Below are 55,094 nucleotides of genomic sequence, written 5' to 3'. Positions count from 1 at the left end.
TATGTCCTTCCAACCGGCTTCAATTTGTACATCCATCGTTATTCACGTCGTTAATTAAGAAAAATAAATTAAATTTGATTTATTGGGAGAAATTTCTATAAATTTGCACTCCCAAAATGAGAGATAAATATAGGTATTTATTTCACATCAACAGGAAAACACACATAAAATGTCTCGGTAGCTCAGCTGGATAGAGCAACTGCCTTCTAAGCAGTAGGTCATTGGTTCGAATCCAATCCGGGACACGAAAGAGGAAAATTGCAGAAGCAGTTTTCCTCTTTTTGTTTTTGGGGCCATTCCGATTTGATAATTCAAAATAAAGTACGTATTTTAGTACGTAATTAAAGCCGTATAACTATGCGTGTTGTAAATTATTCTGAATTCCGCAGTCATTTAGCAGAAAACCTGAATGCTGTAAATGATGATAAGGAGATTGTAGTAGTATCCAGAGTGCAAGGGAAAAATGTAGTAGTGATGGATTTGGATGAATATAATTCTATTCAGGAAACATTACATTTATTAAGCACAAAGGCTAATCGTAAACGTTTGGAAGATGCTATAAATGAAATGGGTAAAGGAAAATCATCAAAGCATAAATTAATCGAAAAATAATGGAATTAGTCTGGCAAACCAATGCCTGGGAAGATTACTTGTATTGGCAAACGCAAGATAAAAAAATCCTGTTTCGAATTAATGACCTGATTAAGGATACGTTACGGTCCCCCTTTAAAGGAATTGGAAAGCCGGAACCATTGAAAGGAAACCTGGCAGGTTTTTGGAGCAGACGCATCAATGATGAACATCGCCTTGTTTATACCGTAAAAGAAAAGCGGTTACATATCATTCAATGTAGATTCCACTATGACTAAGAGAACTTATGGCAACTGCCTTCTAAGCAGTAGGTCATTGATTCGAATCCAATCCGGGACACGAAAGAGGAAAATTGCAGAAGCAGTTTTCCTCTTTTTTTTATGCGAAAGCAGGTCATATCTTTCTTAATCTATTTGCCGTACCCGATTCCTTTTGGTTGTATTTCAAATGTATCAAAGTTGATTTGTTGTCTGCCACAGACATCAGTGGTTGCGGTGTAGCGTATCCCTGGAAGCAGGACGTTTATTGGTGGTAGAATCATTCACTGAAGCCATTGCCTCGCTTTGATATATTACCATCTTATCGACACCGGGGAAGAAGTGAATTTCAAATCCAGGCCTTGCGGGATCTCTTGTTGTGTCTGTGGGTATATGCAGGTCAGTGTAGGGATGAACTTCCAGCGAAGTGCCTGGCTGTGCATAGCCGGAACCTGTCAGGTTGTCCATATCACCCGGCATTAAGTGTATACATCCATGTGAGTGATCTAATTTCACGGTATCACCGAGAAATGTTTGTGCTTCATTGCCTGGGGTAGTGTGTACGAAATCGCCAATGACAGCTTCCTTGCCGTCTTTACGCCAGTTGTGATTCGTGTCTACGAAATACTTAATAGAGTTGTGACCAAAATCATTGAATACCCATTTGTCCGGAAATGAGCCGTGGTAGCCAAGTTGCTTGTAGTAGTCCCGGATGGTCTCGGTGACCTTGTCCTGAGTGCGGGCGCCGGTTCCCCATTTTGCGTTCACGGAAGTGAGAGGAATCCACTTTCCCCTGGCTTTTACCTCAGTAATATTTTTTGCAGAGAGACGCATAGGTGTGCCCCATGGCAACCCTGACCAGAAACCATAGCGGTCGCTGCTCACATGCTTTTCGATGGTGGCAATTACATACCTGCCGGCGCGTGTCTGCGTGCGCATAAAACCATCACTTCCCTTTACAGGTTTACCGGGGCCGCCCATTGCATCAAACTCACGGATTTTTGTTAATCGGCAAATCATACAGGCTATTTATAGATGAAAAAACTGTAAATACTTTCGCGTTCGGAGTTAAGCTGATCAGTGCTGGATACAACCAGGTGCACTGTGTCTTTGTCTTTAATAATTCTGTAAGTAGTGAGTGGTTCGATGGGAGGCGTGATGGGAATGCCGCCCAGGGAATCTTTTATTGGCTGGCCAAACCGGCTATTGAGATCTTCAAAAGTAATTTGGTTGGCAAGCGTATCAGGAACACTGATATGCAGTCTGAATTGTTGCACATCTCTGGCTTCAGGTTTTATGACCAGTACTCCGGCTCCCGGTTTCTTATAAGTTGAATCAAGCGGAAGAGAGACAACGTCGAGCGCATAACGTTCCGGCGTTGACGCAAATGTGTGCACAATGGCTGCGCTATCCCAACTGTTACCAGACAGGCTGTTGATCGCCGAAGATAAACGACCCAATAACGTATCCTTGGGCATTACCTGCTGCTGCAGGGAAGAGTCTGCGTTGCTGTGTTGGCTGCTTTGATTCTGGCAGGACTGCAGGGCAAAAGAAATGACCCAGCAGAAGGTTATAATACAGTATATCCTGAAATGTTTGAACTGCAGGTTTTTGAGGTGCATAATATGGTCGTTAACGAATACACAAATTAAGGACAATTTACTATTATCGTTCCATAATTTCAACTTTAACCGGTACTAAAAAAATTAGCGTTATATACTGTGCTATAAACAAAAAATGGAGCCACAAGGACTCCATTTATAACAGGTTTTAGAAACGAAATACATGCTTGTTTCTGGTGTGAGATGTTTCAGGAAACCATCATTTGTAGGTAACAACACGATTATTGTAAAATATAGCGCGAACGGTTCCATCAGGATAATAGGTAACACTACCCTGATCACTGTAGAATACAATGCGTCCGTCTGCATAATCTTTCCGCCAGGTGTCTCCACCGCTGACAGACAGCTGCTCCTGCTTTGTAAGCCCATTGTTGATTGCCGTAAATTGATTGATAGTTGCTTTTGCCTTCATACTTTTTGATTTGATAGCGTTAAACAGAATGGTTGCATGCGCGAATTTTCATTCACATGCTGTAAGCTAGGTAGCGCATTTGGAACTATTGCCCGGAATTGGACCAACGGTACCAATTTTTTCATTACCGGTCATGATTTTTTACATAGTAACAGGAAAAATTTGTTTTGCTAAAAAAATTAGTATATTTGCAACAGACATATTAATTACGGCCCTGTAAATGATGCGCTTCGGTTGCTCTTTACAGGGTTTTTAATGCCCTGTTGACATATCCGCTATTTGCAGGAATGTTGAATGAGAATGGTGTATTCCCGGTGGTATATTGTTATGATACCCCTCTGATCAGTATAGTAAAGGTGGACTTGATTTGGGAATGACCTGAAGATAAGCCGTTGTAGTAATGCATATAAGGAAGGAGTGGAAAGGTACAGAATGCACATAGAAAAGCAGGCCGTAGACTAAACCTGCGGATAGGATGCTGGGGTATGTAATATGCTGCTGATTATTTTAGTTCACTGTTTACTCACCGGTATTCAATTGTCAGACAGGGAAGGGTTTATTCCCGTTGAATGCAGGGAAGAAGCGGCTGTGGAGATACTGTGGCTGATATTTTTTCCGACAGCAGTTTTAACCGGGAATACTCCGGGGAGAACTGTTTACGACGGGGCTTCCATAACATTTGCGGAGGTTGTACCGCAATAATATCGGCGGCGAAATATTGCCTGTTGCCGGAAGGAATACGATCCTGCATGCCCCTTATCTGTAAAATGACTACCAATGTGCCTGTACCCGGTACATCCACATCACATGCCGCCCCTTCAAAGGAACCGCCGGTTTTGACGAAGAGCACTGCACTTTCCGTACCCGCTACCTGGTGTGTTGTGAAATCAATACGGGTCGCAATCACCTTTATTTCCAGCATCCTAATGCCATTATGCGCTGGTAATGACTGCGGCGGAATGTGAAGGACGCCATTTCGTGAAAGCCTGGGCGCCAGCGGGAGAAACCGGTCTGTTCCTGTATAGCGGTTGAACCTGAAGCCTGTTATACTGCTGGTGTCGTTGCCGGCGGAAGGAATGAGTCTGCTGGTTAACCGGTTGATATGCCCGCCATCGCAACCAACATCCAGCTTCCCGGAGAAAGCACTGCGGATGAGCGCTCCTTTTTTGCTGGCGATACCAAACCGTTGCGCAGCCCTGCGGGTAGCGGTTGTCTGCCGGACGATGGCAGGCATGCTGCGCAGGAAATGCTGGTTATTGCGCCGGTAGCCAATCAGGTTACCAAGCTTGCCCGTAAAGGTGATGATAGAAATCTGTTTTGCCATAACAATTGAGGTTAAGTGATACCTAAAGATAACATTATCCGCAAGAGCAGATTCGGGGCCGTATTGAAGATTATCCAATAACTGAGCATAGTAACATTGAAAACATTCAGTGGGGAAGCCAGGGGTATTAGATAGCTATCAAAGCTGATCGAACAGGGGTTAGAGAATTTTGAAAAGACACTTTTCCAACTTATCAACCAGGTCCAAAAAATCTCTCTGTATCCCCCTGATATTTTAGTACTTTGTAGATAACGTTTACGATCTATCACTAAACCGGTGTCCGTTATGAGTTCCCGCATTCCTACCACATCACGCCGTATCATCGAAACCGTTATCATACTGTTGTTATTGCTGGGTCTGATGTACGCGCTCTATGATGTCCTGAAGGTTTTCTTCGGGGTATTCACCTTTGCCATCATCTTCGCGGTATCATTTGCAAAGCTGTTTGACCGTTTCGCGGTCCTGCTCGGCAACAGGCGCAAACTCGCAGCCGTATTGTATTCTATACTGGTTATTGCTATCATAGCGTTGCCCTTTATTTACTTCGCCGGTGCATTCAACCAGCATCTCAAACAGGTGAACATGTGGATAGCAGATGCGAGGGAGAATGGCATACCTCCGCTGCCGTCGTGGATCACGAGACTGCCTTACATCGGCAACGACATCGCCGACTTCTGGCAACAGCTGCAGCTGAAGCCGAAAGAGACCGCCGGCATATACGAACATCAGATCAGGAGCGCCCTTCATCATGTGATCACTACCGGAGCCGGTATAATAGGCGTGGCGCTGCAATTCATTGCAGGCATCATTGTATCCGCCATATTCCTGGTGACCGGTGAAAAGCTGCTGGACCCCTTATACCTGGCTATGATGCATATGTTTGGTGAGAAAGACGGCCGCGCGCTGATCAATGCCGCAGGTGTTGCCGTGAAAAGTGTGGCCATTGGCGTAATGGGTACGGCTTTCATTGCTGCTATCGTATCCTGGCTGGGCTTCACTATTGCCGGGATTCCCTTTGCACTGGGCCTGGCCGCCCTCGTATATTTCCTGGTGCTGATACAGGTAGGGCCGCTGTGGGTATGGATTCCGCTGGTGATCTGGATGATGGCGAAAGGCAGCACCGGATGGGCTATCTTCCTTGCGATATACGGCGGCGCCGTCGTGATCATGGATGGTGTGCTGAAACCGATACTTATTGCAAAAAGCGGAAAACTTCCTTTTCTTGTGTTGTTTCTTGGTGTGATCGGAGGTATGGTAGCATGGGGCTTCACGGGGATGTTCAAAGGCGCTATCATCCTGGCAGTTTTCTATACTGTATTCAACTCATGGCTGGAGAAAACATCACACTATAAAAAAACGACAAACTCTTCTTTATAAAAACGGTAACCTGGATCAGATAATGAAATGGCTTTTCTTCTTTGCAGCAGTGATTTCCGCATCATCTGCTATGGCACAACAATCATTCAAATTCGCGCTGGTAACGGATACACACGTAGGCAGCGATAACGCAGCCGAAGACCTTGAACGCACGGTAACAGACATCAACAATAATCCTGATCTCGCTTTTGTGGTCATCTCAGGAGATATTACGGAGTTTGGCGCTGATGAAGAACTGAAGCTGGCAAAGAGCATCCTCGATCACCTGCAGAAGCCCTGGTATATCATTCCGGGTAATCATGACACAAAATGGTCGGAGAGCGGAGGCAATACCTTCCGTAAAGTATTTGGCCAGGAAACATTTTCGTTCAGGCGTAATGGTTACTGGTTCATTGGTACCAATTGCGGTCCCAATATGCGCATGAGTCCAGGCCAGGTACCACGGGAAAATATCGTGTGGCTGGATCAGCAGCTGAAAGCGAAAGACACGGTTACTCCTATCATCTACATCAATCACTACCCGCAGAACGCGGACCTCAATAATTGGTATGAAGCCATTGACCGCCTCAAGCAACACAACATCCAGCTGATACTTTGCGGGCATGGGCATGCCAACAAAGTATTCGATTTTGAACATATTCCCGGTATCATGTGCCGTTCGAATCTTCGTGCAAAAGACAGTATCGGCGGGTATAACATTGTGACGATGGCTAACAGCAAAGCTACTTTTGAAGAGAGAACGCCAGTGGTGGGAAAGAACCGGCAATGGACTTCAGCCGCATTAGCTTCTCACGCTGCCTGGTACGATCAGTCGGTATTCCCGCGCCCTTCCGCTGCCATGAATGATTCTTTCCCGGCCGTAAAACTGAAATGGCTGTACGAAGACAACAGTGACATCGGTTCCGGTATGGCATTGTATAAACAACTCATTATCTCTACCAATACCGCCGGTGAGATATATGCGCTCGACGCCGGCTCCGGCAAACGGAAATGGACTTTCCAGACGGCCGGGAAGATCTACGCCACGCCAGCTGTGGCAGATAATAAGGTGGTGGTGGCCTCTTCCGATAATGCTATCTACTGCCTGAATGCCGCCACTGGCAAGGAGCTTTGGCGCTTCGAAACGAATAAGCCAATTGTTGGCAGCATAACGGTGTATAACAGTATCGCCTATACGGGATCTTCTGATGGTCACTTCAGAGCTATTCAGCTGAATACCGGAAAGCTGCTGTGGGACTTCGACGGCGTAAAAGGTTTCGTGGAAGACAAGCCCTTGTTTTATAACGGCAACATCTACTTCGGCAGCTGGGGTAATGACCTTTACGCCCTGGATGCTGCCACGGGAGCGCTTCGCTGGAAATGGAACAACGGTACTTCCAACCGCATGTTCTCACCGGCCGCCTGCTTTCCAGTTGCTACGGGAGGCCGCCTGTTCATCGTGGCGCCGGACCGATACATGACGGCTTTCAACAGTGCTACCGGCGCTGTGATCTGGCGCAGGCAGATGCCTGAGGTAAGGGTCCGTGAGTCGATGGGGCTGTCGGCAGACAGTAGCGAGGTGCTCGTAAAGACCATGGAAGGTGCGCTGTGTGGCATCTCCGCCACGGCAGACAGTATGCAGGTGCTGTGGCAATCGCCCGTAGCGATGGGCTATGAGCTGAATCCTGCACCACCGGTGGAATACAACGGCGTGATTTACGTGCCTACCCACTCCGGTGTGGTGTATGCAATTAACCGTCACGATCATGCGCTGAAATGGAAATATAAGCTATCCAATTGTCTGGTCAATGCTGTACTGCCAACACGTGATAACCGCCTGCTGCTGAGCACTATGGATGGAAAGCTGGCATGCCTGCAATACGCCCCGTAACGCCTTTTGTCCGGCCATATACTTCCGGAGCGTCCGCAGCGTTTATAGAGCTATATTTGCAACGTTTTATTTCTGTCAAATTATATGATTGCATCCATTTTAACCAAACTTGAATCATCCCGCAAGGAATTGCTTGATTTGGGTTTAAGAAATCCTTTGTTAAACTATAGAACTCCTACCGGGAAAGGGTTACATATAGTTGAAGAATCTGCTGCCGCCATTTACGAATTACTTGTAAAGGACGGCAAAACCATGTCTTTTCTGGGAAGGCCCGACAAGAAAACTGATGATACCACTGTAGAATATAATGAGCCGTCTGCCTCCGCATCAAAGGATGCGCTGACAGATACCCGCCTGCAAACCAATGAGAACCAGGTAACGTTGCATGCGCGTTTGCTGAATACCTATTATGCGGCGCGGATGAGCATTGAGGAGCAGGGTGTCAATATCCTTTATCTGTCGCTTGGTATGCTGGAATGGTATGAGCAGGGAAGTGAAGAAGTAAGACTGGCCCCGCTGATCATGGTGCCAGTTCAACTGGATCGTTCGAGTGCGCGGGAGCGTTTCCGCCTGAAATATTCACTGGAAGAGGTGGGCGCCAACATATCATTGCAGGCCAAAATGAAAGCTGAATTTGGCGTGCAGATACCGGATCTGCCGGAGGCGGAGGATTTTGATGTGGACGGGTATTTTGCTGAAGTGAAAGACGCCATCGCAGGTATTCCTGCCTGGAAGGTATCGCCCGACAGTATTGAGCTGGGCTTTTTCTCTTTCGGCAAGTTCATGATATACAACGACCTGGATACCTCGAAATGGCAACAGGAAAATGATCTCCTCACACATCCCATTATACAGAGCCTTTTTGGTGGTGGTTTTGCTGATAATCTGCCACCCACACCCGAAAATGCTTTTATCGATACAGAAACACCGGCGCATGAATTGTTTCAGGTAGTGGATGCAGACAGCTCACAGATTATGGCGATGCTGGCCGTACAGGAAGGCCGTAACCTCGTGATACAGGGCCCTCCCGGTACCGGAAAGTCGCAGACGATCACCAATATTATTGCAGATGCCATCGGCAGGGGCAAGAAGGTGTTGTTTGTTGCAGAAAAGATGGCCGCACTGGAGGTGGTGAAACGCAGGCTGGACAATATTCAGCTGGGAGAGGCCTGCCTCGAACTGCACAGCCACAAGGCCAATAAAAAAGAGCTGCACCAGGAACTGCGCCGTGTGTTGGAGCTGGGGCGTCCTGCTATCCAGAAGTTACAGGAAGAAGTGGTGTTGCTGGATAGTTATAAACATGAACTGAACGGTTATTGTGATGCCATTAATACTGAGATAGAGAAAAGCGGATTATCTGTGTACCAGGTGACAGGCTACCTGTTACGCATAAACGAAGAGACTGCCGGCATGGAGCTACCTGTTATCGGGCTGACTGATATTACCCGCTGGGATGCCGCTGGCATGAACAAGGCTACCGCGATGGCCCAGCGTATCCAGGCATGTTTGCAGGAAACCGGCGTTCCCGCCGCGCTTACTTTCCGGGAGAGCCAACTTACCGTATTGTTACCTCACGAACAGGAGGCTTTGCTCCGCCTGTTAAAAGATACTACCGCTGCTTTGGCTGCACTGGAAGATACTTCTGCACTTATTGCCAATAAGGCCGGGATCGCGCCGCCGCAGGATATGCAGCAGAGCCGCCACCTGGCGGAGATATGCCACTTGCTTGCGCAACGCCCCGATCTCAAAGGGCTTGACATCAGCAACAAAGCATGGCTGCAGCAACAACAGCACATCACTGAATGGCTGGATGCGGGCCGCCGCACTACCGCCATATTCCGGGAGTATGAACAGATCCTTATCCCTGAAGCATTTGAGCAGGATGTAATGGAAATCAGGCAAAACCTGCTGGCGCATGGCGGCAAATGGTATAAGTTCCTGATAGGCGCTTACAACCGCAGCAACCGCCAGCTGGCGGCACTTTGCAGGAACGGCCTCCCCAAGGATAATGAAGAAAAGCTGCAATACATTGACAGCATCATGGAATACCGCCGCCACGATAACCAGCTGAAAGAGCAGTCGGAACTGGCGCGGCAGCTCTTCGGCGTACGTTGGCAGAAACAACAGACTGACTGGGACGCACTAGCCGATGCGACAGCATATCTGACAGATATGCATAAACGAATAGCTGAAGGCGCCTGCCCTGAAAGCGTGTTGACCTACCTGGCTACCATGCCGGATACAGCAGCAGCTGAGAAAGACGCGCAGACTATCACGCAGCTCGTGGAATCAGCTACGGACCACTATACGCGGCTGCTTCGCAAAATGGAGATGGTGCAGGTGCAGCAGCCTGTTACTTTTGCCGCATACCGTCAGTTGCTGGCATTGTGGACAGAAAAGCTCCCTGAGATATATCATGCTATTGCCTGGAACAATATAACGGAAACGGCTACACAGGAAGGCCTGGACTGCCTGATTCAGCCAGCGCTCAACTGGCCTGATGCATCGCGTTTGCTGAAGACAGCGTTACAGAAAACCTGGTATGAATACCTGCTGGAGACGGCAGTGAAAACACAACCGGCGCTACGGAGATTTGACCGTGCAGGACATGAGGAGCTGATCAGGCAATTCCGTAAAGTAGATGTATTGAATCTGCAATATAACCGTGCACGAACAGCGCTCGGTCACTGGGAGCAGATGCCGCGGCTTGATGCCGGTGGCCAGGTGAATATACTGCGCACCGAATTCAATAAGAAAGCGCGCCATATGCCTATCCGTAAACTGATGCAGGAAGCGGGTCTGGCCATACAGGCCATTAAGCCGGTGTTTATGATGAGCCCGTTGTCTATTGCCAATTTCCTGCCGCCAGGCACGATGGAATTTGATCTCGTGATATTCGACGAGGCCAGCCAGGTAAGGCCTGTAGAAGCGCTGGGGGCCATCCTCCGCGGCCGTCAGCTGGTTGTAGTGGGAGATACCAAACAGTTGCCGCCCACCAGTTTTTTTGATTCCCTTACCCGTGATACCAATGATGACGAAGAGAATGTGACAGCCGATATGCAGAGCATACTTGGTCTGTGCGATGCGCAGGGCGCGCCGCAACGGATGTTGCGCTGGCATTACCGTAGCCGCCATGAATCGTTGATCACATTATCCAATCACGAGTTCTATGAAAACAAACTGGTGATATTTCCCAGTCCTGGTTCAAAAGAGAGCAAAGGACTGGTATTCCATCATCTCAAAGACACCGCCTACGACCGTGGTAAAACCCGCACCAATCCAAAAGAAGCGGAGATTGTAGCAGACGCGGTGATGGAACATGCGAGAAAGCATCCGGGGCTGAGCCTCGGTGTGGTAGCCTTCAGCACTTCGCAGCGGCAGGCTATTACCGATGCGCTGGAGTTGCGCAGAAGGAATACTCCGGAACTGGAATCCTTTTTCAGCGGTCATGCTGACGAGCCGTTCTTTGTAAAGAACCTGGAGAATGTGCAGGGGGACGAAAGGGATGTAATTTTCATCTCTATCGGTTACGGACGTACCGAAGAAGGCTACGTAGCGATGTCTTTCGGGCCATTGAATAACGAAGGCGGTGAGCGCAGGCTCAACGTACTTATTACCCGCGCCAAGATGCGTTGTGAAGTATTTACCAACATCACCGCGGATGATATAGACCTGAACAGGACAAAGAGCTATGGCATCCAGGCATTGAAAAACTTCCTCTACTTTGCGCAACACGGCAGGCTGTACATGACGCAGGAGACGGGGCTTCCGGCCGACAGCCCATTTGAAGAGAATGTGGCAGAGAAGCTTACCGCGCTTGGATATACTGTAAGAAAACAGGTTGGTTCGAGAGGCTTCTATATTGATCTTGCCATTGTGGATGCAGATAATCCCGGCCGGTACATTCTCGGTATTGAGTGTGATGGCGCGGCTTACCATAGCGCGCGTTCAGCACGCGACCGGGACAGATTGCGCCAGCAGATGCTGGAAGCAATCGGATGGCAGATACACCGTGTATGGAGCACGGATTGGTTCCGCAATCCCGCGAAGGAATTGCAACGCTTAGTTGCAGCGATCGAAGAGGCGAAGACGGCTGTTACCATTGAAGACGAAGTGGCGGCTGCCGAACCAGCGGCGCTCACCCGCGAAGTGGTGGAGACCATTGAAGAAGAAATCCCGCCATACCAGGTAGCAGTATTGTCTGATGATATTAAAGACCAGGAATTTCATTTGTCGCCGTTAGGCAAACTGTGCGACTGGATAGAGCAGGTGGTTACCGTGGAGAGTCCTGTACATTTCGATGAGCTGGCCAGACGTATGGTGGAAGCAGCGGGTATAACCCGCGTGGGGCCACGTATCCGTGAAGTGTTGCGGCATGCGGTGAGGCATTCCGATGCGGGTAAACGTATAAAGATCAAAGGCCAGTTCCTCTGGCATACAACATTACCGCAGCCTGTAGTGCGTAACCGAAGCCATTTGCCAGCCTCCGCACGGAAGATCAACTATATCTCCGTGGAGGAGATGGGCGTGGCGCTTGGAAAAGTAGTGAAAGATGCTGTTGCTATCCAGCGCGAAGAGGCAGTGCCTTTTATCGCGAAGATGTTTGGCTACAGCCGCGTTACTGAAGATATGAAAGAAGAGATACTGAAAGCGATCGATATTAGTGTGGGAAACAGCATAGTGCAACAGGAGGGGGATCTGCTGAAAGCATAACCGGACAAGATTTGTATCATAACCGGACAGGTGTTTTTAATTTATAATGTGTATGAGGTTAATGTTGATCAGCAGGAAGTAATGGCATATTTTTTCTTCCGTTCCGGCAGTGAGATAAGGTGATGATGGATTGTTTCTTTCACTTAATCTGATGCACGATGTTCAGCAATTATCTACTCATTGCATGGCGTAACCTGGTCCGGTACAGGTATTATTCCCTGATCAATATTGCGGGGCTCTCAGTGGGCCTGGCAGCCTGTTGGCTCCTGTTATTGTATGTACAACGGGAGAGCAGTTATGATAATTTTTACCCCCATGCCAATCGTATATACCGCGCAGTAAACCATGCTACATGGTCTGGCGGGAACCTGAAACTGGCTTCTACTTCTGCGCCGTTTGCAGCTGTGCTGAAGCAGGATTACCCGGAAATAGAAGCGATCGCACGTATACAGCCGGAGGGAGGCGCTGCATTAATATATAATGGCAGAAAGCTCCAGGTGGATAATATGTATTTCGCAGACAGCACCTTCTTCCATGTTTTCGGCCTTTCAGTGCTGGCCGGTGATACTGCCACCGCTTTATCTGATCCGCATGGACTGGTACTCACACGCTCGCTGGCGGCAAAGCTCACGGGTGCGAATGCAACAGAGGCAGTAGGTAAGGCTGTTCAGATGGAGGACCGCAAGACTTATACCATCACCGCTGTTATGGAAGACCTTCCCGCCAATTCTCACTTTGCATTCAGTGCATTGAGGGCAATGCCACCTGGTTATAATGCCAACGGGTGGCAGGAGTTTGACGTGTATACGTATATGTTACTACGGAAAGGAGTGGAGGCCAGTGCGCTGGAAAGCAAGCTACCGGCTTTTTTTGAAAGGTACCTGAAGCCGAGGATGGGCGCCGTGAACTATAAGATGAGTTTACAGCCGTTGCAGGATATTCACCTGTATTCCAACCTGGATTATGAGATCTCACCTAACGGCAACATTGTATACATCCGGATATTCCTCTTTACCGGTTTCCTGATATTGCTCATTGCGTGCATTAATTACATGAACCTTGCCACGGCAAGGGCATCCGGCCGTGTGAGAGAAGTGGGCGTACGGAAAACGCTGGGATCAGGAAGAACGGAGATCGCCAGGATGTTTATGGCGGAGTCTTTGCTGCTGTCTTGCTTTTCGGCGCTGGTGGCGTTTCTGCTGGTATGGCTTGCGTTGCCATATTTCAGTTCCTTTACCGGTGGGAAGTATCAGATCTGGCAATTCGGCATGGGACGTACGTTGTGCGCTATGACATTGTTGGCGTTATTCGCGGGATTCCTGGCAGGTATATATCCTGCTGTATTTATGTCGGGCTTTAAAGTGGTGAGCTCACTGAAAGGCCGGCTGGGAATCAATACCCATGCGGGCTTCCGCAAAGCGCTGGTGACGTTTCAGTTTGTAGTGGCTATGGTGCTGGCCGCCAGTGCGATAGTGGCGTATAATCAGATGAAATATGTGATGCAGAAAAATCTGGGCTTCGATAAGAACCTGGTGCTGTCTTTCCATCTGCACAGTGACGAGGCACGCAGAAAGGCGCCGGCACTGAAAGAGCAGCTACTGAGAAACCCGCTGATAGCACATGTGGCGGCAGCCAGTAATCCTATTGGTAAGAATGACATTGGCGGACATGGTTTCTTTTTTGAAAAGGAAGGCCGTATTGCTGAGGAGTCGTACGTTGCACAGAACTATATGGTAGATGCAGACTATCTGCGAACAATGGGCATCACACTACAGCGCGGGCGTAATTTTTCAGATACGGGCGTGGCAGACCGGCATTATGCAGTATTGGTAAATGAAACCCTGGTAAAGGCACTTGGCTGGAAAGAGCCGCTAGGCAAGCGGGTACAGTTTAAAACAGACCAGGAAGGAACCCGGACGGAGCGTGTAGTTGTTGGTGTTATACGTGATTTTCACACTTACTCTCTGCAACATAAAATAACACCGCTGGTGCTGGAAATGGCGCCTTTCCCGCAATTTGAAGACAACATGTATGTGAAATTGCGGAAGGCTGATATACCAGCTGCCATTGCTTATATTGAGAAGACTTACCATGCTTTTGATCCTGAGCATGGTTTCGATTACAATTTTGTGGATGAGAATTTTTCCAGGCAGTATAGTGCAGAACAAAAACAGGAAGTGATCTTCATGTTGTTTACTATTCTTACATTGTTCATTGCCTGCCTGGGGCTCTTTGGCCTGGCGGCTTTTATGGCAGTGCGCCGTACAAAGGAAATAGGCGTTCGCAAAACGCTGGGCGCTTCAACCGGCAACATTGTACAAATGTTATCGAAGGATTTTATGCAGCTGGTGGCCATGGCGGCTGTACTGGCATTTCCGTTGTCGTGGTGGATGATGTACAAGTGGCTGGACCACTTTGCTTACCATATCAATATCAGTGTGTGGGTATTTGTATGGACTGGTGCAGGTGTAGCGGCGCTGGCGCTGCTTACAGTGAGTTATCATGCTATTAAGGCTGCACTGGCCAATCCGGCAAAGAGTTTATATGCTGAATAAGAGAATTATACAGTCCGGAAGCGCATTATCTGTCAAACTGGATACTGAAATCAGCCAGGGTCATCTTTCCCAGCTTATGCAACAAGGTGTTCTCCAGGTCTTCGTACAGATCGTCCAGGTGTTTATTGATTTGTCGGCCTACTTCACAATCCGGGTTAGGCAGATTACGGCTGTTTCCCAGGAGGGATGATTGTTTGATGGCATTGTAAATATCAGACAGCAGAATGCTGGCAGCTGGTTTGGCGAGGGTGGCGCCGCCATTCTTTCCTTCTTTGCTTTCTATCAGGCCGTGGTTACGGAGGTTGCTCACTTCTTTCCGTACCAGTACGGGGTTGATGTTGATGCTGCCGGCAATGTAGTCTGACGACAGTAACGTTCCCTCCGCTCTGGCCAGCAGGGTGAGGATGTGCAATGAGATAGGAAAGCGGCCGTTATTCATACTGTAAGTCACTTTATTACAGTACGAAGGTACGATAATGGTGGAGAACCGAAAAATTTACCTATTGGTAAAGAAATAGATGATGCTGGCGATAATGAGCAGCAGGATGATCAGCGTAATGACGCAGCCGTTCCTGTTGGGCTTTTTCACCGCATTGGTAAGTCCGCGGGCCTGTAACAGTGCTTCCACTTCATTTTTGGCCTGCATCAGGTCAATGGGCGTAACCCCGGGCAATTCATTATACGTGACGTAATAGTACCGGATGCCCTGTAATTTACCGCTGTTGAGACACAGCTGCAGTGCCTTCTCTGCGATGGCATGTACTACACCGACGGGCGGCTGTCCGGGTGCAGGCAGGGTGGCAGCGCTTCCGGATACGACCATATGACAGGTATTACAGACAATCATTATATTGAACGGATCTTTTTCCGGCACAGTGCGTATCAGTTCAGTACTTCCGCAATGGGGACAGGTAGTTGGAATAGCATCTTGTGGAATAGCAGTCATTAATTATAGCGTGATTTTGGTTTTTAATGGCTGCTTTAAAATAATGTTTTTTTGGGGAATTTAGGGATTTGGGGATTTTGGAATGTAGGAATTTATAAATGCAGCGAAGATTAAGTTTGTTATTCTGTTTTATTAACAATTGTTCTTCGCTGCATTTATAAATTCCTACATTCCAAAATCCCCAAATCCCAAAATATTACTGTTTCTTCAGGTGATCTTTAAATACCTTTTTGAATTTCTCCAGTTTAGGTTTGATCACATAAGTGCAGTAGGGCTGTGAGCCGTTAAGGTTATAATAGTCCTGGTGATAGTTTTCCGCCTTATAGAAAGTAGTGAGCGGCGCAATCTCGGTTACGATGGGTTTATCGTAGGCGCCGGATTCCTGGAGTTTCTTTTTATAGAATTCCGCTTTTTCTTTCTGTTCCGGGTTGTGGTAAAATATAACAGAGCGGTACTGGGTACCAACGTCATTACCCTGGCGGTTCAGCTGAGTAGGATCATGACTGGTCCAGAAGGCTTCCAACAGCTCTTCGTAGCTGACCTTTGCGGGATCGTAGGTGACCTGTATTACTTCGGCGTGACCGGTATTGCCCTCGCAAACCTGTTCGTAGGTAGGATTGGGTACATTGCCGCCGGCATAGCCGGATTCCACTTTTATAACGCCGTCAAGGTACTGAAACTGTGCTTCTGTGCACCAGAAGCAGCCGCCTCCGAAGGTGGCTTTTTCTACTTTGGTATTATTACTTACTTCCATATCTCCGGGTACTTTTTCTTGTTTGCCCTGGGCGCATGCAAGGAGCGCCAGGGTGATCAAAAATATAAATATTGAATATTTTCGCATAAATTTTATCTTTAGGGATAAAAAAAATTATATGTGTCAAATCTTGTACTGTAGCGATATTGCGCTGTTTTGGATGAGATTTGACCTGCCTGCATCCGATATAATTTACGTAATAAATGATGCAGGAGAACAACAAGTTAAGTAACTTTAACATTCTTTTGCGCCCCGTTAGGAGCCGTGGGTGTCAAAATTAATATAACGTCAGCAGCAGGAACAGATGTAACCCGGGTAACCGGAACCGTTTGATAGCTTAATGAGAACGCCGATGAAAAAGAGATAGTCATTTTCCCAGTTAAAGCCTCTCCGCCCACTTTGTAGGCGACGCTTCTTAGCGCCATAAATTAATATACTATTATTTACTATTATTGATTACAGTTGACAGACCCTGCTGGTTGGTTTGTAGACTCTTTATTTAAAAAATTATCACTTGAAATATTTTCCTGAATCTGCGTTGATGCAGTTGGAATTCGATAAAGTTCAGGCATTGCTGCAAGAGCATTGCAAAACAGAACTGGGTAAGCAAATGGCTGCCGACCTTCGGTTGCACACGCATATAGATTACGTAAAAACAGCCCTGCAACAGGCACATGAATACAAGCAACTCGTGCTGCTGCAGGAGCACTTTCCGAATGATTACATTTTAAACCTGAAGAATGAACTGCGCCTTTTATCTATACAAGGAGCGGTGCTCTCGGGTGAACAGGCGCTGCAACTGCGCAAACTGGCCGAAAGCATGCATGCTATTGTACGCTTTTTTGACCATGACCGCAGGATTCAATATGCGGGTCTGTTTGAAGTGATCAAAGACACACATTACGAGAAAAAGATCACTGCCCTCATCGACGAGGTGCTGGATGAAACCGGACAGGTACGTGACAATGCATCACCGGAGCTGGCCAGGATCAGAATATCACTGTTCCGCAAGCGCACGGAATTGCGCAGGGTGTTTGACCGCATCCTGCAAAAGCTGCAGAAACTCAACTACCTGGCAGACCAGGAGGAGGCTTTCCTCAACGGCCGCAGGGTAGTAGCGATCTATGCAGAGAACAAGCGCATGGTGAAAGGTATTATCCATGGCGAGTCGGACACACGTAAGACCGCCTTCCTGGAGCCTGAAGAAACCATCGAACTGAATAACGAGGTGCAGTCGCTCGAAAGAGAAGAAGGCCGGGAGGTATACCGCATCCTCAAAGCTATGACGGCATCACTGAGCAGTTATTCCGGTCTGCTCAACGGATACCACGAGATACTGGGCACTTATGATTTTATCAGGGGGAAAGCCAGGCTGGCATTGGATATGGATGGTAACTACCCGTTGCTGATGCCACATGCGCAGGTGCACCTGGTGCAGGCTTATCATCCTTTGCTGTTGCTATACAACCGTAAGAACAGTAAGCCTACGGTACCAGTGAACATTTCGCTGGATAAGGACGCGCATATATTGGTGATCAGCGGGCCTAATGCCGGTGGTAAAACGGTGACGCTGAAAACGGTTGGCCTGATACAACTGATGTTGCAATCGGGGCTGCTGGTACCGGTGCATCCGTCATCGCAGCTGGGCATCTTCAAACAGCTGATGATCCATATCGGTGATACGCAATCGCTCGAGTTTGAGTTGAGTACCTACAGTTCGCATCTGAAGAACATGAAGTACTTTATGGAGAATGCCAACGGCAGAACGCTGTTCTTCATAGACGAACTGGGAAGCGGCTCCGATCCTAACCTGGGCGGTGCTTTCGCGGAGGTGATCATGGAAGAGCTGGCGAAGAAACATGCCTTTGGTATTGTGACCACGCACTACCTCAACCTGAAGGTGATGGCCAATAAGGTAAGAGGTATCATCAACGGCGCCATGGGCTTTAATGAGCAGACGCTCATGCCTATGTACAAGCTGCTGATTGGCAAGCCCGGCAGCTCTTATACATTTTCCATTGCGGAGCGTATTGGTCTGAATCCTACGTTGATAGCCCGCGCCAAGACGCTGGTAGATGAAGGGCATTTTCAGTTGGACAGGCTCCTGAACAAAGCGGAGCAGGACTTGCAGAAAGTTGAACAGAAAGAGAAGGAATTACAGAAACTGCTGAAGGAGAATGAAAAGCTGAAAAGGGACTATGAAATTTTGGCAGACAAAGAGAAGAAGCATCAGCAGATCACTTTCCTGAAACTGCAGAATCAAATTAAAGAGAATGACCTGCTATACCTGAAAGACATGGAGCGGAAGCTGAAGCAGCTGGTGGCTGAATGGAAAAAAAGTGACGATAAGGAAAAAGTGATGAAACAGGCAGAAATTTTGCTGTTCCGTCGTCGGGAAAAGCAGGTAAACGAGAAACTGACCAGGAAGATTGACGATAAGTTTGAGGAAACAGGTAAGCAGTGCCAGGTGGGTGATCAGGTGAAGATACTGAGCAACCGCCAGGTGGGCAAGCTGATAGAGATCCGTGACAAGCGTGGGATTGTGCAGCTGGGGAATATTCCTATCAATGTGAAGTTGAGCGACCTGGTAGTGGTACAGGAGAAACCGAAAGAAACCGTAGACTGATAATCTTTAAATGTATTAAGTATGGAAGTTGCAAATGCAGGAAATATTGCGGAGATTCCGTTGTTCCGACTGGAGGATTGTATTGGTGGCGCGTCCTTCTATATTGGTGAGATGAAGGGGAACGAGGATGTTTGTGAAGAGATGGGTATTCCTCACCGCCATAACGGATACAGTATAGATATTCTGGTGAGTGGTACCATACGTCAGTCTATTGATTTCAAACAATATGAAGTAACAGCACCGGCAGTCATGCTGATGGAGCCAGACCAGGTCCATCAGCATGAAATGGCGGAAGATGCAGAGTTGATCAATATTTATTTTTCAAACGACTTCCTGGTGCCGGAGATGCAGGGTGTGGTGAGTTGCTGGCGTTGTGTTTTCAATTCGGGTGTAATACCCCTGAATGAAGAGCAGATGGATGAGTTGATGAGCTATGCGCGGTTGATCAAGAAGGAGTATGAGAGCGACCGGCTGCGGAAGGATGCAGTGATACGTAATTTATTGAATGCATTCGTGATAGCGTGCGGCAGGATAGCGGAGCCACCTACCGGCTGGTTGAATGCAGAAAGCTCACAGTATAATATGGCGCGTCAGTTTAAAGTGCTGGTGGATCAGCATTTCCATCAGAAGGCACAGGTGTCTGATTATGCGGAAATGCTATTTGTCACGCCAGGGCATTTGAATGATACCGTGAAAAGTCTGTTGGGGAGAAATGCGAAACATGTGATAGATGAGAAGCGTATAATGGAGGCGAAACGGCTCCTGTACTGGGGAGAGCATTCAGTGAAGCAGATTGCAGCCAGACTCAATTTTGAGGATGATGCTTATTTTAATCGCTTTTTCAAAAAACATACGGGGGTAACACCTGCTACTTTTCAGCGCACTACCCGTGAAAAGTACAATTAAACCCGTAATAATTTAAACATCCGTTAACATTATTGTATTATTTTTGCGTCGTTATCAATGGATGGTGTTGCCCGTACACCATGCAAAAACTTTGAAAACCATGATAGTTTTTTAGCGGAGGTCCGCAATACCTTTCTAACTTTTGTTTTTACAGTAGTCATTTACTACTGCGCTCAAACGTATAAATAAGGCTGTACACTTTATGCGTGGCCCGGAGCTGCAGTAGGGGCTGCCTGTATTTTCACACCCGATTGCTGTTACTAGAACTAGCTGCCGCAAAGGCGAGATGAGTTGTATTGTCTTTGCTGTTCAGGGTGAATTTTTATATGCATGTTAAATAAAGAAGTATGAAACCAATTAGATCAATTTTTGCAAGTTTGCCGGCAGGCTTCATCTATAGCGTCATTGTGCTGGCGGCCATGTCTGGTTGTGGCACTTCACAGGCCAACCAGAGTGGTGGCCCACAGGTGGCTTCGCTTCCTGTGTTAAAGGTGAGCACATTGCCAGCAACTACTTACCGTGAATTCAGCGCTACGCTGGAAGGCCGGGTTAATGTGGAGATACGTCCACAGGTAGAAGGCATACTCGATAAGATCTTTGTAGATGAAGGTGCTTATGTAAAAGCAGGTCAACCGCTCTTCAAGATCAACGACCGTATTTACAGTGAGCAACTGAGCAACGCCAGGGCTACCCTGCTGGCTGCCAAAGCTAATCTTGAGAAAGCCCAGGTAGAAGTAGACAGAATCACTCCACTGGTAAATAATAATGTAGTGTCTGATGTGCAGCTGAAAACTGCGCAGTCTACATACCAGGCTGCTAAAGCTGCGGTAGCACAGGCAGAAGCACAAGTAGGTAACGCCAATATCAATGTTGGCTATACGCTGATCTCTGCTCCTGTAAGTGGTTATATAGGAAGGATTCCTTACAAGACAGGTGCATTGGTAGGCCGTTCAGAGCCACAACCACTGACCCTGCTGTCTGATGTGAATGAAGTATATGCTTACTTTTCTATGAGTGAAGCGGACTTCCTGAAATTCAAGAACCAGACATCTGGCAACAGCATCGCTGAGAAAGTGAAACAACTGCCTCCGGTAGAACTGCAGCTGGCGGATAAGAGTATCTACACAGAGAAAGGACGAATTGAAACCATGGAAGGCCAGTTTGATAAAACCATGGGCGCCATTAGTTTCAGGGCCTCTTTCCCGAATCCGCAGGGACTGCTGCGTTCAGGAAATACCGGTAAGATCCGTATCCCTGAACAGTTTGCGCAGGCTATCGTGATTCCTACAGAAGCTACATTTGAGTTGCAGGATAAGGTGATGGTATTCGTTGTAGCAGATAGTAATAAAGTAAGTGGTATTCCCATCACCATAGCCGGCAAAAGCGGTAACTACTATTTTGTTGAGAAAGGCGTGAAGCCTGGTCAGCGAATTGTTTACTCCGGTCTTGACCGTCTGCGCGATGGCGCGGTAATCGCTCCTCAGCAAATATCACTCGACAGCCTGCTGAAAGTAAAACCGCTCTGATCTTCTCAGTGAATGTTTTTTCACGTCTTTACATCCATATAAAAAGTGTAAAGGCGTGAAATGACCAATCCTCAAACGTCATCAATTGGTGATGCTTAAATTCTTTTGCTCGTATGTTTAGAAAATTCATAGAACGGCCTGTATTAGCAACCGTTATATCAATCATCCTGGTACTGCTGGGTATATTGGCACTGGTAACATTGCCGATGAGCCAGTTCCCGGAAATCGCTCCACCCAGCGTGGCTGTTACAGCCTCTTACCCTGGTGCGAACGCTGAAGTAGTGGCACGTTCAGTAGCCACTCCGATCGAAGAAGCCGTTAACGGTGTGGAAAACATGACATACATGACTTCCCAGTCCAACAACGACGGCTCCATGACACTCAATATATACTTCACCCTTGGTACGGACCCGGACCTGGCCGCTGTGAACGTGCAGAACCGCGTTGCCAAAGCAACGAGTCTGCTGCCGTCAGAGGTGGTACAGGCGGGTATCAGCACCCAGAAAGTACAGAACAGTATGATCATGGTGGTGAACCTGATGAGTGATAAAGAAGAGTACAACGAAACGTTCCTCCAGAACTACGCCAAGATCAACATCATTCCTGAAATTCAGCGTGTGAAAGGGGTAGGACAGGCGAACGTATTCGGCGCCAAAGATTACTCCATGCGTATCTGGCTGCGTCCGGAGAGGCTGACCGCCTACAATATGTCTCCGCAGGAAGTACTGAACGCTATCCGCGATCAGAACCTGGAAGCGGCCCCCGGTCGTTTTGGTGAAGGCAGTGGCGAGTCATTCGAGTATGTGATCAAGTATAAGGGTAAGTTCAATAAGAACGAACAGTACGAAGACATCATCCTCCGTGCTAATGCCGATGGATCTGTACTTCGTCTGAAAGATGTTGCCCGTGTGGAATTTGGCTCTTTCACTTATGGTAGTGACACTCGTGTAAATGGTAAATACGGTATCGGTATCGCGATCAACCAGACTGCTGGTTCCAATGCGAACGAGATACAGGAGACCATTAACAAGCTGATGAAAAAGGCGGAAGCGTCTTTCCCTAAAGGCATTGAATACTTTAATATATATAGCACTAAAGAATACCTGGATGAATCTATCGATCAGGTGAAACATACTTTGATAGAGGCTTTCATACTGGTGTTCATAGTAGTGTTCATCTTCCTGCAGGATTTCAGGTCAACCCTGATCCCGGCAATTGCTGTACCGGTTGCGATTATTGGTACATTTTTCTTCATGAAGCTGTTCGGCTTCTCTATTAACCTGCTTACGCTGTTCGCATTGATTTTGGCGATTGGTATCGTAGTGGATGACGCCATTGTGGTAGTGGAAGCGGTGCATGCGAAGATGGAGAAGGGAGCGAATCCACGGACGGCGACATTGTCTTCCATGCAGGAGATCTCCGGTGCGATCATCTCCATTACGCTGGTAATGTCGGCTGTGTTCATTCCAGTTGGTTTCATGCAGGGCCCTGCCGGTGTGTTCTACAGGCAGTTTGCCTTCACGTTGGCGATTGCCATCCTTATCTCCGCACTGAACGCATTGACGCTGAGTCCTGCTTTGTGTGCACTGATATTGAAGAATAACCATGCGCATGATGAGAACTCTAATCACAGTCATAATGGTAAGACGGTATACGAAAAAGGTTTCGGCAAGAGATTCTTTGCTGCCTTTAATACCGGTTTCAATGCCATGACTAACAAATATGTGAACGCACTGCAGTTCCTGATCAAAAGGAAGTGGGTAACCATTGGCGGATTGGTCATCGTGATCGCTGCTACTGTATGGATGATGCGCACCACGCCGTCAGGCTTTATTCCTACGGAAGACCAGGGGTTTGCGGTATATGCTGTAACCATGCCTCCCGGTTCTTCACTGGAACGCACACGTCAGGTGGTGGCAAAAGTGGAAGCTAAGATTAAAAACCTGGAGGCTACCAGCTCTTACCTCAGCGTATCTGGTTTCAACTTCCTGTCTAACTCCAGCAGTGCCACTTCCGGCGTAGGTTTCATCAAACTGAAATCGCATGCTGAACGTGGTAAGATCAAAAACATGGACCAGTTGATGGGCATGTTGCAAGGCGCACTGGCTGGTATACCGGAAGCAAACATCTTTGTGTTCAACATGCCTACAGTGCCAGGTTTCAGTAACGTAGCTGGTTTTGAGGTAGTGTTACAGGACCGTACCGGCGGCACGCTGGATAAACTGGGTGGTACTGCCTGGGGATTCATCGGGGAACTGATGAAGCGTAAGGAAATCGCTTTTGCGTTCACTACATTCAACAACGGTCATCCGCAATTTGAGATGGAAATAGACGACCGCAAAGCCAAGCAATTGGGTGTTGCTGTAGGCGACATTCTGCAAACCATGCAGGTGTACTATGGTAGCATGTTTGCGTCGGACTTCAACCGTTTCGGTAAATATTACCGTGTGATTGTGCAGGCGGAAGCAGCGCTCCGTAAAGAGCCTTCCTCACTGGATGGTATATACGTAAAGAACCAGCATGGAGAAATGGTGCCAATGAATACGCTGGTAACACTGAAACGTGTATATGGTCCTGAGACGGTAACGCGTAACAACCTCTTTAACGCTATCACCATCAACGGTCAGGCTAAGCCGGGCTACAGCAGTGGTGATGCCATCAAGGCTGTAGAAGAGGTAGCTGCCCAGTATCTGCCAAGAGGATATACCTATGAGTGGGTGGGTATGACCAAGGAAGAGATCAGCGCGGGCAACCAGGCTACGATCATCTTTACACTGTGTCTCATCTTCGTATACTTCCTGCTGGCAGCACAGTATGAAAGCTATATCCTGCCACTGGCGGTGATACTTTCTATCCCGCTGGGTATCTTCGGTGTATTTGCCTTTATCAACCTGTTTGGTATCGACAACAACATCTATGTACAGGTAGGTTTGATCATGTTGATAGGGTTGCTGGCGAAGAACGCTATCCTGATCGTAGAGTATGCGGTACAAAGGCGAAGGGCCGGTATGGGATTGGTGGCTTCGGCTATCCGTGCAGCGCGTCTGCGTCTGCGTCCTATCCTGATGACATCCTTTGCATTCATTGCAGGTCTGTTGCCGTTGATGCGCGCAACCGGTTCTTCTGCACTGGGTAACCGATCCATCAGTACAGGTGCAGCGGGCGGTATGCTTACCGGGGTAGTGTTAGGGGTATTTGTGATACCTGTGTTATATGTGATCTTCCAGTTCATCCAGGAAAAGATCCGCCGCAAACCAATCACGGTGACCGCGGACGAAGCGATGGAAGAAGCCATGGTACATTAATGCAGCTGTATTCGTTTACAATTATCAGAATCAGAAAGACAGATGAAAACTAGAAATAACACCTTTTACTTTTTAATGTTGTCCTTAGTTGTAGGGTTAGCAGCATGCCGGGTAGGCCGCAATTATCAGCGGCCTCCGGTGGAGCTGCCAGAACAGTTCGGCAACGTAGCCCCATCAGATACCAGTAGTATAGCTGATATAGAATGGAAGAAGTTTTTTGAAGACGCCACTTTACAACAGCTGATTGACAAGGCCCTCACCGGCAACTATGATATGCAGCTGGCTATCAAAAGGGTAGAAGCTTCACATGAGTACCTGAAGCAGGCTAAAGTGGCCTGGTTGCCGTCTTTTACGGCTACTGCCACTGTGAACACCAACTATCCTTCCAAGAATAGTTTGAATGGCAAGAACATGAGCCAGTTCAACTTTGGTGACCACATTGAAGATTACAACCTGGGTGCAGGCATGTCATGGGAAATAGACGTATGGGGTAAAATCCGCAGACAGAAGGAAGCCGCGCTGGCCACCTACCTGCAGTCATATGAAGGCCAGCATGCTGTGCAAACCGGACTGGTAGCCTCTCTGGCTAACAGTTACTTCAACCTGCTGATGCTCGACAATCAACTGAACATCGCAAAGAAGAATGTAGCTCTCAGTGATACTATTGTGCAGATGATCAGCCTGCAGAAGAAGGCTGGTGAAGCTACTGAGCTGGCGGTACAACAGGCCATCTCTCAGCGTCAGACAGCAGAATTGCTGATACCTCAGCTGGAACAAGGCATTGCTATACAGGAAAATGCGATCCGCATTCTCACGGGTGAGCTACCGGGAACGGTTACACGTAACCGTCAGTTGCATGACTTCACGGTGAAGGAATCTTTACCTACAGGTATACCCGCCGCTATGGTAAGCCGCCGTCCTGATGTACGTGCGAGTGAAATGGGAGTGGTAGCAGCCAATGCGCAGGTGGGAGTTGCCCTTGGAAACATGTATCCGGCTTTGACCATTACTGCCAATGGAGGTGTCAATGCGTTCAAAGCCAGTGACTGGTTTACCCTTCCTGCCTCTTTATTTGGTATCGTAGGTGGAAGCATTACCCAGCCTATATTCCAGCACCGTAACCTGAAAACACAGCTGGAAGTAGCGAAGATACAGCGCGAGCAGGCGGTGATACAGTTTAAACAGGCTACCCTGAATGCTGTTGGAGAAGTAAGCAACGCACTGGTGAAACTGGAGAAACTCAAGACCCAGCAGAACATTGCCGGCGAGCAGGTGAGTACCAGCCAGCTGGCAGTACGCCAGGCACAGATGCTTTTCCGCAGCGGTATGGCCAATTATCTCGAAGTGATCACTGCACAGTCACGCGCCTTACAGGCAGAACTGGGGCAGGTAGATATAGACCGTCAACGTCTGAGCGCTATGGTAGACCTCTATCGTTCACTCGGCGGCGGTTGGAAATAATTAACGGAAGTACGGACCAGGTAAAGAGTGATGAATTCGGCTATAATCTATGAACCCAGACCCAACAGACAGGAATTAATAAACGGCCTGGTTCGTACATCTTCGTTAAGCGGGAACCACAGGGAGCAAAGTCATAGCGGCTTTTAAGTTATTTTGAAATTTTTTTTGGTAATTTAAAACCGTTTTATACCTTTGCGTCCCACTGGAGAGTTGGCAGAGCGGTCGATTGCGGCAGTCTTGAAAACTGTTGACTGTAACAGGTCCCGGGGTTCGAATCCCTGACTCTCCGCTAGAATGTAAAAGCCTTCAAGTCGAAAGATTTGAAGGCTTTTACATTATTTATACCATATTGTTACTTAATAGTTAAAGTACTGGTTTAATTCAAAGTAGCCTTTTGCAATAGGGATTTTAAAAATATCAGTGGCGTATGTTCCATTCCATACTCCCATTAATTCATGATTTTTTTCATCCTTATTATCTAGAATTTCTTTAAGCTTCTTCAATAAATCTTTTTTCCCGGAAACATTATAAAAGTCTGTTTGAGTCCGATTTTTCCAATCTATCACATAGTACCAAACAGTTTTATCTTTGCTATGAAATGGAAAGTCTTCAGAAATATTCCTAAATGCCATAAGATGTACAGTTACTCAATATTATTAACGAATACACGGCTAATTTCTTAAATATCATAAATTCTTTGTTCACTTAAAAAGGTCTTCCAAGATAATATCATTTTGAACCAAACCAGGTTTATACATATTCTGTTTGACTCCAAACGTAGTCACCATCACAAGAAATAATGTCTTCTTTGTTTTTGTCTTCCGCTGAAATATATCGAGTTTATTTTTCAATTCTATTGAACAGGCTTTATCTATAGAAAATTCCGAAGTTGAAAATTTCATCTCACAGATACTTATACAGAAATCATTTCTATCCAGTAATAAGTCTATCTGGGTTCCTGTTCCGTCCTCATCTTTTCCGGGCACATTTCGCCAGATTGACTCTTCCGTATAAACGCCTGAAATTCCTAAGGCAGCCTTTATTTCATTTGTATGTTTGAGACAAATACTTTCAAATGCAAGTCCGCTCCAGCTTTTCCATGTAGGTTGTGTGGATAATTTCATCCATGTTCCAATGCCGGTTGCTCTACCATTTTCAATATACTTTAGATAGAATCGGGAATATTCATCACTCAGTTTATATATATTATCTCTTACATTTTTCTCATATGGAATATAGTTTGTGATAAAACCAGACTCAATCAATTCATCGATGAGTAATGTTGCCCTTCCTCCACTAGATAATCCACAGGCAGCAATAATTTCTTTACGGGTTAGCCCTGCTGGGGTATTATTTAATGCTTTAACTACTGCAATATGTTTGTCTGCTTCTGCAAATAACGATTGATACAGATTATCAAACTCATTTTTTAATATTCCATCCTTCGTAAAGCAAAGTCTATCAATATTCTGCGCAGCGCTCAATCCAGCTTCCACTTCTTTCAGATAATGTGGAATTCCTCCCATCACCATATATAGGAGAACTATCTGATAAAGTTCCAGTTTAACATTTCTGCTTTGTAAATAATCTTTCGTTTCAGCAAGTGTAAAAGGTAACAATCGGATTTTTTTCGTAATCCTATTATGAAGTCCTCCTTTGTTGTTGACAACTTTTTGTATCATCCACGAAGCTGCCGATCCGCAAATTGTCAATATGAGATTATCTTGCTTAGTGCCCCATGAGTTCCAGAAATATTCGAATGCAGATAAAAAACCTGATTTAGGAGTATTCAACCATGGAAATTCATCTAGGAAAATGATACATTTCCCCTTTTTCAACAATGGTTCACTATATTTTTTGAGCATCTCAAATGCTTCCGTCCAACTAACAGGTACTTCTGGTAGCCTCTCTTGCTTCATGACTTCGGCTAACTTATTCCTGAAATTACCCAACTGCTCCTTGAATGTGGCGTTGTGAACTCCCGAAAACTCTAATATTATTTTACTATTATAGACTTCCCTTATCAGGAATGTCTTACCTACACGTCGCCGCCCAAAAATGGCAATTAACTCAGCTTCATTTGATGCTAAAGCCTTTTCCAGAATTTTTTTTTCCTCTTTACGACCTATAAGTGACTTCATCTCTTTAGTATTTTTTCAAATCACTAACCGGCTAAAATTTTATATCCGGCCATAACTATATAAAATTACATAGTTGTGGCCGGATATAAAAATCAAAAATGGGCCATAAGTATAAAAAATAAGTACTTATGGCCCATTATATTAATGCAGCTATCTTGTTCAACAAGATGTACAGTAAAGATTTTCACTAGTTTACTGCGTGAAGTGATAGATGTCATAAAGGTTTGTAAGCTGAAACTTACAAACCTTTTTTATTGCAGAGGTAAGTTCAATGAGAGGTGACTATCGATTGTGTCCTCTGTGTGCTGGTACTTGTATGTCAGGAAGTACCCGGAATCGTGTTTTCGCCCAAATACTTTTACATTTGTAAATTCGATTCTTCCAAAAATAGATTTATGAAGAAGATAGGATTTTTATCGTTCGGGCATTGGTCTGATCATCCGGCTTATAGCACCCGTACAGCCAGCGACACATTGCTTCAATCTATTGATCTGGCTGTTGCTGCCGAAGAAATTGGTTTAGACGGCGCCTATTTTCGTGTACATCATTTTGCAGCCCAGTTAGGATCGCCATTTCCTTTGCTTGCGGCTATCGGTGCCAAAACCAGCAAAATAGAGATTGGAACGGGTGTAATTGATATGCGTTATGAAAATCCGTTGTATATGGTAGAAGATGCCGGAGCTGCGGACTTAATTTCGGAGGGGCGATTACAATTAGGAATCAGCAGAGGTTCGCCGGAACAGGTAATCGACGGGTGGCGTTATTTTGGATATGAACTGGCAGAAGGAGAAAGTGACGCAGATATGGGGCGCCGTAAAGCACTGGAATTCCTGGATAAGCTGAAAGGTGTGGGATTTGCTGAGCCTAATCCGTATCCTATGTTTCCGAATCCACCTGGTTTACTGCGTTTGGAACCCTATTCGGAAGGATTGCGGGAACGCATCTGGTGGGGGGCCGCTTCCAATGCTACCGCTGTGTGGGCGGCTGAAAACGGAATGTACCTTCAGAGCTCTACCCTGAAGTTTGATGAAAGTGGCAAGCCTTTCCATATACAGCAAGCCGAACAGATCAGATTGTACAAAGAAGCCTGGAAAAAAGCGGGACATAAGCGTGAGCCAAGGGTTTCTGTAAGCCGGTCTATTTTCGCATTGGTAAACGATCAGGATCGACATTACTTTGGGCGGGAAGGCAATCAGGTCGATAAAATCGGAATGATTGAACCGAACAAACGTGCTATTTTCGGAAGAAGCTATGCTGCAGCACCAGATCAACTCATAAAGATGCTGGCTGAGGACGAGGCTATTCAGGAGGCAGATACGATCCTTTTGACTATACCCAATACATTGGGAGTAGATTACAATCTGCATGTATTGTCTTCTATTTTAGAGCATGTGGCTCCGGGATTAGGCTGGCGTTAGATTTCAGCAATGATGATCCCTGACTCTCCGCAGCATATTAAAACGCCTTCAGATCTTAAGATTTGAAGGCGTTCCGTTTTAACTCTATGAATAATAATCCCTTCTACACTTCAGTTTTCCAACTCTCTTTCAAGATCTTCAATTGATGGTAAGTTTCCTTTTAAATTATCAGGAATGGCTTGCGTTAGCTCGTATTCCGCTATACCGATAGGGTTATTAATTCCCCGAAGTGCATATTCTGCTATTACTTTATTCCGTTCTTTACAAATTAATATACCAATTGTAGGCTGATCGGAGGAATGCCGGAGTTGATCATCTACCACATTTAAATAAAAATTCAGTTTGCTTGCGTATTCTGGTATAAATGGCCCTGTTTTCAGTTCTATTACAATGAAACACCTTAATCTTAGATGATAAAATAATAAATCAATGTAGAAGTCTTGATTACCTATCGCAATTTGATACTGTTGTCCAACATAACTGAATCCAGCGCCCAGTTCCAATAAGAAATTTTTAATATGAGTGATTAATGCATTCTCCAGATCTTTTTCATGGTATCTCTCACTCATAGTCAGAAAATCGAACTTATAGGGATCTTTTATGATTTCCTTAGCTAAGTCACTTTGAGCTGAAGGTAAAGACTGATGAAAGTTATTAATTGCTTTACCAGTTCTTTGATACAAATTTCCCTCAATCTGGTGGACTAATACATTGCGGCTCCAACCATTTGTGGCAGTTTGGTAAATATAAAAAATACGCTCATCCGGATCCTTTAACTTCTCAAGGATTGTAATATGATGATACCAAGTCAATTGTGCAAGCGGCACTTGCACAATTGGCCCATCTTCAACTATTTGAATATCAGAACTAATATTATTAGAAAATGTTGGATAGGCCTCTGCAAAAGCCCTCATATATTTCAAATTTCTGGAAGAAAGCCCTTTCATATCAGGGAACGCACTTTTTAAATCGTTACTAATCCGATCTATTACCTTAGTCCCCCATCCCTCAATGTGTTGTTGCTGTAGAATCCTATTTCCAATTTTCCAATATAGCAGCAGTAATTGCTTATTAACAATCAGAATTGCTTGTGATCTTGCTCCCTGTATATCTTGTTTTAATGTTGCTATAAAATCTATATAACCGAGTTGAGCATCAGTCATGCATTTTATTTTTTCCTGAAATTATCTCATCGATAGACAATTAACAAATCGGGTTATGAAAATCCGCTGTATGCAGATTACTGTTTTTTTACAACAGCCTTTCCTCGAAAGAGATTATATACTTCAGTTCTACACCAGGGAATTGTTGATGTCGAAGGAGGCCAGGCATAGCTGGGTTCCTCCGGATAAAAAATTATCTGTTTAGTCCCCGTTTTTTCCATTGGCTGTCACCACATAGCGTACGCTCAGTCCCTTTGCTGCTTTGTAAGAAACGTTATCGCAGCGGAATACATTAATATTGCCCCATCGATGCCTGGAGTATGTCCTATTTGCACTGCCATCTCTTATAGCTAATACGGAAGCTTTTATCACCCAAAAACTATTTTATGGAAAAGACATTTTTCTACCCCTTATTTTTCATCACTGTGACTGCCATGCTTTTATTCAGCGCCTGCGGAAAGAATGCAACAGATAAACTGCAAAGCATCAATGCGGGTACACAGAAAGCCGCTGTTGAGAACACGCCTAAATGGTTGCTGAGCAAAGTAATTTATACTACCAAAAACAATGTTTCCAACTGGACTGCCACTTATACCTACAACAATCAGAACAAACCGATTAATAAGCAGATTAAGGGGAAAAGAATAGGCGCGGTAGTGGATGAAACAATCCTTTTCTTCTACGATAACGCCGGAAGGATTTCAAGATATAAATCCAGCAAAAGATGGGATACGATCAATATTGCATATGACGTACAGGGACGCATTCTCAAATCCAAGTACCCTTATTACTACGTAAACGATACAGTCAGTTATATCAAATATACTGATGGTGCTCCTAAAGATGAGACTAATTATCTTGTCTACTACTTTTACGATTCAAAAGGGAACCTGAAACAGATCCGGGATTTCGAAAACAATTTTTTCCCACTTAACGATACGTTTCATGCCTTCTATTTCGTCGCAACCGTTTTCGGGAAGTATGACAATAACGCCAATGCCAATGCTGCTATCAATGTGTCCCCCACCTGGCTGACCTCCTATCAGTACCAATCTGAAACATCGTACGAATCGCTGGCGCCCTTTAATTTCACAAATAACTATCAGGAGATCACGAATAGCCTGAATTCAAGTATCGTAAAACAAACGGCCACCTATAATGCAGAGGGGCTGGTAACAAGGCTGGATGGCGTCAGCACGGATGAACTCACCAGCAGTAGCTATGTTTACCGGTTTGAATATGTGCTTGCAAAGTAGTAACCTGATTTTTTTTAAAAGAATATGACATGAAAATCTATCAATATTTCCTGCTCATCGTAGCAGCGAGCACACTATTCTTTTCCGCCTGCCGCAAAGATGTGGCAGATAAGCTGCCCGGCGGCAATGTGGGTGCGCGGAAAGCAACTGTTGAGGGTGTACCCAAATGGTTGCTGAGCAAAGTAATCTATACCACCAAAGACAACGATTTCAACTGGACTGCCACTTATGCCTACAATAGTCAGAACAAACCGATAAGTAAGCAGGTTAAGGGGAAAAGGTATACTACTTTATTTGATGAGACCATCCTTTTCTTCTACGATAATGCGGGAAGAATTTCGAAGTATAAATCCACCAACAGGCTGGATACCGTCAATATTACTTATGACGTACAGGGCCGTCTTCTCAAAGGCCAGTACACCTACAACTATCCAAATGATTCGGTTGCCTATATCAACTATACGGTTCGTGGACCTAAAGGCTGGAGTGGGTATATTGTTTACTATTTCTACGATTCCAACAGAAACCTGAAACAGATCCGTGAGTTTGATGACCAATTTGGCCCACTTACCGACACGCTCCCGGGGTATCCTACAATTGTGACCACTTTCACGAAATACGACAATAAGGCTAATGTCAATGAAGCGATCAACGTGGATCCTACGTGGCTGACTTCTTATCAGTACCAGTCTGAAGCATCCCGCCACGCGTCGGCGCCCTTTAACTCCAGGAATAACTTTCAGGAGTTCAGTTACAACCTGAATTCAAACGTTGTAAAGCAAACAGCGACCTATAACGCGGATGGCCTGGTAACAAGGCTGGACGGTGTTAGTGCCGTGGAATACAGTAACAGGAGCTATGTTTACAGATTTGAGTATGTTCTTGCAAAGTAGCTACCTGATTGTTAAGACAAAATCACATGACATGAAAGCATATCGATATTACCTGCTTATGATCACCGTGAGCACACTGCTCTTTAGTGCCTGCCGGAAAGCAGTGCTGGGTGATGAGGTCCTGGATGCAGGCGCCCAACATACTACCGCGCCGTCACAATGGCTTATCAGCAAAGTATCTTTCCGGTCGTCGGTAAATGATGCTGTCTCTACTGTGACGATCAGCTACAATAGCTTTAAAAAGCCGGTGCAGAAGATCGAGGACCAAACATATGCCGGCACCCATACTAAAGACACCATCCTCTACAAGTATAATAGTAAGCAGCAGCTTACCAGCTTTTATAGCCGTTCCTATGCAGCCACCTCCACGATAAAATTAAGTTATGATGTACAGGGCCGGATTATCAGAAAAGAAGAAAAATGGAAGGAGCCGGTGACATATACTTATGTAAATGACACCACAGTGAAAGCCATATACACTGAGATCAATGCGGGTTCGAGGGATCAACAGATCGTCTATTATTTTTACGACAGTAACAAGAACCTCCGGCAAACCAGGCATTTCGGATGGGTTGGCAATATTACCGATACGCTGAATATCACGCCCTGGGTGACAGACTACCTGGGATACGACAGCCAACTCAATATCAATAAGGGGCTGAATCTCCCTGGTGGCGAGCAGGCAGGCTTCAGCGTCAATATCTGGAGTATTTACCCTCCTTTTTATGATAGCTATGATGATCTCATCAAGCCCTTCTTCTCCGCCAACAACCCCGCAGAAGCAGGAAGCAGAAGGTACAGTTACACATATAACAACAATAATCTGGTGACAAAGCTGGAAGTATATAACCTACCGATTGAGCAACTGATAGAGACTTACGAGTTCGAGTACGTTTACAGGTAGGCTGAGTGATATTTGCAAATAAGCTGCCTCATTTTATGGGGCAGCTTATTTCTGTATAGTGTATTGTATGCTACGTTAACCATCAATCTTTACTGCATACATGCACCCGTCTGTACTGCCGAAATAGATAATTCCGTCTTTTATAACGGGTGATGAGATGACAGATCCCAGCTGAAGGATTTTTTGTTCGCTGGTTTTGGTAGTGATTTCATCTGTATAGAGCTGGAAGTCTTTTCTGAAATGACCATCATCGGCGTACACAGCTGCATAGTTCTTTTTGCTGGCCGCTGTTTGGAATGTCCATTTTATGGCGCCTGACGCTTGCCCTATGCCATATATGTATCCGTTGTGGCATCCTGTAAATATGAGTGTGTCGTAGCTTACCGGCGTGGTGTAGGATCGCATGGGTATGGCTGTTTTCCACCGGATCTTGCCGGAGACATTACCCAGGCAGTAGAAGGCGTGTGTGTCTGAAGTGCCGAAGAAGATATTGTTATTCTTCTCATAGGGCGTGGCTGTGACCCAGCTTCCACGCTCTTTCATGTTCCATAACCCTGTTCCTGTTTTTTTGTCAATAGCATAGATGTTGTAGTCCCTGCTTCCGAAATAAACCGCATCATTGGTGACCAGTGCCGCCTTTTGTACTTCACCTTTAGGGAAGGTGCGGTCGCCAACCGTTTTAAATTTCCATATCAGCTGACCATTTACTGTATTTAATGCGTAAAAGTATCCGTCGAAGCTGCCGATGAATAGGGTGTCTTTATCTATTACGGGATCAGCGTGTACGATGCCGTTTGTGGCGAAGCGCCAATGTTCGCTGCCATTCGTTGCATTGATGCAGTATATATTGCCATCGCCGCTACCTGCAAATACTTTACCGTTGTGATACTGAGGCGTTGACCGGTAGTAGTCCCACAGATCGTATTCCTTTTCCCCTTTGGTTTTGAATTTCCAGAGAATGCTGCCGCTTTGCATATTTATGGCGTAGATGTTTCCATCTTCACAGCCGACAAAGATCTGGTCGGGTCCGGCACTGGCAGATGATCTGACAGGGAAACCGAGTTTGGTTTTCCATTTCAGTCTGCCATCTTCCAGAAGATGGCAGTAAACATAACCATCCGTGCTACCGTAGTAGATGTATTGACCAGCGATGAGGGGAGTGGCAATGACTTTATCACCTGTCTGATATTTCCATAATTGTCTGCCGGTTGGAGTTTGTGCATAAGAACCTATACATGCGATAAGAAATAAAATAGTAAGGCAAAATTGCTTCATGGTGTGTTTTGTATAAGGATTTGAAGTTATCCAGTTGGATGCGTGCCGCGCTTTTAGCGGCGGGAACATTACAGCGGAAGGTATGCCATATCTGTGTGTTTACTAAAAAAAACGGATGAAGGGCATATGCCGGCGCCTGTAATTTTGCCAATATTACTATAAAATATCATCATGTATGCCTATGGATGCCTTTTATGGCGCAGATAGCCAATCAATTTGTACCCGACAGATGATATGTAGCGCGTTCATTTTTTTGGTAATTTGCTGTTATAAAGCGCGCAAAATGAAAACGGAAGGTACAATTGATCTGAGCCGGGTTCATGATACATTGAGCTTTGTCGAGGAGAACTATAACCGTGTTATTTCCATAACGGAGTTGGAGCGTATATCCAACTATTCTTACAGGAACATACAACGCATATTTAAGTACACCTGTTCGGAAACTATCGGGGCTTACCAGAAGCGGCTTAAAGTTGAGAATGCGTACAAGATGATTCTTTATACGAAAGAAAGTCTTTCGTCGATTGCGCTGGAGGTCGGATTTGCCAATCTGGCTTCATTTTCGAAGGCGTTTAAACAACGGTTTGGCATTGCGCCTAAGGAAGCCAGGGCAGGGAAAGAGCCTTTACTGGCAGAAGCAAGCATTCTGCCTGTTGAAGCGGATATGCTGCTGGAGCCTGAAATTGTGTATGTTCCGCCTACACCTGTTTACTATCAGCGTGCTTTCATCAGTTATGTTCATGAAGAGATCGAGTTGCTATGGGAGCAATTTATGCAGCATGCGTTCCCGGCTTATGGGAATGAGTACTATGGCATTATTGCTGATGAACCGCTGATACGTGAAGACCTTAAATGCAGGTATGATACCTGTTCTTTCTTACAGGCTACCGATAAAAAGCTGCCTTCGAAGATGATAGCGGGTGGCAGATATGCTCAGTTTACGCATACGGGTGTTTATGAAACGATAGAAGATACTTACCAAAGAATATATTCCGGCTGGATACTGAATACTAACCTGGAATTCGCAGCTGCACCGGTTGTTGAAAAATACATCAAGCATCCGGACAATACGGCTACTCCCGAAGAACAACTGACCTATATCTGGTTACCGCTTAAATGAGATTGTCAATTCCGGACAACATTATGGATACTGATCCCGGTAGATTTGCTATCTCAAAACCGTACAAATTAATTATGCAAAAGATGGTAACAACGCTAATGACTTTATCAACAATTTTTTTCTCCTGTGCAAAAGAAGGAGACATCATATCAAAGCCTCTTCCTACGGGCGATCCTGTAGTATTATATACTATGCCTGAAGAGTCTCAGCCTCATGAGGGCACCTGGTTACAATGGCCACATGAATATCAATATGGCAGAACCTACAGGAACCGCCTGGATGCAACCTGGGTGGCTATGACGCAGGCGCTGGTTTCTGGTGAGAGGGTACATCTTATTGCCTATGACCAGACCGAGCGGGAGCGGATCACTGAGTTGCTACAGGCATCCGGTGTTCCGATGACGAATGTGGATTTTACGATCAGCCCAACAGACGATGTGTGGGTGCGCGATAACGGTCCTATTTATGTGAAGGATAAGAATGGCAAACTGCTGATTGAAGATTGGGGTTTTAATGGCTGGGGCAATAAAGCGGCTTATGAGAATTGTAATAAGATACCAGCTAAAATAGCCGGAGATCAGGGCCTCCAGCATATAAACCTCAACGGCGTTATGATTAATGAGGGCGGAAGCGTGGAAATAGACGGGCATGGCGTTTTAATGGCTTGCAGAAGCTCTGTTTTAAATGAGAACAGGAACCCTGGTATGACGCAGGAACAGGCAGAGGCGATATTTACAAAATACCTGGGGGTCACTAAATTCATCTGGCTGGATGGCCGTGCCGGTCTGGAGATCACAGATATGCATATAGACGGGTTTGCAAGATTCGCCAATGCATCCACCATCATCACGATGTCGGAGGATGACCTGGATTACTGGCAGGTGCCCCAGCAGGACGTTCGTACGCTTTACGCCGCTATCAATAAGAATGGGAATGCCTATAAGTTTGTAAAGCTTCCGCTTACGCAGCATGAGGTTGTGACCACTTATGGGAAGAGAGTCGGGAAAGGGTCCTACATCAACTACTATATTTCCAATAATGCCATCCTTGTTCCTAATTACAATGATCCCAATGACGCTGTTGCCAACAGTATTATACAAGGACTGTACCCGGGAAGAAAAGTTATTGGCATAGACTGCCGTAACCTGTTTGCCAATGGAGGTATGGTACACTGTGTTACACAGCAACAACCGCGGTAATACGTTATCAGAACAGGCATTTAAAAACCGGAAGATATCCTTTACATTTATGTTATGTATAGACAGGCACTATCTTCCGGTATACCCAAATATTCGTTGACGCAGACGGGCGGGAGGAATGATCTTTTTGATATGCGCGTGATAGAAGGAGAATACAAGGACTTTTCTATTTTCCTGACGCCGCATCGTAAAGACTACTATTTTCTGGTGCTTGTGGAACAGGGTAGCAGCCGGCATTGGGTGGATATGCAATCCTATACGCTAAAACCTGATACCTTTTATTTCACCACACCGCATCAGGTACATCTTAAAGAGGAGCCGGAGCCTATGCGCGGGATCGCGATATGTTTTACAGAGGCTTTCCTGGCAGATGCTGTTAACTGGCAGATACGGCAACTGCCCATCATCCAGAATCCGCATAATGGGCATGAGTTATCCCTGACGCCAGGAGAGGTCGTCTTTGTCCGGGATCTTATGCAAAAGATGACAGGAGAGTTTGAACAGCAGCCCGACTGGCATAAAGGTATGCTACAGGCTTACCTGAATGTATTGCTGATCTACCTGAGCAGGTTATATACAGAAAGACTTATTTCGGAAGATGGCCAGGCTGACCGCATTTTACTGAAGAAGTTTCTCCGCCTTATAGAAACCAGCTACACGACACATCATGAAGTGGCTGCCTATGCAGACCTTCTGCATATCTCTGCGGGTCATCTGGGAGATGTGATCCGGGAGCAGAGCGGTAAGCCAGCGATAGAACATATCCATGCGCGCATACTGCTGGAAGCCAGGCGTATGCTTTTCCATACAGACAATGCTATCAAAGAGATTGCTTTTGCACTTGGCTTTGAAGACGCTTCCTATTTCAACCGTTTCTTTAAACGCGGCTACAACCAGACTCCGCTTGCCTTCCGTACTGCTGCCCGGAAAATGTACCATTGATACCGGAATGTGTGCTAGGCTGCTGCCAGGTACGTACGTAATTTTGCATTGTAACATAAAAACACATGATCCGATGAAAACAGCACTCATCACAGGAGCCAATAAAGGCATAGGTTTTGAAACTGCCAGGCAGTTACTGGAAGCAGGTTATTTCGTGTACATCGGTAGCCGGGATGTCGTAAAAGGAGAGGAGGCCATAGCAGTACTGGATAACACTAACATTAAAGTAATCCCCCTGGATGTAACAGACCAGGATTCTATCAGAGCGGCACGTGAACTGACTGGCAGCACTACTTCCAGCCTCGATGTGCTGATTAATAATGCCGGTATCCGGGGCGAAGTACCGCAGGCGGCGTCATCTGTGTCTTCATCCGGTATCCGTGAAGTATTTGAGACCAACTTCTTTGGCGCGGTGAATGTAACGCAGGCATTTCTTGACCTGTTGCATCAGGCGGCGCAGCCGAGGATCGTAAATGTCACTTCCGGCCTGGCTTCGCTGACATTACACAGTGACCCGGCCTGGATGTACTATCACGTAAAAGGCGGTGCATATGGTCCTTCCAAAACAGCACTGAATGCCTACACCGTGGCGCTGGCTTATGAACTGCGGGATACTGCATTTAAAGTTAATGCTGTAGACCCGGGGTATACCGCCACTGATTTCAACAATCATAACGGAACCGGCTCTGTTGAAAATGCTGCGGCGTTACTTGTACGCTTTGCCACACTCGATGCGGACGGACCCACCGGAAAATACTTCAGCAACGACATTGCCGGGGAAGAAAGCCCCTGGTAAAGTAGCATAAGCAGTTAATAACATCAGCCTTCCTCTTTTGATTGCTCTGCAACCAAAAGAGGAGGGCTGATGTTATTATTGGTAAATAGGAGCGCCTATATGCATAATCGTTATTAACGTTAAAAAAACACTATAAAAGGAGAAACTACAGTAATTTTGTATCTATCCGCTTAACTAGTTTAGTTCTACGATTTTCATCTGTTTCAGACCTCTCTCTTTCATCTTCTGTTATAACCTATTTTTACTTTCATCAGCCAGAATAAGGAGCTATTTCAATCAAACGTTATGATCATTCATTAAAGCACGCAAATCAAAATTAACCGAGTCATAGTTTTATTTATCAACCAAAAAAACAATTGTATGTGGACACGCGAGCATATCCGCCCTTGCCGGATTATTGTGCAATTGCTGCTGCTGTTTTATTGCAGTGTGGCATCAGCTCAAAACAAAAAGGTGACCGGCCGGGTGACTACAGCCGGCAAAGAACCGTTGCCGGGCGTTTCAGTGTTATTAAAGGGAACCAGCACAGGTGTTGTGACAGACAACTTCGGTAACTATTCGATTACTGCTCCCGGGAACGGCACCCTTGTCTTTAATTTCGTGGGATATACCCGGCAGGAAGTACCGGTGAATAACCAGGCTTCCGTGAATGTCATTCTTCTGGAAGACAACAAACAGCTGGGCGAAGTGGTAGTAACCGCTCTTGGTGTGAAAAAGGAAAAGAAGAGCCTGGGATATTCGGTAACGGACATCAAAGGCGGTGACCTGGCGATCACCAATGAGATCAATCCTGTAAATGCCTTACAGGGAAAGGTTGCGGGTGTACAGATAGATCAGGGAGCCGGTGGCCTTTTCGGGAGTACGAAGATACTCATCCGTGGTAATTCCACCCTGGGTAACAACAACCAGCCCATCTTCGTTATTGACGGTGTTATTATAGAGAATAATACTTTCAGCGGAACCGGCCGCGATTTCGGGAATGATCTCAAGAACCTTAATATGGAGGATTTTGAAAGTGTGTCTGTGCTCAAAGGTTCTGCTGCCGCAGCATTGTATGGTTCGCGGGCTATCAATGGCGTTATTCTCATCACTACCAAGAAAGGCCGTGAAAGAAAGGGTATAGGCGTTAACGTTAGTCAGACCTTCAATGTTTTCAAGCCATATTCCGGCCCTGATTTCCAGAATGAATTTGGCGGTGGCACGGTAGGCGCTTTCTTTACAGACAACCGTGACCCTAACTATAAAGCCAACGAGAACTGGCGAACCAAGGTGTTTCCGACAGATCCGGCTACCGGGAAGCCTTACATAGACAGACAGGTAGGCCGTGAGCTGGAAAACTGGGGCCCCGCTTTCAGCGGTCAGGATGTGCTTAATTATGATGGCACACCCACTAAGTATGTAGCGCAACCCAACAACTTCCTCGACGCCTTCCAGACTGGCCGCGGTTCGGCTACCAACATCGCCATAGATGGAGGTAACGACCGTTCCACATTCCGTCTTTCCTATACCCGTGATCAGAGCAGGGGTATTGTCTATAAAAATGAAATGCTGAAGAACAGTGTGGACCTCCGTGTTACACATGTCATCAATAAATTCCTGAGTGCGGATGTAAGCGCTACCTACTCCTCTTTCGACGGCCGTAACCCGCCACGGCTTGGCGGCCTCGATGCTTTCGCTTCCTATAACTTCGGTAAGCTCTTTACCTGGATATTACCACGTAACTATGATACCAGGTACTGGATGCAAAAAGATCACTACACCAGTAAGTTTGGCGGCGCTCCGAATCCTGGTGATCCTGCTGAACCTAATAAGTCGCCCGAATCACGTTTCTGGTTCAATCTCTTCGAAAACGAATACCTGCAGAATGAACAGAACATCAGGGGGCGCATAGCGCTGACAGCTACGCTCACACCCTGGGCCAAACTGCAGCTTGAAGGTAACGTGAACAACCTCTACACCAGGAATGAAAACAAAGAACTGGGGCAGGGCCAGAACTTCACCGGTGGTCTCTATGGCCTTGGGCACACCAGCAAGGAGAGCTATTTCCTGAAGTGGATGCTGATGATCAATAAAACATTGACAAAGGACCTGGAACTGAACGGATATGTAGGCGGTGAGACACAACGTTACCAGACTACCTATAACTATAGCGAAACACAGGGCGGGCTTAGCTATCCCGGTAACTATTTTCTGGCTAATTCTGTAGAGAAGCCGAGAGCTGAAGGTGGTTTGAAGGCGAAGAAGGCCTTCAATTCCCTCTACGCCAGTGCTGACCTCGCGTATAAGAACCAGTTATTCCTGCAGGCCACTTTCCGCGGTGACTGGTCTTCTGCGCTGACCTATACAAATGGTCAGGGCAACAACTTCTATAACTATCCGGCAGTAAGTCTTTCCTGGTTGTTCTCAGAAACATTTAAGCTGCCGTCATGGATCAGTTATGGTAAACTGAGAGGTAACATTGCGGCATTGGGTAAAGACACGGATCCGTTTACCATTAATCCCGGCTTTGCTTTCAACGGGTATACGTCTTCCAATGGCCAGGATCTGCCAATATCCACCTATACACGTTATCCGGACCCGCTCACCGGGAAATTTATTGCGCTGGTACCTGATCTGAAACCGGAAAGGAAGATCGCCAAGGAGCTGGGGCTCGAAATGCGCTTCCTGCAAAGCCGTGTCGGATTTGATGTATCCGTGTACCAGGACAACACGAAGAACCAGATCCTTGATATAGGCACACCGCCTGAATCAGGGCTGGAAGGCATTATCATCAATGCCGGTAACATCCAGAACCGTGGTATAGAAGTGATGATCGATGGTACTCCGGTGAAGACAAAGAGTTTTGAGTGGAACACCAACCTCAATTATTCTCTCAACAGAAACCTTATCAAGGAACTGTACCCTGGCAGAACAGAGTACGATCTGAAAGCGAATGTAGGAGAGATCAGCACCTGGGCAATAGTGGGTAAATCATATGGTACGCTGCGCACTACTATTCACTCTAAGACTTATCAGGCAAAGGATGCGAATGGCAACCCTATCGATGATCCTAATAATGGCAAACCGGAGCTGGCATGGCGTTCCGATGCAAGGGCCGGATTCCCTGCCCGCAGTAACACCTTGCAGGATGTGGGTGACATCAATGCTAAATTCCGTATGGGCTGGGGTAACACCTTCCGCTATAAGAATTTCTCCCTGAATGTGTTGCTGGATGCCAAATTCGGCGGCGACTTTGTACTGCTCACTTATCGTTACGGCACGCATACCGGCGTATTGCCCAATACCTTGCAGGGCCGTGATGCCGCACATGGCGGAATCACCTGGACCAGCAAGTATGATAACCAGACATATGATGACGGACTCATTCCCGATGGCGTTTTTGCAAAGGGTCAGCAAATACAGCAGCCGAACGGTTCTATGGCCGATGTAGGAGGTATGACCTATGCGCAGGCCTATGAAAAGGGACTGGTAGAACCTACACATGCGCCACAGTTTTACTACCGGTATGGATCTTCCTCCACCGGTGTGGCAGACTACTGGATCAAGAAGAATTCCTGGATCTCACTGCGACAGGTATCACTGGCTTACCAGTTCCCGGAGAAGCTGTGCAAAAAGATGATGCTGAACAACCTGAGTGTTGCTGTTGTTGGGCGCGATCTGTTGTACCTGTACAACTCGTTGCCGTTTAACTACAACCCGGCTTCCAACAACTCCAACAATACTGCGTTCTCCGGTGAGGAAGGATTCTTACCGATGGTACGCTCTATTGCAGGTACTATTCGCATCGGCTTCTAGGAATTGTGAACATAAAAAAATGAGATCATGAAAAAACTGCTTAATAAATATACAGGCGCATGGGCATCACTGCTGCTGCTGACCGCCTGCACGAAGAATTTCGGGGACATCAACACCAATCCCAGCGTGGTGAACAAGCCGGATGTGAAGTTCCTGCTGAGCTATGTGGAAGACAAGATGGTGACGTATCAGGGTACTGAATGGGTATGGGAGAGTATGGAGCAGCTGATGCGCTTCACACAGCATGTAACATCCAGTCCCTATGAGATTACCAGCAATGTGAACACCCGTTACAACATCTATTATCTGCAGATCCTGCCGAATCTTTTTGAGATCAGAAAACAGGCAGATCTGATGCCGAATAAAGACCAGTACCAGAAAATTAAAATGGTCACTTATGTGTTGCAGGTATTGCATGGCATCAAGGTAACGGATATGAATGGCTATATCCCTTATTCACAGGCTATTGAGGGGCGTTATGACAGTAAGTATAGTCCTGTTTACGATGCGCAGCAGCAGTTGTTTGATAACTGGCTGGCGCAGCTCAATGATGCAATCAAGGTATTGTCTGATGCTTCACTCAGCAACCAAGTGGATTATGGGAAGTCTGATATTTTCTTCCAGAGCGATTGGATCAAGTGGGTGAAGCTGGCCAATACACTTAAGCTCCGCATTGCGGCCAGGCTGGAGAATGCAGACAAAGCCAAATGCCAGGCTGTATTCCAGCAGGTGATGCAGGACCCGTTGGGACCGATCGACAGTAACGACGGACAGGTAAAGTACCAGAACTCCCTGTACACCCCTTTTGGGTCTGGCGGAGACATTGATTACCGCAGCCGGAGGTATGCTACCACTTCTATCATGCAATTCCTGAAAGGCAGCAATGATCCGCGCCTGCCGATTTATTTTGATAAGAACGGGCTTACGGGCAGCTTTAAAGATACCCTGGCGAAGTACAACGTAACGTTGCCTTCATTCATTAACGTGAATGATCCATTGATCGCTTACCAGGGCGGACCAGCCGACTGGACTACTAATCCGACTGTGGCAGCGTTCCTTAGCAACGACTTCCCGGTAGGGCCGTACACGAAGTTTTCGTTGATATCACCTATCAACCGGAAATTCTTCTCGCCCAAGCTGAATCAGGCAACAGGTAATTTCCTTGACGTGTCTGTTACTTATGCGGAGACATGTCTCTACATTGCTGAATTCATTCAGAAAGGATATGCCGGCGCTGTTAATACCAAAGGAACTGCTGCAGACTGGTACGTAAAAGGCGTAACATCTTCGATACAAACGATGAATGCGATAGCTGTGGCAGCGGGTTCACAGACGGGCTTCAGTGGCAGTGGGGATACGGAGACCGGCAACTATCTTAATCATCCGATGGTGAAGTTCAATGGAGTCAATGATCTTGAACGCATTTATGTGCAGGAGTACCTGGCCTTCTATCGTCAGCCTAATGAAGCATATGTTTTCTGCAGGCGCACCGGTTATCCGAAAAACAGCTCTGCTTACTATGCACGCGAAACGTTTAATGAACAGATACCCCGCCGTTTCTGGCTTACAGATCCCGGTGAAGTGAATCGTGCTAACTGGGCGCAGGCTATGCAACAGCAAGGATTTACACCAAATGCACAGGATGTGCCTACGCTGAGCACACAGCGTGTATGGTATGATAAGACTGCGCCGGATTTTGGAAAAGGGAATTAATGTTGAAGTATAAAGAAAACAGAAGACCGAAGCGATGGTTGCTTCGGTCTTTCTATTTTTGATGTGTGTATGCCTCAACGATATCTGTATTGATCTCATGGCTGCAGAGCAGCCGATCGTTATTTTACTGCAATTTCTTTTTTCCCGCCAGGATACTCGAGCGCGAGGTCATCCAAACTGAGGTAAAGGCAGTTGCCCCCACCGGAATCGCCGCAATAGCCACTTCGACTGGAAATAAAGGTAACAACGAGGCTATCGGGTATTGCTGAAGAAGGATAACTAACCGGGAGGCGGAAAAATTGGTACTGACTGGAGGGCCCGAGGTTAGCTTCAGCATAGGCTACCCTTTCACTTTTATGGGTAGCAGGATTGTACTTCCTCAGCGCGATGATGGCGACGGCAAAATCATTTCCTCCACCATTGTCGCCTAATTCATACTTGTAGTAACCGGTGAGCGCGGCTGGTCTTCCGCTAATAGCGATGCCACCGGTGTTGTTGTAATCAAACCCTGGCGCGGGCGTTGCTATATTCCCGTTGGTCAGGAATCCTTTCAGATAGGAGTACCAGTTCCAGATCTGTGCGGCGTATTGTCCGGAATTGCTACCGGTAGTTTTGCTGCTACCGTAAGTACTGAGCCTCCAGGAGAATGGCTGATTGCCACTCCAGCTTTCGAAGCCGGGGTTGGGCAAGGAAGTACCCTCTGTATGCGCCTTGTTGTTGGGTGCCGGGGGACAGTCTGGAGTGATATTTTCACGTTTGCATCCGGTTGTCAGTACAGATAATAATGAACAGGAGAGGACCAGGTTTTTCAGGTCGAGATGGATTTTCATTGTCGCGTGTTTTGGGTTGTTGAAAATTAAGTTATTGATCACTGTATGTATCTGCAATAATAGATTTTGCCACTGCGGATACATAACATGCGGTGGATAAACGATAACAGATAATATGAAATTAAAAGAGGAACGCTGTAAGTGCCCTCTTTGGGTGGTAATATTCCCGATTCAGGAAAGGGAATTAATGTTGAAAGACCGAAGCGATTGTTGCTTCGGTCTTTTCCGTTTAACGAGCAGGAAATTAACGATTATTTTACCGCAATTTCTTTTTTCCCGCTACTGCATTCGAGTGCGAGATCATCTAAGGTGAGGTAGAGGCAGTTGCCGTTGGAAGCGCCGCTGCAAAAGCCGTTGCGACTGGAAATGAAGGTAACCACGAGGCTGTCGGGTACTACTGAAGAAGCGTAACTGACCGGGATGCGGAAAAGTTTGTATTGACTTGATGGTCCAAGGCTTACTTCAGTGTAGGCTACCTTTTCGCTTTTACGGGTGGCAGCATTGTATTTCCGTAGTGCGATGATGGCGATGGCGGAATCTTTTTTCCCATCGTTGCTGCCTGGTTCATACTTGTAATAGCCGGTGAGCGCAGCGGGCCTTTCGCTGACAGCGATGCCGCCGGTATTGTTGTAGTCATACCCGGGCATGGCATTAAACACATTGCCATTGGTCAGGAACCCTTTTACATAGTAGTACCAGTTCCAGATCTGCGCGGCATATTGTCCGGAATGACCGCCGGTTGCCCTGGCGCTACCGGAAGCACTAAGGTTCCAGGAGAGTGGCTGGTTGCCGTTCCAGCTTTCGAAGCCGGGGTTGGGCAGGGAGGTGGCCTCCGTATGTGCCTTGCTGTTAGCTGCCGGTGGATTGTCTACAGAGATGTTTTCACGTTTACAGCCGGTTGTCAGTACAGATAATAATGAACAGGAGAAGGCCAGGTTTTTCAGGTTAAGATGGATTTTCATTGGGCGTTTTTTGGGTGATGAAATATTATCCGGTATTAAGTTAATAATTCTGTATGTAACTAAAAAATCGATTTTGCTTCTGCCGGTAATTAACAGTGATGAATAAACGAACAGGGGACGCTTACAGCGATCCCCTTCAGTAGGCAGCATTCTGATTCCGGGTATTCCGGTTATCAGCGTATAGTCAGGATCAAAGCGGTCAGGTATAATCCAATACCATAGATGGTGTGTGTCAGCAGGCTTCTGAAGCGGGCGGTATTGGCATTGGGTAGTTTAGCAGCGGCTATCCCCAGTCCCATCCCGGGTTGCATGATGAGGAATGGCGCAATAGTGGTAGCAATCCCGATGATCAGGGCGGGGATAATGCGTGGGGTGTCAATCCACTCATACCCCCAGATGATGACGAGCAGGATAGAGAATGTAATGCCAATCAGGTAGTGGGCACACCAGCCAATTGCTTTCTCTCCGGCGATGGGAGGGGCTTTGGCGATACTGTTGTGCATGAATTTTCCGTTGGAGAAATGTCCGATCCATCGTCCTACAAAGGCATAATTGAGTGACTGGATATTGAAGAGATGCTTTAACAGCAGTGCCCATATGTCCATCGCAATGGTGCCGCCGATACCTATCAGTATTGTTTTAATAATGTATTCCATTATGGTGTTTTTAAGTAGTAATTACTAAAAGATTGTTCGTTTCTATTTGTGTTTTATTACCGAACACTGTTCGGTTTTTGCACTCAAAAAAAGGAAGTATATCTTCCTTGTTATTTTCAGGTTAAGCTGTCAGCTGGCAAACCAGGTTATACCTGGGCATATTTGCTGTTAACGATAGCGGAGATAGTATCTCTCATTATGCGGTTGTTCTTATCCTTACTGAGTTTTTCATTGACGATATTGATGCTGATCAGGCCATGTACGGAAGCCCACATGGCGTAGTATTTGTTTTCCGCGATTCCGGCGGCAGAAGCGGAAGGAGGGATCATTTCCGTCATCACTTCCATGAACAGCGCACGTGGCAGATGTACATTCTTCGCTTCTCCCTCTGGTGTTGGGCAGCTCACCTGGATGCTGTGCATCAGTTTATAGAGTTCAGTATGCCGGAACGCAAAGTTCCAGTATGCCTGCCACATGGCTTCTAGTTTATGATGCGGGGTAGTATGACCGGAGGCTGCCCTTTTGATGGCGTTGCCCAGCAATGTATATCCCTGGCCCATTAACTCTATGAGGATGGTATCCTTGTTTGCAAAATACTCATAGATGGTGGCCGGGGCATATTCAATCTGGTCCGCAATCTTGCGCATGCTCAGCGCCAGGCAGCCCTCCGCAATAATGATCTTAAGGGCCGCTTCCAGGATCTTTTCCCGTACCTCTGCTTTCTCTCTCGCTATTCTCTCTTTACTTCCCATATTGTGCTGTTTTAAATCAGTGGTTAGATTACCGAACACTGTTCGGCAAATTTAAGCAGGATGTTTTAAACAAACAATATTTTTCCGGGAAGCGGCTTTTGTTTGTTTGTCAGTCTATAGGTCTGGCCTGTTTCATCCCGTAATAGGTAAGCGTTCTCCAGCACCACTCTACGGGCCCGTATTTAAAGCGTTTTAGCCAGGCGTTGCTCAGGAGGATTTGTAGGGCATAGATGGCAGCGACTATCAGCAGATCTCTGGCAGGACTAGTTTTTCCGTACAATCCCAGTCCGAAGTGATAGAATATGAAGATGCACAATACCGATTGCATGATATAGTTGGTAGCAGCCATACGGCCTACAGCGGCAAGTGGCGAGAAAACCGGCTTCCAACCGGGGCTTTGGAGCAGCAGTGCCAGGGTGGCGATATAAAAGATACCCATGGCTGGACCTGCGAAGTAGCTCTCCAGGAGTTGTACAAGATCAGATCCGGTGCTGGCCGGGAGATCGCGCCAAATGACGCCGATTATGGCCAGCGGCAAACCGGTTGCCAGTGATACCGTCTGTACTCTGCGAATGAACGGGGTATGCTGTCTGAGGTTTGAGAATAACTTTCTTTTGCCTGCATAGGCTCCCAGCAGGAACATCGTAAAGATCTGGGGAGAGATCAGCGTGTATCCTATCCTTACAATCCACAGGTCTGACTGGTTCTGCCAGAAGATTTCGCGGAGTGTGCCGGATTGGTAGTGCCGCACTGCTTCCTCTGCCTGTTTTATTCCTGCAATGGCAGTTGTGGGAGCATCCGGCTGTGTGGCGCCCCAGATCAAGGAAATGCCTATCGCTACTACTGTAAAAACAATCATTATGCCCGCTGCCCATTTGAACAGCCGTTCAGGTGACATATGCCAGAAAAGCATCAGCAGAAATCCCAGTAAGCTGTAAATGCATAATACGTCGCCGTACCAGATGAGGTTGGCATGTATCATCCCTATCAACAGCAGTATAACCAGCCTTCTGGCAAACAGTAATTTAGGGTTGTCTGTTTTGGCGAGGGCTCTTTGCATGAAAATAGTAAACCCGAGTCCGAAGAGAAAGGAGAAGATGGAAATGAACTTCCCTTCTCCCAGAAAATATACGAGCTTGTCGCATATCCTGTCTATGCCAGCAGACCAGTAATGCTGCGGATTAGCGTAGAGTACGGGAAATGAGAACAGACCAATGTTTACGGTCAGGATGCCCAGCAGTGCAAGTCCTCTGATAATATCAATTTCATTGATCCTGGTACTGAGCGGAGCAGGTGTAGGTTGTTGAATGTCTGGTTGCAGGTGCATGGTCTTTTAATTGAATAATGTCTGTGTTTTGGCGTGGGAATGCCTGTCCGCCTTGTTCGTGGTTTCTTTGGCATATTGTAAGTCATTGATGGCAGCTTATCTGTCGAGCCATTTTTTAAGGCTTCTGGCCCGGTCTTTACTGACGATCAGTTTCTCTGTTGTTTCAGGATGCACCGTAATGGTCAGTTTGCCGTTGAAATAGTTGTGTATTCGCGAGATCGCTTTATTACTGACCAGGTACTGCCGGTTGATCCTGAAGAATGCATCAGGATTGAGTTGTTCTTCCAGGTCTTCGAGTGTATAAGGAATAATGAATGTCCCATTCCTGTCTGTAATAGCTTTGGTGCTCCGGTATTCCGTTACGAAGTAGCTGACCTCCTCTACAGAGAGGGTATGATAGGCATCCCGCACCGGTAGCAGAAAGCGGGACCGGTAGTTCTTTTTCTGTTTGGTAAGTATCGCTGATAGCTCCATTAATGTTGCTGACAGGAATGGTGCTTTCAGATTGACTTTGAACTTTTCGAGGCTTTGTTTCAGTTCATTTTTATTGACAGGTTTCAGCAGGTAATCTACACTGTTTACTTTGAAAGCCCTGAGTGCGTATTCGTCGAATGCGGAGGTGAAGATCACCGGGCAGTTCACCCGTGTTTTTGCAAAGATGTCGAAAGACAATCCGTCGTTGAGCCGTACGTCGAGGAACATCAGGTCGGGATGAGCGTTTTCATCCAGCCATGTTACGGTTTCTTCCACGCCTTCCAGTATGGCCTGTATCTCTATGCCGGGTTCCACTTCCTCAAGCAGCCTGCTGAGCCGTTTAGCGTTGTGTAGTTCGTCTTCAATGATCAATATTCTCATAGACTTGCCTGTTTATATCCAGTAATGGTAATTTCACGGTGAACTCCTGTCCTGTTGCTGTGATGACAGGTGTTTTATCAGACAGCAGCAGGTACCGGTCCATGATATTTTTCAATCCTACTTTGCTGGAATGTACAATGCTGGGTATTTTCCGGACATTGTTGGATACTGTTACAAACTCTTCTTCCAGCAGTATCGTGATCTTCAATGGATGTGTTTTTGAGGCGATATTATGTTTGACAGCATTTTCAATCAATATCTGCAGTGCAATGGGCGGAATTCCCGGATGCGTGGGATGGCAGGCACCATTTATTGAAATATCCACATTGTTTCCGAACCGGATCCTGATCAGGTATATATAAGCATCGATGAACTCCAATTCGCTCGTAAGCGGCACAATGTTTTTGTTGAGATTGAAGAGCATATACCGGTGTACCTGAGAGAGAGATTCCAGGAATTCCTGCGCCTTGCCGGGATCTTCTGATATAAGACTGGATAGCGTGCTGAAATTATTGAAGAGGAAATGGGGGTCCAGCTGGAGTTTCAGCGATTGTAACTGTGATTCCAGGACCACTTGTTTTAATGTGGAGGTTTCGAGGATAGAAGCCTTCCATTTATTGATGAGGTATCCGCCTGAATGGATGCCTGTTACTACCAGGGACATACCGATGCTGATGAAGATAATCTGTCTGAATCCTTCCAGGTCATCATTGTCCACCAGCTGTTCATGGACGGCTAATGACAGAAAGATGTTGGTGAGTGTTATCAGCAGCAGGAGCATGGTGACAATGGAAATACTCTGTATGATGAGTTGAAGGATGAATCTTTTTCTGGCGTCCTTCTCCCAGGGAATATATTTTTCCATGATCCCGGAGATGAGCAGGCTGCATTCCATGATGCTCCAGCCCATGATAGAAAACCAACTGATGTCAAACAGCAGATCGAGACCGAAGTAGGTACTTATAATGTTATCAAGTTCGCTGAATGGATTGATGAAGATCAGTGACAGTACCAGACATGCGGCGATGATCACACTTGCCGTTAATTTAAAACGCCAGTTGTATTGCGTTGTAACCGTTCCGGATGTAATATTGAGCGTCCTTTCTCCCACAGGCATGTCGTCTGGTTATTAAGTGCTCAAAACTATGGCAAGACAAATTCAGGATGGAGTACTAAATGACTGAAGTATCCTAAAACATGGTTGAAGTATCCGAACGGAATGCTTAAGCCACATTGCTTTTTCCAGGTGCGTGTATAGCACTGGCGTGCGGGTTCGGTATACATTCTGAAGAAAGAGCCAGGGAATTGCTTATTTTCACGCTAAACAGATTCTTGTGTACTTACCCTTTAGAGAGCAGCTACTAATTTTATTTTTCTTATTGATGCTTCCAGCTGATTTAACCGGCCAGACGAAAGATGTGCGGGGGACTAAGATATTGCCGGGGGCTATTTTATTTACTGAGAAGAAAATCCTATCAGGTGATCTTCAGCAACGTGACCTATTGAATAATTATCGGTTGACCAATAAAAGCAACCTCTTTATGACGGTGGTGATGGATAAACCACTAGCAGCGCGGTTGCAGGAGCTAGCGCCGTCATTAAGCCCTGAGTCCTTATATAAAAGCGGTAATTATCAGTTTACCTTTTATGTAGATGACAGGTTGATCTATCAGACTAACCTGTTACCTGGGGCACCGGCTATGCAGCAGCAACAAACGGAAGTTAACTGGTGCCGGCCGCTAATTGATAATCAGAACGAGGGTGGGGTATGGAGTCAGTTTCTCTGGAGCCGTTTTATGTATAACGGTGGCGATAGTTCGCTTACAGAAGGGAAGCACCAACTTAAAATTGAGATCAGACCCTATATTAAAACGCCGGAGGTAAAGGTGGGGGCCCTGATTGCTGCCGGTCAGCTGGAGCTACAGGTGCAGCGAAAGCCAGTGACCGATTATGCAGGGATTCATATATCACCTCTGAAGCCCTATGCGGGTCTTGAGGTTTCTTCAGCGCGATTTGACCAGCGGAGGATCAAAGAGCTGATTGCCAACATCGAAGCAGATGTTTTTAAACACGTAACCAGTGTTGTGGTTATTAAGAACGGGAGGCTGCTGATAGAGGAGTATTTTAACGGCGCCGGAAGGGATAGCCTGCATGACATGCGCTCTGTGGGTAAATCCTTTGCTTCTACTATGACCGGTATTGCCATTGGCGAAGGCTACCTGCAATCTGAATATCTGACGCTGCATAGATACTATGATCTGAAGAAATATGAACGCTATTCAGTTGCCAAAGACAGCGTATCGATAAGGGACCTGTTGACTATGAGTTCCGGTTTTGACGGAGACGATGATGATCCTGAATCTCCCGGCAATGAAGAGAATATGTACCCTGCAGACAACTGGGTGAAATTTACGTTGGATCTACCGATGGATACGGTTAAGTACCATGGTCAGTGGCATTACTTTACAGCTGGTGTCATGTTGCTTGGCAGCATGTTGGATAAGATAGTGCCTGGCGGACTGGAGAGATACGCAGACAACAAGTTGTTTGCGCCGCTGCAAATTACCCATTATAAATGGCAGTATACTCCGCAATATGCGCCCAATACGGCCGGAGGGATTCGCATGAATGCACTGGACTTTGCCAAGTATGGCCAGCTCTATCAAAACAATGGTCGCTGGAAAAGTCATCAGCTTATACCTGAAGCCTGGGTGGCTAAAACTTTTTCCCGTCAGCGAGCTATTGCAGGGCGTGACAAGGAGTACTACGGTTATCTTTTCTGGAATAAGACGTACCATGTCAATGGTAAATCTTATGAAGCTTATTACTGTTCCGGCAATGGCGGCAATAAAATATTTGTGTTCAAGGGATTGCCGGTAGTGGTGGTCATTACCTGTACTGCCTATGGCCGTGGTTATGCACACCAGCAGGCCGATAAGATGATGGTGGAGTATATCCTTCCCGCGATTATAAAATAGCCTTCGCTTAAAGTGTCCTGACGAAAGATTCAACATACGTTTTGAAGTTATTCAGTACGCCTGTACAGAATTCCTGTTGTAATGCCATTGGCAGGTTCTTTTCAGGCTCGAAGATTTCAGTGATGCGCACGCCATCCGGTGTGTCTGCAAAGAGGTTAATGGTTTTTCTTCCGTCACTCAGGGTCTGGCTGATCATTTCATAGACCCTTATTTCATCATATGTGCCGGTGTAATCGAACCGTTCGCCGGATTTGGATTCCATCGCATAGAGGAAGCGACCTCCTGTACGTACGTCGTTGTCGACATGAGAGGTGCGCCATTCGCCGGAAGGGCTGTTCCATTTCCTGATATGTGAGGGAGAAGTCCAGCAGGACCAGGTCGCTTCTATGGTTGCTTGCACCAGTACTGTTACGGTGATTGAATTTTCCATACGCCAAAGGTATTTGTTACAGTGGGAGGAGGAGAGGGGTGGTTGCGCCAATTTAAAGGGTTCCTTCCGCCAGGAGTAATGTGTATCCGATAACGTTATACCGCACATTTATTTTGCCGATTGATATTTTATGGAGAGTCAGAAATACGGCAGCGTTTTTGTTATGTTTTTAGTGTGCGAAAAGTGAAACTGTAGTCATTCTCTAACCTTCAAAAGCGGAACCATCAAAACAGGAAACCAGTAATTACATCAGCAACAAAATCCAATTGCAATTTTTCCACAGAAAACAGCGTATTCCTATAGCTGCTTCAATTTCCATTCTTTTTATTCATTAAACATCACAACAATGAGAGTATTGGTATTAGCCGCGCTGCTGCTAAGCGCGTCAGCATTGTCTGCACAGACAGTAAAGGAAACCTATTGCGAAGTGGTAGCCCACGGCGTGGGGCTCTCCGGCAAAGCGAAGGTACGCGTAGATTTTGGACAGCCTACTTCGTTCTGGGCAGGAGTAGAGAAGATGAGAGACAAGGTAACCGGTAGGGTGAAGAAGTTCAATTCTACTATTGATGCGCTGAACTACATGGGTGCTGAAGGGTGGAAGATCGTGAACAGTTACTCCGTAACAGATGACGGTTATGTGATCTATCATTACCTGTTCAGAAAAGAAGTGCCGGCGTCGGAAATAAGGGACGTAGCACCGGAGGATTATACACCGGAAAAGGTGTAGGTATCGTTGGGATTTGATCGGTGTAAATTGGTCAAATCCCAGACTGCATTGTTATTTCGAAATGGATTGTATGATTTCATATTTAATAAGCTCCCAGTATTTATTTTTCATACAAATGGGATCAAAGTCTTCATCAGCACTTGAGAATGACGTGAAGTTGGTTAGAATCAACGACTGGTCGTGGCTATATGGATAGCGGCTGGCATGTAAGCGGATCATTTCTTCCGGAGAATGGGTATCCAATAGTTCGTGTAGGTCCCAGAAATCCTTTTTGCGGCCGCCTCTTTGTACAACATCTATTTTCATGGCAATAATATCCTCTACGGATGCAAGCCTTATATTTTCTCGTATTAATACGGGTCTAATGAATGGTTCTGTATAATACAGATCCAGTTTAATGCTCTTTTCTTCATTTGTGCCAACAAAATACGACCTGCCCATACCGATCAGATCTGAATGAGGCTTTGTAACGTAACTGAATTTCTTCCTGAGATATTTATCAATAAGTGTGAAGTCAATGGAGTTGTAAGTTGCGTCAGTGAATAAATCTATATCTACTGAGATGCGATGGCCCAATTGCAGACTTAGCGAAGTGCCACCAACCAATCTGAAACGATCAAACAGAGCATTTTTCATCAGCTCTTTTAGTACTGATTTTAATAACGGGTTAACCGTTGTCCAGTATAATTTTTCAGACATTCCTATGATTTATTTTTC

At 46.3% G+C, this 55,094-nt stretch carries 44 protein-coding genes and 2 tRNA genes; 26 read left to right on the top strand and 20 right to left on the bottom strand.

The window, feature by feature from the left end:
• Positions 1–171 precede the first annotated feature (171 nt).
• From VM802_RS13230 to VM802_RS13220, 3 genes are all read left to right on the top strand, one after another.
• Positions 172–245, top strand: a tRNA-Arg gene (locus VM802_RS13230).
• A 112-nt stretch (positions 246–357) separates the two neighbouring features.
• Positions 358–612: a type II toxin-antitoxin system Phd/YefM family antitoxin gene (locus tag VM802_RS13225; RefSeq protein WP_325531177.1), complete on the top strand. Its 255-nt coding sequence runs from the start codon at positions 358–360 to the stop codon at positions 610–612.
• Entirely contained in the window at positions 612–869 is a 258-nt protein-coding gene (locus VM802_RS13220; protein WP_325531175.1) for a Txe/YoeB family addiction module toxin, read from the top strand. Before VM802_RS13225 ends, VM802_RS13220 begins: the two co-directional genes overlap by 1 nt.
• 204 nt (positions 870–1,073) lie before the next feature.
• Here VM802_RS13220 and VM802_RS13215 read toward each other — a convergent pair whose 3' ends face one another.
• From VM802_RS13215 to VM802_RS13200, 4 genes are all read right to left on the bottom strand, one after another.
• Positions 1,074–1,868 carry a hypothetical protein gene (locus tag VM802_RS13215; RefSeq protein ID WP_325531173.1) on the bottom strand — a complete coding sequence of 265 codons (795 nt, stop codon included), beginning with the start codon at positions 1,866–1,868 and terminating at the stop codon, positions 1,074–1,076.
• 5 nt (positions 1,869–1,873) lie between these two features.
• Entirely contained in the window at positions 1,874–2,470 is a 597-nt protein-coding gene (locus tag VM802_RS13210) for a hypothetical protein (protein WP_325531171.1), read from the bottom strand.
• Between the two features lie 199 nt (positions 2,471–2,669).
• On the bottom strand, positions 2,670–2,882 hold the full coding sequence (locus tag VM802_RS13205) for a hypothetical protein (RefSeq protein WP_325531169.1): 213 nt from the start codon (positions 2,880–2,882) through the stop codon (positions 2,670–2,672).
• Positions 2,883–3,438: 556 nt separating this feature from the next.
• Positions 3,439–4,206 carry a hypothetical protein gene (locus VM802_RS13200; RefSeq protein ID WP_325531167.1) on the bottom strand — a complete coding sequence of 256 codons (768 nt, stop codon included), beginning with the start codon at positions 4,204–4,206 and terminating at the stop codon, positions 3,439–3,441.
• Positions 4,207–4,491: 285 nt separating this feature from the next.
• Between VM802_RS13200 and VM802_RS13195 the strand changes: the two genes are divergently transcribed.
• The 4 genes from VM802_RS13195 (at position 4,492) to VM802_RS13180 (ending at position 14,721) form a co-directional block, all read left to right on the top strand.
• Positions 4,492–5,583, top strand: a complete 1,092-nt coding sequence (locus VM802_RS13195; protein ID WP_325531165.1) for an AI-2E family transporter — start codon at positions 4,492–4,494, stop codon at positions 5,581–5,583.
• 22 nt (positions 5,584–5,605) lie between these two features.
• Positions 5,606–7,453, top strand: a complete 1,848-nt coding sequence (locus tag VM802_RS13190; protein WP_325531163.1) for a BamB-related PQQ repeat family beta-propellar protein — start codon at positions 5,606–5,608, stop codon at positions 7,451–7,453.
• Positions 7,454–7,537: 84 nt separating this feature from the next.
• Positions 7,538–12,166: an anti-phage protein ProA gene (gene proA, locus VM802_RS13185; RefSeq protein WP_325531161.1), complete on the top strand. Its 4,629-nt coding sequence runs from the start codon at positions 7,538–7,540 to the stop codon at positions 12,164–12,166.
• Between the two features lie 158 nt (positions 12,167–12,324).
• Positions 12,325–14,721, top strand: coding sequence for an ABC transporter permease (locus VM802_RS13180; protein WP_325531159.1), 2,397 nt, complete (start codon positions 12,325–12,327; stop codon positions 14,719–14,721).
• A 25-nt stretch (positions 14,722–14,746) separates the two neighbouring features.
• On the opposite strand, the gene VM802_RS13175 is transcribed toward VM802_RS13180, so the two are convergent.
• From VM802_RS13175 to msrA, 3 genes are all read right to left on the bottom strand, one after another.
• A complete protein-coding gene (locus VM802_RS13175; protein WP_325531157.1) occupies positions 14,747–15,160 on the bottom strand; it encodes an Rrf2 family transcriptional regulator in 414 nt (137 codons plus the stop codon).
• A gap of 57 nt (positions 15,161–15,217) precedes the next feature.
• Complete coding sequence (locus VM802_RS13170) at positions 15,218–15,667, bottom strand: FYVE zinc finger domain-containing protein (RefSeq protein ID WP_325531155.1); 450 nt, start codon at positions 15,665–15,667, stop codon at positions 15,218–15,220.
• 196 nt (positions 15,668–15,863) lie between these two features.
• On the bottom strand, positions 15,864–16,508 hold the full coding sequence (msrA, locus tag VM802_RS13165; RefSeq protein ID WP_325531153.1) for a peptide-methionine (S)-S-oxide reductase MsrA: 645 nt from the start codon (positions 16,506–16,508) through the stop codon (positions 15,864–15,866).
• 427 nt (positions 16,509–16,935) lie between these two features.
• Between msrA and VM802_RS13160 the strand changes: the two genes are divergently transcribed.
• The 6 genes from VM802_RS13160 to VM802_RS13135 all read left to right on the top strand — a co-directional run bounded on the left by VM802_RS13160 (position 16,936) and on the right by VM802_RS13135 (position 26,534).
• Positions 16,936–19,047 (top strand): endonuclease MutS2, encoded by a 2,112-nt coding sequence (locus VM802_RS13160; protein WP_325531151.1) that lies wholly within the window; start codon positions 16,936–16,938, stop codon positions 19,045–19,047.
• Positions 19,048–19,068: 21 nt separating this feature from the next.
• On the top strand, positions 19,069–19,953 hold the full coding sequence (locus VM802_RS13155) for a helix-turn-helix domain-containing protein (RefSeq protein ID WP_325531149.1): 885 nt from the start codon (positions 19,069–19,071) through the stop codon (positions 19,951–19,953).
• A gap of 347 nt (positions 19,954–20,300) precedes the next feature.
• Complete coding sequence (locus VM802_RS13150; RefSeq protein ID WP_325531147.1) at positions 20,301–21,479, top strand: efflux RND transporter periplasmic adaptor subunit; 1,179 nt, start codon at positions 20,301–20,303, stop codon at positions 21,477–21,479.
• Between the two features lie 113 nt (positions 21,480–21,592).
• Positions 21,593–24,784, top strand: a complete 3,192-nt coding sequence (locus VM802_RS13145; RefSeq protein ID WP_325531145.1) for an efflux RND transporter permease subunit — start codon at positions 21,593–21,595, stop codon at positions 24,782–24,784.
• Between the two features lie 75 nt (positions 24,785–24,859).
• On the top strand, positions 24,860–26,245 hold the full coding sequence (locus VM802_RS13140; protein ID WP_325531143.1) for an efflux transporter outer membrane subunit: 1,386 nt from the start codon (positions 24,860–24,862) through the stop codon (positions 26,243–26,245).
• Between the two features lie 204 nt (positions 26,246–26,449).
• Positions 26,450–26,534: transfer RNA gene (locus VM802_RS13135), tRNA-Ser, on the top strand.
• 67 nt (positions 26,535–26,601) lie between these two features.
• On the opposite strand, the gene VM802_RS13130 is transcribed toward VM802_RS13135, so the two are convergent.
• Together VM802_RS13130 and VM802_RS13125 are read right to left on the bottom strand one after the other, a co-directional pair.
• Positions 26,602–26,877 carry a hypothetical protein gene (locus VM802_RS13130; protein WP_325531141.1) on the bottom strand — a complete coding sequence of 92 codons (276 nt, stop codon included), beginning with the start codon at positions 26,875–26,877 and terminating at the stop codon, positions 26,602–26,604.
• A 69-nt stretch (positions 26,878–26,946) separates the two neighbouring features.
• Entirely contained in the window at positions 26,947–28,386 is a 1,440-nt protein-coding gene (locus tag VM802_RS13125; protein ID WP_325531139.1) for an AAA family ATPase, read from the bottom strand.
• 395 nt (positions 28,387–28,781) lie between these two features.
• On the opposite strand from VM802_RS13125, the gene VM802_RS13120 reads away from it, so the two are divergent.
• Entirely contained in the window at positions 28,782–29,804 is a 1,023-nt protein-coding gene (locus VM802_RS13120) for an LLM class flavin-dependent oxidoreductase (RefSeq protein ID WP_325531137.1), read from the top strand.
• A gap of 110 nt (positions 29,805–29,914) precedes the next feature.
• Here VM802_RS13120 and VM802_RS13115 read toward each other — a convergent pair whose 3' ends face one another.
• Complete coding sequence (locus VM802_RS13115; protein WP_325531135.1) at positions 29,915–30,967, bottom strand: PDDEXK nuclease domain-containing protein; 1,053 nt, start codon at positions 30,965–30,967, stop codon at positions 29,915–29,917.
• 70 nt (positions 30,968–31,037) lie between these two features.
• Between VM802_RS13115 and VM802_RS13110 the strand changes: the two genes are divergently transcribed.
• The 4 genes from VM802_RS13110 (at position 31,038) to VM802_RS13095 (ending at position 34,020) form a co-directional block, all read left to right on the top strand.
• Complete coding sequence (locus tag VM802_RS13110; protein ID WP_325531133.1) at positions 31,038–31,172, top strand: hypothetical protein; 135 nt, start codon at positions 31,038–31,040, stop codon at positions 31,170–31,172.
• A 181-nt stretch (positions 31,173–31,353) separates the two neighbouring features.
• Positions 31,354–32,223, top strand: a complete 870-nt coding sequence (locus VM802_RS13105) for a hypothetical protein (RefSeq protein WP_325531131.1) — start codon at positions 31,354–31,356, stop codon at positions 32,221–32,223.
• A gap of 29 nt (positions 32,224–32,252) precedes the next feature.
• Positions 32,253–33,116, top strand: coding sequence for a hypothetical protein (locus VM802_RS13100; RefSeq protein WP_325531129.1), 864 nt, complete (start codon positions 32,253–32,255; stop codon positions 33,114–33,116).
• Positions 33,117–33,147: 31 nt separating this feature from the next.
• Positions 33,148–34,020, top strand: coding sequence for a lipocalin/fatty acid-binding family protein (locus VM802_RS13095; protein ID WP_325531127.1), 873 nt, complete (start codon positions 33,148–33,150; stop codon positions 34,018–34,020).
• A 75-nt stretch (positions 34,021–34,095) separates the two neighbouring features.
• On the opposite strand, the gene VM802_RS13090 is transcribed toward VM802_RS13095, so the two are convergent.
• A complete protein-coding gene (locus VM802_RS13090; protein ID WP_325531125.1) occupies positions 34,096–35,295 on the bottom strand; it encodes a BamB-related PQQ repeat family beta-propellar protein in 1,200 nt (399 codons plus the stop codon).
• 283 nt (positions 35,296–35,578) lie between these two features.
• Between VM802_RS13090 and VM802_RS13085 the strand changes: the two genes are divergently transcribed.
• The 6 genes from VM802_RS13085 to VM802_RS13060 all read left to right on the top strand — a co-directional run bounded on the left by VM802_RS13085 (position 35,579) and on the right by VM802_RS13060 (position 44,860).
• Positions 35,579–36,415: an AraC family transcriptional regulator gene (locus tag VM802_RS13085; protein WP_325531123.1), complete on the top strand. Its 837-nt coding sequence runs from the start codon at positions 35,579–35,581 to the stop codon at positions 36,413–36,415.
• An 83-nt stretch (positions 36,416–36,498) separates the two neighbouring features.
• On the top strand, positions 36,499–37,614 hold the full coding sequence (locus VM802_RS13080) for an agmatine deiminase family protein (RefSeq protein ID WP_325531121.1): 1,116 nt from the start codon (positions 36,499–36,501) through the stop codon (positions 37,612–37,614).
• 54 nt (positions 37,615–37,668) lie between these two features.
• Positions 37,669–38,556, top strand: coding sequence for an AraC family transcriptional regulator (locus tag VM802_RS13075; RefSeq protein ID WP_325531119.1), 888 nt, complete (start codon positions 37,669–37,671; stop codon positions 38,554–38,556).
• Positions 38,557–38,629: 73 nt separating this feature from the next.
• Positions 38,630–39,352: an SDR family oxidoreductase gene (locus tag VM802_RS13070; protein WP_325531117.1), complete on the top strand. Its 723-nt coding sequence runs from the start codon at positions 38,630–38,632 to the stop codon at positions 39,350–39,352.
• Positions 39,353–39,712: 360 nt separating this feature from the next.
• Complete coding sequence (locus VM802_RS13065; RefSeq protein WP_325531115.1) at positions 39,713–43,147, top strand: SusC/RagA family TonB-linked outer membrane protein; 3,435 nt, start codon at positions 39,713–39,715, stop codon at positions 43,145–43,147.
• Between the two features lie 27 nt (positions 43,148–43,174).
• Positions 43,175–44,860, top strand: a complete 1,686-nt coding sequence (locus VM802_RS13060) for a SusD/RagB family nutrient-binding outer membrane lipoprotein (RefSeq protein WP_325531113.1) — start codon at positions 43,175–43,177, stop codon at positions 44,858–44,860.
• 119 nt (positions 44,861–44,979) lie between these two features.
• Here VM802_RS13060 and VM802_RS13055 read toward each other — a convergent pair whose 3' ends face one another.
• The 7 genes from VM802_RS13055 to VM802_RS13025 form a co-directional block, all read right to left on the bottom strand.
• Complete coding sequence (locus VM802_RS13055; RefSeq protein WP_325531111.1) at positions 44,980–45,690, bottom strand: hypothetical protein; 711 nt, start codon at positions 45,688–45,690, stop codon at positions 44,980–44,982.
• A gap of 251 nt (positions 45,691–45,941) precedes the next feature.
• Positions 45,942–46,652, bottom strand: coding sequence for a PCMD domain-containing protein (locus VM802_RS13050; protein ID WP_325531109.1), 711 nt, complete (start codon positions 46,650–46,652; stop codon positions 45,942–45,944).
• 173 nt (positions 46,653–46,825) lie between these two features.
• Complete coding sequence (locus VM802_RS13045; RefSeq protein ID WP_325531107.1) at positions 46,826–47,308, bottom strand: DUF2938 domain-containing protein; 483 nt, start codon at positions 47,306–47,308, stop codon at positions 46,826–46,828.
• A 146-nt stretch (positions 47,309–47,454) separates the two neighbouring features.
• Positions 47,455–48,060 carry a TetR/AcrR family transcriptional regulator gene (locus VM802_RS13040; RefSeq protein WP_325531105.1) on the bottom strand — a complete coding sequence of 202 codons (606 nt, stop codon included), beginning with the start codon at positions 48,058–48,060 and terminating at the stop codon, positions 47,455–47,457.
• A 109-nt stretch (positions 48,061–48,169) separates the two neighbouring features.
• The gene (locus VM802_RS13035) at positions 48,170–49,387 is read right to left on the bottom strand and encodes a DUF418 domain-containing protein (RefSeq protein ID WP_325531103.1); all 1,218 of its coding nucleotides are present in this window, start codon (positions 49,385–49,387) and stop codon (positions 48,170–48,172) included.
• Between the two features lie 96 nt (positions 49,388–49,483).
• Positions 49,484–50,242: a LytR/AlgR family response regulator transcription factor gene (locus VM802_RS13030; RefSeq protein WP_325531101.1), complete on the bottom strand. Its 759-nt coding sequence runs from the start codon at positions 50,240–50,242 to the stop codon at positions 49,484–49,486.
• The gene (locus VM802_RS13025; protein ID WP_325531099.1) at positions 50,223–51,359 is read right to left on the bottom strand and encodes a sensor histidine kinase; all 1,137 of its coding nucleotides are present in this window, start codon (positions 51,357–51,359) and stop codon (positions 50,223–50,225) included. The genes VM802_RS13030 and VM802_RS13025 overlap by 20 nt, the downstream gene beginning before the upstream one ends.
• Positions 51,360–51,624: 265 nt before the next feature.
• Between VM802_RS13025 and VM802_RS13020 the strand changes: the two genes are divergently transcribed.
• A complete protein-coding gene (locus VM802_RS13020; protein ID WP_325531097.1) occupies positions 51,625–53,220 on the top strand; it encodes a serine hydrolase domain-containing protein in 1,596 nt (531 codons plus the stop codon).
• A 7-nt stretch (positions 53,221–53,227) separates the two neighbouring features.
• On the opposite strand, the gene VM802_RS13015 is transcribed toward VM802_RS13020, so the two are convergent.
• On the bottom strand, positions 53,228–53,650 hold the full coding sequence (locus tag VM802_RS13015; RefSeq protein ID WP_325531095.1) for an SRPBCC domain-containing protein: 423 nt from the start codon (positions 53,648–53,650) through the stop codon (positions 53,228–53,230).
• A gap of 346 nt (positions 53,651–53,996) precedes the next feature.
• Between VM802_RS13015 and VM802_RS13010 the strand changes: the two genes are divergently transcribed.
• Entirely contained in the window at positions 53,997–54,377 is a 381-nt protein-coding gene (locus VM802_RS13010; protein WP_325531093.1) for a hypothetical protein, read from the top strand.
• 51 nt (positions 54,378–54,428) lie between these two features.
• On the opposite strand, the gene VM802_RS13005 is transcribed toward VM802_RS13010, so the two are convergent.
• Positions 54,429–55,076, bottom strand: coding sequence for a nucleotidyl transferase AbiEii/AbiGii toxin family protein (locus tag VM802_RS13005; RefSeq protein ID WP_325531091.1), 648 nt, complete (start codon positions 55,074–55,076; stop codon positions 54,429–54,431).
• Between the last annotated feature and the right edge of the window lie 18 nt (positions 55,077–55,094).

The organism is Chitinophaga sp., assembly GCF_035538455.1.
GTDB lineage: Bacteria > Bacteroidota > Bacteroidia > Chitinophagales > Chitinophagaceae > Chitinophaga.
Note: the sequence above shows the minus strand (reverse complement) of the source record. Positions and strands in the feature narration are given on the sequence as shown.

What these genes read in the sequence shown, in the direction of transcription:
- VM802_RS13025 (WP_325531099.1), bottom strand. Translation starts at nt 51,359, where the DNA reads ATGCCTGTGGGAGAAAGGACGCTCAATATTACATCCGGAACGGTTACA.
- VM802_RS13020 (WP_325531097.1), top strand. Translation starts at nt 51,625, where the DNA reads ATGCTTCCAGCTGATTTAACCGGCCAGACGAAAGATGTGCGGGGGACT.
- VM802_RS13145 (WP_325531145.1), top strand. Translation starts at nt 21,593, where the DNA reads ATGTTTAGAAAATTCATAGAACGGCCTGTATTAGCAACCGTTATATCA.
- VM802_RS13225 (WP_325531177.1), top strand. Translation starts at nt 358, where the DNA reads ATGCGTGTTGTAAATTATTCTGAATTCCGCAGTCATTTAGCAGAAAAC.
- VM802_RS13200 (WP_325531167.1), bottom strand. Translation starts at nt 4,206, where the DNA reads ATGGCAAAACAGATTTCTATCATCACCTTTACGGGCAAGCTTGGTAAC.
- VM802_RS13075 (WP_325531119.1), top strand. Translation starts at nt 37,669, where the DNA reads ATGTATAGACAGGCACTATCTTCCGGTATACCCAAATATTCGTTGACG.
- VM802_RS13015 (WP_325531095.1), bottom strand. Translation starts at nt 53,650, where the DNA reads ATGGAAAATTCAATCACCGTAACAGTACTGGTGCAAGCAACCATAGAA.
- VM802_RS13005 (WP_325531091.1), bottom strand. Translation starts at nt 55,076, where the DNA reads ATGTCTGAAAAATTATACTGGACAACGGTTAACCCGTTATTAAAATCA.
- VM802_RS13180 (WP_325531159.1), top strand. Translation starts at nt 12,325, where the DNA reads ATGTTCAGCAATTATCTACTCATTGCATGGCGTAACCTGGTCCGGTAC.
- VM802_RS13140 (WP_325531143.1), top strand. Translation starts at nt 24,860, where the DNA reads ATGTTGTCCTTAGTTGTAGGGTTAGCAGCATGCCGGGTAGGCCGCAAT.
- VM802_RS13085 (WP_325531123.1), top strand. Translation starts at nt 35,579, where the DNA reads ATGAAAACGGAAGGTACAATTGATCTGAGCCGGGTTCATGATACATTG.
- VM802_RS13175 (WP_325531157.1), bottom strand. Translation starts at nt 15,160, where the DNA reads ATGAATAACGGCCGCTTTCCTATCTCATTGCACATCCTCACCCTGCTG.
- VM802_RS13170 (WP_325531155.1), bottom strand. Translation starts at nt 15,667, where the DNA reads ATGACTGCTATTCCACAAGATGCTATTCCAACTACCTGTCCCCATTGC.
- proA (WP_325531161.1), top strand. Translation starts at nt 7,538, where the DNA reads ATGATTGCATCCATTTTAACCAAACTTGAATCATCCCGCAAGGAATTG.
- VM802_RS13150 (WP_325531147.1), top strand. Translation starts at nt 20,301, where the DNA reads ATGAAACCAATTAGATCAATTTTTGCAAGTTTGCCGGCAGGCTTCATC.
- VM802_RS13110 (WP_325531133.1), top strand. Translation starts at nt 31,038, where the DNA reads ATGCAGATTACTGTTTTTTTACAACAGCCTTTCCTCGAAAGAGATTAT.
- VM802_RS13040 (WP_325531105.1), bottom strand. Translation starts at nt 48,060, where the DNA reads ATGGGAAGTAAAGAGAGAATAGCGAGAGAGAAAGCAGAGGTACGGGAA.
- VM802_RS13090 (WP_325531125.1), bottom strand. Translation starts at nt 35,295, where the DNA reads ATGAAGCAATTTTGCCTTACTATTTTATTTCTTATCGCATGTATAGGT.
- VM802_RS13130 (WP_325531141.1), bottom strand. Translation starts at nt 26,877, where the DNA reads ATGGCATTTAGGAATATTTCTGAAGACTTTCCATTTCATAGCAAAGAT.
- VM802_RS13095 (WP_325531127.1), top strand. Translation starts at nt 33,148, where the DNA reads ATGAAAGCATATCGATATTACCTGCTTATGATCACCGTGAGCACACTG.
- VM802_RS13205 (WP_325531169.1), bottom strand. Translation starts at nt 2,882, where the DNA reads ATGAAGGCAAAAGCAACTATCAATCAATTTACGGCAATCAACAATGGG.
- VM802_RS13120 (WP_325531137.1), top strand. Translation starts at nt 28,782, where the DNA reads ATGAAGAAGATAGGATTTTTATCGTTCGGGCATTGGTCTGATCATCCG.
- VM802_RS13220 (WP_325531175.1), top strand. Translation starts at nt 612, where the DNA reads ATGGAATTAGTCTGGCAAACCAATGCCTGGGAAGATTACTTGTATTGG.
- VM802_RS13060 (WP_325531113.1), top strand. Translation starts at nt 43,175, where the DNA reads ATGAAAAAACTGCTTAATAAATATACAGGCGCATGGGCATCACTGCTG.
- VM802_RS13080 (WP_325531121.1), top strand. Translation starts at nt 36,499, where the DNA reads ATGGTAACAACGCTAATGACTTTATCAACAATTTTTTTCTCCTGTGCA.
- VM802_RS13055 (WP_325531111.1), bottom strand. Translation starts at nt 45,690, where the DNA reads ATGAAAATCCATCTCGACCTGAAAAACCTGGTCCTCTCCTGTTCATTA.
- VM802_RS13050 (WP_325531109.1), bottom strand. Translation starts at nt 46,652, where the DNA reads ATGAAAATCCATCTTAACCTGAAAAACCTGGCCTTCTCCTGTTCATTA.
- VM802_RS13010 (WP_325531093.1), top strand. Translation starts at nt 53,997, where the DNA reads ATGAGAGTATTGGTATTAGCCGCGCTGCTGCTAAGCGCGTCAGCATTG.
- VM802_RS13045 (WP_325531107.1), bottom strand. Translation starts at nt 47,308, where the DNA reads ATGGAATACATTATTAAAACAATACTGATAGGTATCGGCGGCACCATT.
- VM802_RS13215 (WP_325531173.1), bottom strand. Translation starts at nt 1,868, where the DNA reads ATGATTTGCCGATTAACAAAAATCCGTGAGTTTGATGCAATGGGCGGC.
- VM802_RS13070 (WP_325531117.1), top strand. Translation starts at nt 38,630, where the DNA reads ATGAAAACAGCACTCATCACAGGAGCCAATAAAGGCATAGGTTTTGAA.
- VM802_RS13190 (WP_325531163.1), top strand. Translation starts at nt 5,606, where the DNA reads ATGAAATGGCTTTTCTTCTTTGCAGCAGTGATTTCCGCATCATCTGCT.
- msrA (WP_325531153.1), bottom strand. Translation starts at nt 16,508, where the DNA reads ATGCGAAAATATTCAATATTTATATTTTTGATCACCCTGGCGCTCCTT.
- VM802_RS13100 (WP_325531129.1), top strand. Translation starts at nt 32,253, where the DNA reads ATGAAAATCTATCAATATTTCCTGCTCATCGTAGCAGCGAGCACACTA.
- VM802_RS13035 (WP_325531103.1), bottom strand. Translation starts at nt 49,387, where the DNA reads ATGCACCTGCAACCAGACATTCAACAACCTACACCTGCTCCGCTCAGT.
- VM802_RS13115 (WP_325531135.1), bottom strand. Translation starts at nt 30,967, where the DNA reads ATGACTGATGCTCAACTCGGTTATATAGATTTTATAGCAACATTAAAA.
- VM802_RS13195 (WP_325531165.1), top strand. Translation starts at nt 4,492, where the DNA reads ATGAGTTCCCGCATTCCTACCACATCACGCCGTATCATCGAAACCGTT.
- VM802_RS13030 (WP_325531101.1), bottom strand. Translation starts at nt 50,242, where the DNA reads ATGAGAATATTGATCATTGAAGACGAACTACACAACGCTAAACGGCTC.
- VM802_RS13125 (WP_325531139.1), bottom strand. Translation starts at nt 28,386, where the DNA reads ATGAAGTCACTTATAGGTCGTAAAGAGGAAAAAAAAATTCTGGAAAAG.
- VM802_RS13155 (WP_325531149.1), top strand. Translation starts at nt 19,069, where the DNA reads ATGGAAGTTGCAAATGCAGGAAATATTGCGGAGATTCCGTTGTTCCGA.
- VM802_RS13210 (WP_325531171.1), bottom strand. Translation starts at nt 2,470, where the DNA reads ATGCACCTCAAAAACCTGCAGTTCAAACATTTCAGGATATACTGTATT.
- VM802_RS13065 (WP_325531115.1), top strand. Translation starts at nt 39,713, where the DNA reads ATGTGGACACGCGAGCATATCCGCCCTTGCCGGATTATTGTGCAATTG.
- VM802_RS13105 (WP_325531131.1), top strand. Translation starts at nt 31,354, where the DNA reads ATGGAAAAGACATTTTTCTACCCCTTATTTTTCATCACTGTGACTGCC.